Origin of the sequence: Mycolicibacterium holsaticum DSM 44478 = JCM 12374 (assembly GCF_019645835.1) — a bacterium.
GTDB lineage: Bacteria > Actinomycetota > Actinomycetes > Mycobacteriales > Mycobacteriaceae > Mycobacterium > Mycobacterium holsaticum.
Genome location: NZ_CP080998.1, coordinates 1647208 through 1704878, shown reverse-complemented (window position 1 = coordinate 1704878; position 57671 = coordinate 1647208). Strand labels below are relative to the sequence as shown.

Here is a 57671-nt window from a genome sequence, read left to right as displayed (position 1 = left end):
TCGCCTAAAAGCCTTGCGCACGGCGTACCGCACCCTCCCATCCGTCGCATAGAGATCCGCGGCCACGCTTAACGCCTCTGGTGATCGCTCCGGCCGGTCGGCTACGCGGGCCAGATCGGCTACCTTCGCACCGAGGATCTCTAGCGGCCGGGCATCGTTGTGGTCGAAGGCGACGAACACTGTTATGTCCCACCCATCCATGGCGCGGTCGAAGATCCAGCCACCGGCGCAGTTCACGGTGTCTGCGATTCTGGTAGCCATCACATCGAGCCGATACCGCTCTGAGGCGGAATCTTGTTCGACGAACGTCACGGCGTCTCCTATTTAGTCAAATGCCTAAGCTGCAAAGGTACTGGAAACGCGCTGGCTTGCAAAGAACAGTTGACTCAGTCGTACATCTACGCTTAGCTAGCAGCGGGATCTAGGCGACTTAATTACTCGCCAGTGCCACACCAATACTCGCGTCTCTGCGGAACCGGAGCGAAGAACCGATGAGCCAAGTAGATGTTGACTGAATTGCTGGATCTGACGGGCAAGGTCGTGGTGATCACCGGCGGTAGCACCGGAATCGGACGTGCCGTCGCCCAAGGCTTCGCGGAGGCAGGTGCAGAAGTCGTCATCGCAAGTCGCAAGCTGGAGAATTGCCGACTGACTGCCAAGGAGATCGAGGCCAGTACCAACCGACGTGCGCTACCGTTCGCCTGCCACGTCGGACGGTGGGAGGACGCGGATGCCCTGTTCGAGACGGTCTACGAGACGTTTGGTCGCTGCGACGTACTGGTGAACAACGCAGGGATGTCGCCGGTTTACGACAATCTGACGACGGTGACCCAAGAGCTCTACGACAAGGTTCAGGCCGTCAACGCCCGTGGACCGTTCCGCCTATCGGCTCTCTTCGGCACCCGAATGGCAGAGGCCGATGGTGGATCGATCATCAACGTGACATCTGCGGGGACCCTGCGTCCCGACGCAGCCGACCTTCCGTATGCCATGGCGAAGGCGGGGTTGAACGCGCTGACGCTGGCGCTGGCCGGAGCATGGGCGCCGAAGGTGCGCGCCAATCTTGTGATGCCCGGTGCATTCGACACCGATATGTCGAAGGCGTGGGGCGCCGAGGGCCAGGCCGCCGCGGCTGCGATCAACCCCATGAAGCGAATTGGCGTGCCACAGGATTTGGTCGGCCTATGCGTGTTCCTGGCCAGCGATGCCGCCGGGTATATCAACGGTGCGCAGGTGCTTGTCGACGGCGGCCTGTTCCGTACACTCTGAAGTTTCCCACCGCACAGGAGGATTCATGGCAGGACGCATGGCGGGGAAGGTCTCGTTCATCACCGGCGCCGGCCGCGGCCAGGGCCGTGCACACGCGGTGTTACAGGCCCGCGAAGGTGCCGACATCATCGCGATCGATATCTGCGAGGACATCGAGTCGAACCCCTACCCCATGGCCAGCTGGGATGACCTCGGGGAGACAAAACGCCTCGTCGAAAAGGAGGGTCGGGCCTGCGTGACGGCCAAGGCCGACGTTCGTCAACGCGAGCAACTCGCCGACGCACTGGCGGACGGATTGGCCCAGCTCGGCCAACTCACCACGGTTATGGCCAATGCCGGCATCCTTCCGATGGCCATGGGTGACCCCCAGCCGCTGGACTTCCAAGATGCCGTCGACGTCGATCTCATCGGCGTGATGAACACGTTGGCGGTATCAGTACCGTACCTTTTGCCCGCGGGCACTGGGGCGTCGATCGTCATCACCGGGTCCACGGCGGCGCTGCTCCCAGGCAGCTTCAGCGTGACCGCCGATCCTCGCGTCATCATGGGGCCTGGCGGCGCCGGGTACAGCTGGTCGAAGCAGGCGTTGGTCGGCTATACCCAGCAGATGGCACTACATCTGGCGCCGACTGGAATCCGAGTCAATGTCGTGCATCCGACCAACTGCAACACCCATCTGATGAACAACGATGGCATCTACCAGGTCTTTCGCCCTGACCTGGAAGGTCCCGTCAGCAGAGCCGACTTCCAACCCGCCTCGGAGTTCTATCACGCCCTGCCCACCGCGTGGATCGAACCCGAAGACGTCGCCGAGCTGGTGCTCTTCCTGGCGTCGGATGAGTCGAAACACATGACCGGAACCAGTATTCCGATCGATGCGGGCACTCTGATCAAATGGCCCAACGGTCCCGGGCAGTAATCGGGCGGGGCGCAGACCGATCGCGGTCCGCGCTGTTCAGAAACTGTTGTAGGTCAGGACTTCCGAGATTGGCTTGCGATAGCCCTTCTTGAAGTCGGTGCCGATCGTGTAGGCGATCGGAAACATTCCCACTTGTGTGTAGCGATCGTGGGGAATGCCGAGTATCTGGGCGATTTCAGGCTCCCGCCGCGAGGAGACTGTGGTCCACGCCGAGCCAAGACCGCGCTCACGCAGGGCGAGCAGGAAACTCCAGACCGCCTGAAGGATCGAACCCCACATCGGAGACTGCTCGACAACGGTCCTGCCCTCCGGCCGGCCAGGCATCAGGGGTATGAGGATCGCCGGCATCTGATGCAGTTTGTCGGCGAGGGCGAAAGCCGATGCCGTGATCTTGTCGCCTTCCGGCACCCCATCGGTCAATGCCGGCTTGCCGACTTGGCCTTGCTGGTAAAAATCCATCGCGGCTCGGTATTCCGCTGCCACCTTGGCTACCATGGCTCTGTCGTCGACGATGATCCAGCGCCACTCGTTGCGGTTCGCGCCGTTGGGTGCCTGCAGCGCGAACTCGAGGCACTCTTCAAGCACCGCACGCGACACCGGCCGCGTCACGTCGAGTCGCTGCCCCACCCCCCTGGTCGTCGAGAGCACCTCATCGACAGAAAGATTCAGTTTCACCGCAGTCGGTCCGACAGACCACTGCGAACTCAGCCCTTCAAGTCAGGCAGAACTTTGTCGGCGAACAGCTTGAGCTGCTCGTAGACCAGCTCGTATGGCATCCCGCCCCAACTGAAGTTGGCGAGCATCTCGTAGTCGCCGACCATCTCTTTGCGGACGCGGTGATGCTCGACGAGTTCCTCGGGCGTGCCGATCATGTTTCCCGAGATGTAGTCGCGATAGGCCTTCTCCGGTCCGCCGGCTTCTGCAGCCGCCTGCCCCATGGCGGTCCAGGCCGCGTACGACGGCAGATCCTTGAAGTGATCGCTCATGAACTCGTAGTGGTTGGCGACGGTGGAGAACATCTTGGCGAAGTAGTTGTCGGTGTAGTCGGCGACTCGCTGCTTATCGTTGAAGCAGCAGACGAAGTCGGAGATGATGAACGGCGGCGCAGTCTTGTTGTGCAACGCCTTGAAATTGGCCCGGTACTGGGTGATTTCGGGAATGGCATTGCGCCAGTCTCCCTGGGAGAAGCGTAGCGCCTTGAGCCCGAATCTGGCTGCGACGTCTACCGAACTTGGTGACATCGTCACCATGATGGTCCGGTCTTTGAAGGACTTGAAGGGGCGAGGGCGGATCTCGGTGCGAGGGATCTGATACCACTTGGTGTCGGCTTCGACGATTCCGGTCTCAACGCCCTCCATGATGATGACCGCTGCCTCGTCGAACATCTCGCGGGAGTCGGCGAGTTCTACCCCGAAGGAACGGAATTCACGGCGCGCGGCGCCTCGGCCAAAGCCCAGAATCAGGCGGCCTTCGGACAGGATATCGAGTTCGATCGCCTGTTCCACGACGCGCAGCGGGTTGTTCCAAGGCAGGATGACTGCGGCGGTGACCAAATTGATCGTCTTGGTCTTGGCGGCCACCCAAGAGAGCAGTTGGAAGGGATCAGGGCAGGCCCCGTAGTCGGTGAAGTGGTGCTCGACGGGGCCGACGTAGTCGAAGCCCATGGCTTCAGCTTCCACGCCGAGCTTCGACTCCTTCATGAAGCTCTCGACGTCGGGGACGCCGTGGAGGTTCTGATAACCCAGATGCATGCCGACCTTCATGGTCTCTCTCCAGTTCGTTCGTGGCGGCCGCCCGCCGACAGTTTGGCTGGTACCAATTGTTACCTCATCCGTTTCTTTTAGTCGACGTTTTGCGGGATTTATGCTAAAAAGTCACCGATGTCGGTTTTAATCACCAGCCGGTTGTAGCGCAGGAAGACCTCCCATGGAAGATCGAATCGTGATCGAAAGTTCCCGCGCCGACGGACGGGATAGCGCCCCGGAAACCGGCGCGCGGAAGCGCCGCCCAGGTCGACCGACGTTGAGCAATGAGCAGCTGCTCGATACCGCGCTGGATCTGTTCCTGGAGAACGGGTTCGAGCGCACCAGTATCGACGCGATCACCGCTGCGGCCGGAATGGCCAAGCGCACGGTCTACGCCCGGTACGGCGACAAGACAGCTTTGTTCAAAGCTGCCCTCACCAGGGCGATCGAGGAGTGGATCGTCCCCGTGGAGCAGCTGCAGGCTGCCGAGACCGACGACATCGAGGACACCCTCCTTGCGATCGGACGGATCCTGGTCACCAACGTGCTGCGGCCCGGCGGCCTGCGCCTGCTGCGCCTAACCAACGCCGTCTCGGGACACATGCCCGAGATCGGCGCCTTCAATGTGCAGCGGGGCACCGAACCCACCCTGGCTTATCTCGCTGACCTGTTCCGGCGACGGCTCGGCCCGGACGGGATCTCGGCTCAGGATGCCGCCTTGGCTGCCGAAGCATTCATCGATCTCGTTCCCGGCGGTCCCGCCAACGCGAGCGCTCGGGGTGTGTTGTTGAGCGATGAGCAGGTCGACCGGCACACGCGTTATTGCGTTGGGTTGTTCCTGCACGGCATCCTGCCCCATGATCAGCAGCGACGGGCCGTCGACGCGGAGAACCAGCAGCTGAGGAAGACGATTGCCGATGCGCTAGGTGACCTGGAGCGGGTCCGCGAAAGATTGAACCAGAGCGACGGTGAACGAGAATGAGCCTTGCCGGGCTTGACGGCAAAATCGCCGTTGTCGCCGGAGGTGCGACCGGTATCGGCGCTGCGTGCGCCAGACGCCTTGCGGCCGAAGGGTGTTCGGTGGTGGTCGGCGACGTCAACCTCGACGGTGCGACGACGACTGCCCAGGACATCACCGCGGCCGGTGATGTTGCCACGCCGGTGCACTTCGATCTGGCCGAACCCGAGTCTGTCGCTGAGCTCGTCAACACCACAGTCGCCCAATTCGGAGGGCTGGATCTGCTGTTCAACGTCGGATCGGATATGAGCCTTCTGCCCGGCGACACTGATGTCCTCGACATCGACCTCGCCGTCTGGGAGCGGACGATGACAGTAACGCTTCGCGGCTATCTGCTGGCACTCAAACACAGCATTCCCCATCTCCTTGCGCGAGGCGGCGGAGCAGTCGTCAACATGGCCTCGGCCGCGGCGTTCGAGGGCGAACCCACTCGACCCGCTTACGCCACCGCGAAAGCAGGCGTCTGCGCGTTAACGCGCCATGTCGCTTCGCGGTGGGGACGCGACGGACTTCGTTGCAACGCAATCGCACCCGGGCTGACAGCGACAGCAGTGATTCGCTCGGCGCCGCAGTGGCCCCAGCTTGAAGTGGCCGCTCTCAAACGGATGCGTAGCACCCGAGTCGGGAAGGTCGACGACATCGCGGCGATGGTCGCGTTCTTGATGTCCGCCGAAGGCGCCTGGGTGAACGGGCAGACGATCAACATCGACGGCGGCACGGTATTGCGATGACTGATTCACCGTCACCGCCATAGAGAACGGCGGCACGCTCAGCACCTTCCCGCCGAAACTGGCTGCCAGATAGGCGATCCCCGTTCGGACCGCATCGATGAGACCAATTTGCCATCCACATCCGTGACGCCGTATTCGGCAGCGAGTTCGGCGCTGATGAACGTGCCCCCAGAGCGTTTCATCACGTCGTCGTCGCTGGCCAACGCGGCAATGACCCGGCCGGGAAACTCCGGCGAACAACCCCCTAGCGGGTTGGTCACCGCGGCCTCCTTCATCGCCGGGTTCGCTGCCAGGTTCCGTTTCGCGCGTTCGGTGTACGTGAGCGCCTGCCAGAGCGAGAGCGAGGCGACGTTATGTGGCTCGAGTTCTACGGCCATGTCGCGTGCCATGCGGTCGACCGCCGTCTTGCACATCCCGAAAAGGACGCCATAGGTGTAGGCCACGCCGGTGTATCCGGAGATCGCGACGATGAGCCCCGCGCGCGCCGGCACCATGATCCGGGCCGCATGCCAGGCCGCGACATAGTTTGAGCGAACCCCGACGTCGACCATTCCCCACTGACTCAACGGCTTCTCCCAGAACGGCTTTCCGTCGGTGAGATCTTCGGGCAGGGCGAAAGCATTGTTGACGAGGATGTCGAGGCGGCCCTGTTGCCGAGCCACCCGGTCGAACAACGCGGCGACTTGGTCATCGTCGGCGTGATCGACCTGGACAGCCACTCCCCGGCCTCCCCGTCGGTCAACTTCGGCCGCGGTCTCACCCACCGTGCCGGGTAGCTCGTGCGTACCCGTCGCGACGGTGCGTCCCGTCACGTAGACGGTGGCGCCTTGCGCGCCGAGCGCTACGGCGACGCCCTTGCCGATACCCCGGCTGCCACCCGTTACGACCGCGACTTTGCCTGTCAGCGTTGCCATTCACATCTCCGTTCGAAGTCCGCTTGCCCTGAGTGCGACTATCTCGGTAGTGTCCAGATTAGGCGTTCGACTAACCCGAGGGGGATGTTATGACGGTGACGGAACGGGTCTCGACCCCCGGGGCCTCGGGCACGGCGGTGGTGGACGCGGCACGAGAGTTCGTCCCGCGAATCCGCGACCTCGCGCATCAGATGGAGATCAACCGCTGCCTGGACGACCAACTCGTCGAGGACATGGAGGCCGCCGGCCTCTTCTCGGTGGTGGTTCCGAAACTGTGGGGTGGTTGCGGCCTGGGACCGCACGAACTCAACAAGGTAGTCGAACTCATTGCCACCGCGGACATCTCCACGGCGTGGGTCACCGGTTTCTACAACTTCCACAACTGGTTCCTGTGCCGCTATCCGCGCGAAGTCCAGGAGGAGTTGTTCGCCGACCGGTCCTCGGTGCGGTGCGCGGCGATCCTCTCCTCCCCCGGCACCGCCGAACGGGTCGACGGAACGCTGCGAGTGAACGGACGCTGGGGCTATGCCACTGGCATCCTGCACGCCTCCCACGCCCTGGTACCGGTCATCGTCGACAACGACATGTCCTGGGTGATCGTGCCACGCGATCAGCTCGAACTCATCGACGACTGGGACGTGGCAGCCATGGCGGCGACTGGCAGCGTCACGATCGTCGCGAAGGACGTCGTCATCCCGGACACCTGGGCGCTGCCGTTCGGCAAGATGATGTCGGCGACCGACCACGAGGGCACCTTTCACGAAGAGGAGTCCATGCGACTTCCCTTCTCGGTGATGACCACCGCGATCTCGTCGCTCTACGTCGGCGCACTCGACGCTGCGGTCGAGATGTCGCGGGAGAAGATGGGGACGGCGTCGGGGGTCAACAGTCCGCCGCGCATCGAGCGGCCCATGGCGCGGATTCGCTGGGTTAACGCGTTCCAGACCGCGCAGATCATGCATCTGGTCCGCGACGCCGCCATTGAGGGCGCCCTCGAAGTCGCTCGCGGCGGACTCCCACAGACGCTCGAGCAGGAGGCGATGAACGGACTGCACGGCGTTACGATTCTGCGAACGGCCCGGGACGCTCTGCGAGAACTCGTCGACGGAAACGGGTCCAGCGGGTACCGATCCGACAACATCCTGCGCCGGATGTCGCAGGACATCGCGATGATCTCCACCCACGCCGTGCACGGGGAGTACGACGTGTTGATGGACCGGCACGCCCGGTGGCTGCTCGGGATGGGTCTCGCGCCGGGCGACCCCGGCGCGCGGATGACATGATCGTTCGCGCGGTGGGTTACGTTGCTCGAATGCCACCGAAACGGCCCACCGGAGCAGACGAGCCCGACGCGCGGACGGCACTGCTCGATGCTGTCGAACGGCTCATGCTCGCCGAGGGTTACGCCGCGGTGACATCGCGCCGGGTGGCCGCCGAGGCCGAGGTCAATCCGGGCCTCGTGTACTACTACTTCGGTCCGATGGACAACCTTTTCGTCGAGGTTTTCCGGCGGAGTGCGGCCCGGATGCTCGGCCGCCAGGCCGAAGCGCTGGCCTCCGATCAGCCGCTGTGGGCGTTGTGGGACTTGATCCGCGATCAGTCCAACACCACGCTGAACCTCGAGTTCCTCGCCCTCGGAAACCACCGCCAGGCGGTCAAGGACGAGATGAAGGACTTCTCGGTGCGGTTCCGCCGGGTCCAATTCGACGGTTTGACAGACGTATTGGCCAAGTACGACGTCGACACCGAGCAGTGGCCTGCCGAGGCGGTGATGCTGTTCCTGGACGGCGTCGGCAGGTTCATGGGTGAAGAGCGTTCGTACGGCCTTGATCTCGGTCACGAGCAGGCGATCCGGGTCGTCGAGCGGCTCATCGGCCGGCTTGAGGGGAGGCGACGCGTCCGGCGTCGCCGAAGCCGCCGATGACGCTTCGGTTCGGCCTTCTGTGGCCGTTCAGGAATCCGGCTTCGGCGCGGATGCCGTGGACCGAGTTCTACCGCTCTCAACTCGACCTCATCGTGGAGTCCGAACAGTTGGGCTTCGATGAAGCGTGGCTGACCGAGCACCATTTCATCGACGACGGCTACTCTCCGTCACTGTTTCCGATCGGCGCCGCCATCGCCACTCGCACCGAGCGCATCCGCATCGGCACGTTCTTGTTGCTGTTGCCACTGCACAACCCGGTCCGGGTCGCCGAAGATACCGCAACCCTGGACATCATCTCCGGTGGCCGTTTCGACCTTGGTGTCGGCCTGGGCTATCGGCCCGGGGAATTCGACGATCAGGGAATTCCGGCTCGCGAGCGGGCCAGCCGCATGCAGGAAAGTCTGCCCCTCCTCCGGCGGCTCCTCTCAGGCGAGAACGTCACGGTCGACGGAAAGTACAACAGGCTGAACGATATCCGGATCTCTCCACCTGCGTTGCAGAAGCCGCACCCACCGATCTGGATCGGCGGAACCGCACCGAAGGCGATCCAACGCGCCGCCAACATGGGCATGCACTTCCTCAGCGGCGGGCCGGGATCGGCGGCTGTCTACGACGATGCACTGCGCGCGAACGGCCGCGATCCGGCCGACTTCCACGTGGCCGCCACCTTGCCGACCTATGTCGCGCCCACGAGGCAGCAGGCTTGGGAGATCGCGGCTGAACCCTTGCGTTACATGACTGCCGGCTACCTTCAATGGAACGCGGAGGCCAACGGCGCATCGACCGGCGATTCGCCGGCATTGCCTTCCGTCGAAGAGATCGTGCGCAGACAGTCGATGGATTTCTTCGGAGGAGACATGCTGGTGGGCAGCCCGCAGGACGTCATCGAGAAGATCGAGAAGTACCGCTCGGGTGCGCGGCTAACGCATCTGGTCGCGGGCATGGCGCTGCCGGGCATGCGACCACGTGACATCCACGCCGGAATGGAGCTGTTCGCTCGGGAGGTCATCCCTTACTTCCGCGAACCGAAGTCGCGGTGATCAGTGGCAGTTCAGCGGCGGCAACCACGCCTGGGCGCGCCGCGACGACGGCCGGGATCGCGTTTACCGCAGGATTGGCGGTCGGGGCGGCGACATACTCCTCCGCGGCGCCGCCGAAGAGGGGCTCATAGCGGACCCGGATGTTCGGCACTCCGGATATCTCCATCACATAGCCGTGCTCGATCGGCCAATCGGGCTCCATCGCATCCCCGAGACGCCAGAGCAGGCCCATCTCCAGAAGCGGCCGACCGTCTTTCATGCCCTGGAATATCGCCTTCATCCCACAGACTGTCCCCTTGGCGATCTCCATGTAACCAAGGTCAAGGTGCTTGGTTGCCACACCGAGCTCCGGAACGAACCGCACTTCGTCAAGTTCGACATGCAACGCCGCGGCCATCATCTCGATTGCATCGACGAACGCCGCAATCCGTTGCCGCATCATGTCAGTCAACCCCGGCGTATCCGGTGGCGAGCCGAAACCGAGTGCCAGCCATGTCCCCGGGGACTCGTAAGCTGTGCAGTCGACCGCTTCATGGATGGAGATCCGGTCGATCTCCCGGCACGCAGCCGCGGACACCAGCGCAACCACACTGGCCAAACCGGGATTGAGGCCGCTGCCGTACAGCGACACGCCACCTCGCAGCGCAGCGTCGTGCAAGCGCCGCATGGCGGCGTCACCGAACGAGTGTCCGGTGACAAACCCCGCTGTCGAGACCACATTGATGCCGGCGACGAGGAGGCGAACCATCTCGTCGATGTTCGGCAGCATCGGCATGTACAACACGACGTCGGGTTTCAACTCGACGATCGCATCGATATCGGCGGTGGCGGTGACACCCAGCGGCCGCAGGCCACACAGTTCACCCGCGTCCTTGCCGGCCTTCTCCGGACTCCACGCGTAACACCCGACCAGTTCCAGTTCCGGTTGAGCCACGACCGCTCGCACCGCGGCCTGACCCACCTCGCCCGTGGTCCACTGGACAACGCGAATAGTCATGGCACCTCGTGCAATTCAGTGTGTTCAGATGAAGGCCGGTAGCGAATCCCAGCCACGCAACGCCGGCGAGGATGCCATCCGGGCGTTGTCGACGTCGATCTCCCAGACAGGAAAACGCTTCAGAATCTCTTCCAGCGCAATCCGGCCTTCCAGGCGCGCCAGCGCGGATCCCAGGCAGTAGTGCGCACCGAGGCTGAACGACAGGTGCTTGACGTTCTCGCGATGGATGTCGAAGCGGTCACCATCCGGGAATCGCCGCTCGTCGTGGTTGGCGGAGCCGATGAGATACAGCATGACGCTACCTTCGGGCACAGTCTGCCCGTAGAAATCGACATCGGTGGTGACGTACCGGGCGAACTGATGTGCGGGTGTTTCCAGGCGCAGCACCTCCTCGATGGCCCTGGGAATCAACGACGGATCCTCGACGAGCTGGCGACGTTGAGCAGGGTGATCAGCCAGCGTCTTACCGGTCCAGCCGATCAGGTGGCCGGTCGTTTCGGCGCCGGCGCTCGAGAGAAGCGTTGTGTACGTGAGGACTTCCTCACGAGTCAACCGGCGGAACGACCCGTCTTCCTCTTCTAGTTGCGCATTGAGCAGATCGGTCATCAGATCGTCCGAGGGATGCTCGGCGCGCCAGTCGATGTATTCGGCATAGTTCGAGCCGTCGGCGAAGCCCTCCTGCGGCTTCAGATGTTCACCCGGCTCGGCCCGCAGGCTGGCATCCGTCCACTGCCGATGGGTGTCCTGATCGGTCTCGGGAATGCCGAGCAGCATTCCGATCGTGCGCATCGGAACCTGAGCGCCCAGATCCGCCATGAAATCGAACTTTCCACTGCCCACAACGGCATCCAAGCTCCGTGCACAGAAATCTCGGACCTTGTCTTCGAGTTCAGCGACCCGGCGCGGTGTGAACACACCGTGCAAGACCTTGCGGTACCTGGTGTGGACGGGTGGGTCTTGGAAGATGAACATGCTCGGCGGCATCTCCAGATTCGCGCGGATGAAGTCGAGGATCGAGCCGCGGCCTGAGATGAAGGTCTTGTGATCGGTGAGCACCCGCTCGACGTCATCCGCGCGGCTTACAGCGAAGAAATCGTGGCGTTCGTTGTAGTACAGCGGTGCCTCCTCCCTCAACCGCCGATAGACGGGGTAGGGATCGGCGTCAATGCCGGGATCAAAAGGGTCGTAATAGACATCGCTCGGGCTCGCAACCGTCACATCGATCTCCTTCTCGCGGTGCAGACGTCAACTGAACTCGGATGATTAGTCGATTGCCTAATCCGAGACCATACCGATGTCGTTATCGCCGAAGCAAGAGCTGCGACTCGGCGACGCGCCGGCCAAGGGCTAACTTCCGTGAACCGGCTCGGTGAAGCCGACGAACTTCAGGGGGTTCAGATACTCCTTGTACAGGGCGATCTTGTTTCCCTCGAAGCGAAAGACGGTGATGTAGGCGTTCCGGTAGACGCTTCCGGTATTTCTCTGCGGAGATTCGCTGTGGTATTCCGCTATCAGCCATTCGGCGTCGCGCACGTCGTACCACTCGTCATAGGTGAAATTCATCCGATCGAACATCGCCGGCACCGAATCACGCAACTGATCGGCGATCGCGGCGCTTCCGCGTGTTGGCGGCACTTCCTCGACGAACGGCAACACCATCACGGCATCTGGGGCCAGATGGCGCTCGACGCGGTCGAAATCCAAATTCCCGATGCTGTCGAGGAAATCCTTGGCGATCTGGACCCGTTCCTCAAAGCTCGACGACACGGCGACGCTCCTTCGGCACGATGGCAGCGAACGTCTTGCGCTCGAGGTACTCCTCGAGCGCGATAAGGCCATCCAGTGCCGAGACGTAGTGCTCCTCCGCGCAACCAAAACGGCTGTCGGGACCGAAGTAGTTGCCGCCGTTGATGCTCATCCGTCCGGTTCGCACCCCACGCGCCACGGCGACTGCACGCTCATGGGACCCGAACACCACTCCGGAAGGACCACACGCCGAACGGTTGGCGATCTGAACTGCATCCCGGTCGTCGTCGAAGGGAACCACCACGAGCACCGGACCGGCGACTTTCCCTGCCGTCGCCTCGCTTTCCGGGTCGACGCCGGTGAGCAGCGTGGGTTCGTAGAAGTAGCCGGGCCGTATCGTCCTGCCGCCGGTGACCAGCGTCGCGCCGGCCGCGATCGCCCGCTTCACCATCTCGTCGACCTCATCGCGTCGCTTGTCACTGAGCAACGGTCCCATCCACGTGCGGGCGTCCGAAGGGTCGCCGTAGCGCACCGCGGCCAGCTGCTTTCGCACTTCGGCCACCACAGTGTCACTCTGCTTCCTGGGCACCAGGACCCGAGATACGGGGGCAGACCCTTGTCCGGCGTGGGACGTAGCCATCAGCGCGATTTGACCGGCGCAGGCGGAGAAGTCGGCATCGCCGAGAATGATCGCGGTCGACTTCCGTTCCGGCTTCATCGAAATCCGCTTGACGGTCCCGCTCGCCGCAGCCATGATTCGATGCCCCGCCGCGATCGAACCGGTGAAGGCAATCGAGTCGACCTCTTTATGACTCGCGAGCGCGCTGTCGACAGATGAATCCAACGAACTCAGTACGTTGACGACGCCGGCCGGTAGATCGGTGCAGGTGGCGATCAACTCGCCGAGCGCAAGCGTGATCAATGCGGTTTCGGGTGCTCCCTTGAGCACGACCGTACAACCCGCCGCGAGCGCCGGACCCAGCGCGGCGAGCGCCATACGCGTCGGGTGACTGGTCCCGATAACTATCGCGACCACACCAACGGGCTTCTTCTCGACCCAATGCCGCTCCCGCCGCCCGTCGCTCAGATCATCGTCGAGACGCAACGTCATCGGATACGACGCCAGTGAATCGGCGTACTGACCGACCGCCTCTATCGGCGCATCAAGGTATGGGCCTTCGGTCAGCCGCCAGGTGGCGCCCGTCTCCGCGACGGTCAACTGCCGAAGTTCCTCCCGGTGCTCGACAAGCGCAGCGTGCAACTGGCCGAGACACCGGATGCGAAATGCGATGTCCGTTGACCACGCCGTCGATTCGAAAGCGCGCCGTGCCGCCGCGACGGCATGCTTGGCGTCATCGATGCTGCAGTCGGGCGCGAAGCCCAAGATCTCACCGGTCGCTGGATTGACGGATGGGAATCGTTGTCTGCTAACCGCTTCCGACAGCACCCCGTCAGCGAGCATGCGTCGGTCGATGCGGCGAGCGGAACGGCCGCAGAGGTCCGCCGCCACCCGATCGTGTGCGCGCACGGTCGCTGCCCGACGTGGCACGGTACCTCCCGGGCAAAGCTCAAAATAGTTGACTAGGTCTGTTATACCCTATTTACTTGTCGAAGTGTCAGTGATCCATCGCATGGCCGTGCTCTGATCGGCAGACCAAGAGCCACGATCACGCTGACTAATCGACTGACAAGAAATCGGCGATTGTGCGCAGGAGGCGGCATGGCGTGGGACTTCAGGACAGACCCCGAATACCAGGACCTGTTGGATTGGGCAGATGACTTCGTTCGTGACGAAGTGGAGCCGCTGGACCTGGTGTGGCCCGGCGAAGAATTCGTCCCACTCACTGACGCCCGGCGCAAGGCGATCGACCCTCTCAAGGCACAGGTACGAAGCAAAGGGCTGTGGGCAACCCACCTCGGTCCCGAACTGGGCGGGCAAGGGTACGGCCAACTCAAGCTGGCCTTGCTGAACGAAATCCTCGGTCGCTCCTTGTGGGCCCCCATCGTGTTTGGGTGCCAAGCACCTGACACCGGGAACGCCGAGATCATCGCGCACTACGGCACCGAAGATCAGAAGCAACGTTATCTGCAGCCCCTGCTGGACGGGGAGATGTTCTCGAGCTACTCGATGACCGAGCCCCAGGCCGGCGCGGATCCCACTCGCTTCCGGACGGAGGCACAGCTCGACGGGCAGGACTGGGTGATCAACGGCTGGAAGTACTTCTCCTCCAATGCCAAGACCTCATCGTTCCTCATCGTCATGGTGGTGACGAATCCGGACGTCAGTCCGTATCAAGGTATGTCGATGTTCCTCGTCCCCACCGACACTCCTGGAGTGAGGATGAAACGCAACGTCGGCCTCTACGGTGAGCCCGTGAACGAGGGCTCGCACGCCCTAATCCACTACGACAACGTCCGGGTACCGCCCGAAGCATTGCTCGGGGGCGAGGGACAAGCCTTTGCGATCGCCCAAACGCGTCTCGGCGGTGGACGAATTCACCACGCCATGCGGACTATCGGGCTGGCGCGTCAGGCACTCGACATGATGTGCGAGCGCGCGCTCAGCCGGGAGACCGCGGGAACACAACTGTCCGACAAGCAGTTCGTCCAAGGGTTCATCGCCGACTCGTATGCCCAGCTGATGCAGTTCCGCCTATTCGTGCTCTACACGGCCTGGGAAATCGACGAGTACAACGACTACAAGAAGGTCCGAAAGGACATCGCCGCGGTGAAGGCAACCATGCCAGGCGTGCTGCACGACATCGCCTGGCGCGCAATGCAAGTCCACGGTGCGCTCGGTGTCAGCAATGAGATGCCGCTGTTCAGGATGATCCATGGTGCGGCCGCTATGGGACTGGTCGACGGCCCAACCGAGGTGCACAAGACAACCGTCGCACGCCAAGTCCTGCGCGACCACGCCCCTAGCGAAGGTATGTGGCCCAGCGAATGGATTCCGGCCAAGCTCGACGCCGCCCGTAAAAAGTTGGCCGAATACCTAGAACTCGAGATCGGGAACGCCTGATCGACATCAGCCATTGACGAAGACACGGGAACCCAAGGAGCATGCTGTGACACTGGAAGATGTTGCGCGAGAAGACACTCGCAAACAGCCGCGGATCGAGTTCGACCGGCACAGCCCCGAATTCCGGGAGCGGTTTCGGGAAATCGCCCAGACGATGCACGAAAAGTGCCCGGTCGCATGGAACGATACCTACGGCGGCTATTGGGTAGCGGGCGGCAGTGATGCGGTATTCGAACTCGCGCGTTGCCCCCACATCGTCAACGAGCATGACATCGACGGCACGAGACGCGGATACAAGGGCATCTCAATTCCGACGCCGGACGAAGCGGCAGGCGTCCGTGGCGGCTTTCTCGAAATGGACGGTGACGAACACCGTACCTACCGCACCGTCATCAATCCCTACCTGTCGCCGGCGGCCGTGAAACGATGGCTGCCGTTCATCGACGAGGTTGTGCGCGCGTGCCTGGACGAGAAGATCGAGGGTGGCGAGATTGACTTCGTGGATGACCTCGCGAACGTGGTGCCCGCCGTGATCACGCTTGCCATGGTGGGTATCCCGATTCAGAAGTGGGCCCTGTACAGCGAACCCGTGCACGCGTTCGTGTACACGAAGCCCGATTCGCCGGATCGTCCACGTGTCATGGAAAAGTACGTGGCAATGGGGATGGACCTGATCAACAACCTGGCCGAGATCCGCGAGAATCCCCGGCCCGGCCTCATCGAGGCGCTGGCCCGAACCCGGATCGATGGCGAGGTACCGCCCGACATGGAACTGTTGGGAGTATTGAACCTGCTGATCGGCGGCGGCTTCGACACCACGACAGCCTTGACTGCGCATTCACTGGAATGGCTTTCAGAGAATCCGTCCGAGCGCGCCAGACTCATACGCGATCGCGACGCGTTGTTGGACGGCGCTACCGAAGAATTCCTTCGGTTCTACACACCGGCGCCCGGCGACGGTCGCACCATGGACACCGATATCGAGTTGATGGGTGTCGACTTCAAGGAGGGCGACCGCGTCTACATCTCCTGGGCATTTGCCAACCGCGATCCCATCCTGTTCGAGCAGCCGGACCGAATCATCCTGGATCGCAAGCAGAACCGCCACTTCGCGTTCGGTCTCGGCGCGCACCGGTGCATCGGGTCTAACCTCGCACGGGTCGTTTTCAAGTCGATGCTCGCCGGTGTGCTGGAACGGATGCCCGACTACCGTTGCGACCCCGAGCACACAGTCCATTACGAGACTATCGGCGTAATCCAGGGAATGCGGAAGTTACCTGCGACATTCACGCCCGCGCCAAGAGTGGGTGCGGGGCTGGACGACACGCTCGACCGGTTGCAGCGCATCTGTGAGGAACAAGGGCTGGCCCGTCCCATCACCGAGTTCAAAGGCGAAGCCCGGATAACCTGAACACGCGGATCAGATCACGCGTGACGTGTGGCCTGCCCAATACTTGTCGCGCAACAGCCTTTTGTAGAGCTTGCCGTTGGGGTCACGCGGCAGGTCATCGACGAAGTCGACGGCCCGAGGGCACTTGTAGGTAGCCAGGGCCGAGCGGCAATACTCGATGAGCTCCGACTCCAATGCCGGCCCCCGTCGCGAACTGTCGGTCACATCGACAAGCGCTACCACCGCCTCACCCATCTCCTCGTCGGGTACACCGATGACGGCGACGTCTGCCACTGCCGGGTGACCGGCAAGCACATTCTCGGCCTCTTGCGGGTAGATGTTGACGCCGCCGGAGATGATCATGTGCGCCTGGCGGTCCGTCAGGTACAGAAACCCCTCCTCATCGAGGAAGCCCATATCACCCAAGGTTCGCCAGCCCTTGGCGTTGACCACTGACTCAGTCTTGAGGCTGTCATTGTGATACTCGAACGGCCTGCCGCCTGCGAAGTAGACCACCCCCACGTCTCGAGGGCCTAGCTCCTCGCCGTCCGGACCGACGATGTGGCATTCGTCGATGGGTCGACCCACCGAGCCTGGATGGTTCAGCCACTCCTGCGCCGAGATGTACGTCGCGCCGAGATCCTCGGTGCCCGAGTAATACTCGTCGATGATCGCGCCCCACCAATCGAGCATCTGTCGTTTGACCGTGACCGGGCAAGGCGCGCCGGTGTGCAGCACCCGGCGCAGGCTGGACACGTCGTAACTCATGCGGACCGCGTCTGGTAGTCGAAGCATGCGGATGAACATCGTCGGGACGAACTGCGCGTCGGTAATCCGGTACCTCTCGATGAGCTCGAGGCACTTTCTAGGATCGAACTTCTCCATCAATACCACCGTCGCGCCGACGCGATGCCAGGACATGGAGCCGACGAGCGGAGCGGAGTGATACAACGGAGCCGGGCACAAGTAGACCGTGCCGGTACCGCCGCCTTCGGTCATGCCAAGGGCGATCTGTGCGGGCACCGATGCCGGATCCCCGAACACATCGCCGGGTAGCGGTTTACGTATCCCCTTCGGGAAGCCTGTCGTGCCGGACGAGTACAGCATCTCGCGGCCTTCACACTCCCCTTCGATCGGGCCGGAAGGGACCGCGGCGAGGATATCGTCGTAGCGCTCGAAGCCAGGGAGATCACCACGAACCGAAACCCGCACCGGAATCCTCGACACGTCGAGTCCCGCCACCACCGCGGTCAACTCGGCACTGGACACCAGCGCGGCGGCGTGACAGTCGTCCAGCACATACTGCACCTCGCCGGAGCGCAGATGGCTGTTGATCGCGGTGTAGTACAGGCCGGCGCGCTGCGCCGCCCACGCCACCTCGAGGAATGCGCGTTCGTTGCCCATCAGCAGGGCCACGTGGTCGCCGACCTGGAGGCCCCGGTCACGCAGACCGGCCGCAAACCGTCTCGACCGCTCTTCCAGCTGCCCGTAAGTCACCGTTTCACCGCTGTGCCCCATGACGATCGCAGGCACCTCCGGAGTACGGGCCGCATGCCAGTCCGGTGACATCCGCACCGTCTCTCGATGAGAATCGCGGTCCGGACTCATGTCGGCATCAGCTCCTTCCACGACTTGGGCAGGGAGTCGGGCGCTAGGCCCCCCTGTTCGTACACCCGGTGATCGGCGCCGAGATAGCGCCCGGTCCACGGGTCATACGTCGCGACGGTAACCTCGTCTCGGCCTGATGGGCTTTGCCCGACCGCACTCGGCGTAACCGGGGTAGCGCCACCGACGGCTTCGGCGCCGGACGGTGGGGGTGCCGCCGGCGGCATCGGCGTTCCCGCCACCGGGGCATGAATTCGGTCGTCGACGTCGATCCGGTCGTCGGGAGGGATGCCTTGCGCGACCAAACTGGGATCGATCGGGTACGGCCCGAGGGCGTGTTGCCGCATTGCGAGCGGCATGAAAGGCTTGTCGCTGTTGCAGATTTCCACCGTTGGCGCCCGCTTTCCCGGGTGCTCCATACACGGGTAGTTGCGGGCTCCGCGTACGGCGATCGGTGAGTCTTGGGGCAGCTTGCAGTACAGGCCGTCCGGGGTGTCGGCGTCGGAGGTATCGCTGGGTGAACGCCAAGCCGAGGGAGGCAGGTAACCCACGGTGCATGGCGTGGGATCTCCCATGGTGAGCGCGAAGTCGCCCTGGGCGATCCCGGTGGCGTTGTTCGCGGCGCCCTGCGACTGGGTGGCGGCGATATGTGGTGGCAGCAGAACGAGCAGCTGCTCGAGAGACGGGTTGTACGTCACCAGAATCTGACCGATCGTCGCCAGGTTGGCCAGCAATATCGGCAGGGTCGGCTGCACCGCGGTCAGCAGCGCCGAGACCTCGTGCGCGAGACCGGGTCCTGAGTTCAGGATTGTTCGTATCTGCGGGTCGTTCTCGCGTAGCTGACCGGTTACGCCGGCAAGATTCCGTATCCACGAGCGCATCGAATCTGCCGACTGCGCCTGCACATCCAGCAAGGGAACGCTGTCATCGATCAGCGTACGAGTCTGGCCGGCAACCGCTTTGAGGTCTCCGGCGAGAATGGAGAACGAATCCACAAGTGAGCCGAAGTCGTAACCGCTGCCGTTGAAGGCCTTGAACGACTCGTCGAGCAGCTCACCGAGCTTGGCTTCCGGGATGCTGTCCACCAGGCTCTCGACCCGGTTCAGCACCGGACCGATCGGCTGCGGAAGGTTGGTGCGTCGCACCGGGATCACGGATCCGTCCTGGAGATACGGTCCCGAATCGGTATTGGGTCGCAAGTCCACATACTGTTCGCCGACAGCGGAGACGTTACGCACCGCAGCCTGGAGATCCTCGGGAATTCTCGGCGAGGTGTCCAAGGACAGCGTGGCTTCAGCGCCGGTGCGGGTGAGTCGAAGGTCGGTGACCTTGCCGATCTGCGAACCCCTGTATGTCACATTGCTGAACCGGTAGAGGCCGCCGGAGGCAGGCAACTCCATCGTCACGATAATTCGCCCGATACCCAGCAGGGTCGGAACTTGCATGTACTTGACGACCATGACCGTGACACCGACAACCGATGCAATCACGAAGATGATCAACTGAGTCCGGACGAAGCGCGTCAGCATCAGCCCTCGCTCCCTGGCATCGGTGTCCCGGCGGTTGGGTACGGACCGGCGAAGATCTGCGGGCTCGTATGGACCAGCGGTAGCGATTTCTCACGCGGCGCGACCGGCAACACCGGCCCTGTGACCGGCGACCGTGCTCCTTCCGGCGGCACTCGCGGAGTCGCTTCGTCCCCGACCGTTCCACTGATGCCCAGTTCGAGCGGTGAGTACGAGTACTGCATCCATTCCGGATCTCCTGGTGCAGGAATGACTTTCGAGCCCTCCTCACCCCAGCGCGTGCCCAGGAAAAGGGTCCGCTTGAGCCGCGGCACCGTGAGGTCGATCACGGCGTACAGATTCATGAAGTCGCCACGGATGGCACGATCGATAAGGTTTTGGGTATAGGGGAACGTCGTCACGTATCCGAGAGCTTGGGCCAGGCTCCCACCGACATCGGCAACCGCTCGGACGGTCGGTTCGAGATTGTGCAGATTGGTGACGATTTCGTCCTTGGTGTCGACGACGAGGGTAGTCGCGGTGTCGCTCAACACCCGTAGTCGGTCCAATGCTGTCGTGAAGTTCGGCCGTTCGCGGATCAGGACGTCGAGTGCTGCTGGAATGCGTTGCAGCGCCAGTTCGATGACGTCACTCTGCTCAACGAGTTCACCGGCGAATCGATCCAGTTCGCGTATCGATGCGATAAGGGCATCGCGCTGCCTGTCCAGCGTGAGGACGAACATGTCGACTTGGGTCAGCAGGTCTCGGATGGCGCCTTCACGACCGCTCATGGCCGCGTTGAAATTGTGGATGATATCGCCGATCTGACCCAATCCGCCCCCGTTGACGACAGCCGACAACGCGGCCAGTGTCTGCTCGGTGGAGGGATACGCTGCCGACCTGTTCAGCGGGATCGTCGCGCCCGGTTCGAGGCGGCCCACCGGCGGTTGTCCGATCGGCGGGTTGAGCGCCAGGTGCATGGATCCGAGCAGGCTGGTTTGTCCCACGGTGGCGACCGCATTGCCCGGCACGCTGACGTCGGGCTTGACTGAGATCTCCACCTCGGCACGCCATTCACGAACCGTCATCTTGCCGACACTGCCGACGATGACATCGTCGACCATCACCGGCGAATTGGACTCCAGTGTACCGACGTCGGCGATCTGCACATGGTAGATGGCGGCATCAGATCCGCGCCCGACCGCACCGGGCAGCGGGACCGAATTCCAGCCCTGGAAGGCGCATCCCGCGACGGTGATCGCGGTACCGATTGCGGTGAACAGCCGCACAAGCGCTTTCGGACCGTTCACCGGGATTGTCCTTCTGCCGGAAGCAGCATTTGCGGCAGCCCGGGCGACGGCGGCACCGGTGCGCCGGGGAACAACGCGGGCGAGGGGGCGGCCGGCAGATGATCTGGAGCCGCGGGTCCTGGTGCCACTGCGAGAGGCAGCCCGTATCCGGGCGGAGGCTCCACATCACCTGCCCCGGTGAAGGCCGACACCACCGGCGGCATCTCCTGCGGTCCGGGATCAGGCTTCCCGTCGCCCGGTGCCAGGGCAGGATCGGTGTAGATGAGGTTCTCCGGGCTCGCCGACTTCCGCAGGTACGGGTTTATCGGCATCGGCACCCCGTTGAAGTTGAGCTGTCGCAGCGCCGGTCCAAGGTATTGCGCGCATAGCTTCGCGGTTTCCGGGCTGGTGATGTTCTCGACGGCACTGATTGCAGAGCAGATGAAGTGAACGGGACTCGAGAAGTTGTTGATCACGAATGCGCCCGAGACGGCACCGGTGTCCGGGTTGTAGATGTTGTATCCGTTGGCGATTCCGTTGGGTGCCACGTGGAGGATGTTCTCGACGCTCAAGCGGTGGTCGACGAGATTCTGCGTGATGCCGGCCAGCCGCTGGATCTGCTCGGAGGTCTGGTTGCGGCTGCCCGCCACGAATCGCTGGACATCTGCGATGGCATCGGACAGATCCGTCAGCGCCGCGTCCAGCGCTGATCTGTTGTCGTTCAGCAGGCTCGACAGCGTGGCCAACCGATCCTGAAAAAGCACGATCTGCTCGCCGCTGTCACGCAGTGCGCTGACGAAAATCTGCAGGTTCTTGATCGTGGAGACGATGTCGCCGCTGCCCTCCGCGAGGATGCGCCCCACCCCGGCCAGCTCAGCCAGGGTTCGTCGTAGCTTGTCACCGTTGCCCCCCATTGCGGTCGCGGCACTGTCGATGAATCGACCTACCGAAGTGCTCGAGACATCCCCTGAAGGGCCAAGTTCCGTTGCCAATCGCATGAGTTGCGTCTTCACCTCACCCCACTCCACCGGCACGGCGGTGCGGTCAACGGGGATCTCGGCGCCGTCGCTCATCGTCGGCCCCGTGTCCTCATACGCGGGCGTGAGTTGGACATAGCGGGCGGCGACGAGGTTGGGGGCGACGATGATGGCGTGGGCGTCCATCGGCACCGGGACGTCACGGTCAACGGCCATGACCAACTTGGTGTGTTGTCCCTGCGGCTGAATGGACTCGATGCGGCCGACCTTGATCCCCACGACACGCACATCATCACCGGGATAGATCCCGGAGGCAGTGCTGAAGATCGCCGTGATCGACTTGGGGCCGTAAAACAACTGCCGAACCACGACGACGCCGGCAGCGATCAGCATTCCTATCAGGCTCACCGCGATGATCCCGGCTGGCCCGCGGCGGTTCACGGCTGCCCCCCGGGGATCGCGGTGAGGGGGATTTCGGGGATACCGTTGACAGGGAAAGGGAATTCAGCCCGCGGGCCCACATTGTCCGGCGGCTGGCCGGCGTTCACGCCCCTGCGGAATCCGAAGGCGTAGTCCAGGAAGGGTTGCAGCATCGGCGGCATCGACATGTTCGGAACGAACGCGTTGTAGATGCTTCCGCTTGCCACGATCTCGCCCTGAGTGATCGAGAATTTCGCCAGCCCGGCCAATGCAGCGCCGATGTCATCGCGGTTCTTCTCCAGCATCGCGGCAACTGCATTGAGTTTTTCCAGAGCGGGAGCCAATTCGCGCTCATTGTCGTGCACCATGCCGGTCAGCTGTTTGGCCACAGCGGAAACATTGGCCAGAAGCTCGATGATCGCGTGTCGGCGGTCGTTGAACACCTCAAGCAGGTCGTTGGCATTGAGGATGAGCGCGTTGATCCGCCGGCTTTGTTCGGAAAGAACCCCGCTCACGTCACTAGCACCCTTGAGGAGATCGCCCAGCAATCCGTTGCGATTGTTCAGCGATTGGGAAAGGCGGCTCAACCCATCGAACGTCGGGCCGAGTTGGGGCGCGACTTGATCGATCGTGGTGGACAACATGTCCAAGGACTGGTTCAGCATCTGCGTGTCAGTACCCGCGACATTGGTGGTGAGCTCCCCCACCGCGTCGGTCAACGAGTAAGGAGACGACGTTTGCGACAGCGGAATCGTAGACAGCGGCCGAAGTGCCTCCTGACCATCGGACTCCAGCGTCAGCTTCCGCTTACCAAGGAGGGAGCCGGTTCGAATATGCGCCGTGGTCTGGGAGCCCAGGGGCACCCTTCCGTCGACAGTGAAGGTCACGAGCGCCTTGCCGCGCTGCAACGAGATATCCTGCACCAAACCCACCTTGGTGCCCGATACGCTCACATCGTTGCCGGGGGCGAGTCCACCAGCTTCGGCGAACAACGCGTGATATCTGACGTCGGTCGCCCACGACAGCAACCGCTCGGGTTGCAGCCCGACCGCGATCGTCAAGATGATGACAACGACTCCGATGACGCCCGCCCTGGGCAAGTGTGATCCGCGGTATTTGAGCATTATTCCTCCGCACACCTCCCCGTCTGTTGCTTGAACCACGGAAATACCGCGGTGCGCCCCTGAAGATCACTGACCCGAACCGTCATGCCGCACATGTAGAACTGGATGAAGCTGCCGTAAGACGCGATACGAACCAACTTGCGGTAGTTTCCTGGCGCCTTTTTCAGCGCTGCTTCCAGGAACGGCAAGTCCTTGTCGAGCAGCGGTGCCAGTCGGGCGAGTTGGTCGACCGTACCGTTCAACGGCGTACGCGCATCGCTCAGTAGATCGGTTAACGATGCCGTTCCGTCCGCGATCGAGTCGATCGCCGAACCGATGAGGTCACGCTCGGCGGACAGCTCGCCGACCAGTTCGTCCAGGCGAGCGATCGTGGCGGAGAATTTGTCGCCTTCCTTCGTCAGGACGGTCAGAAGTGACCGCAGGTTCACGATCAACTGCTCGACCACCTGACCGTTATCGGCCAAGGCATTGGTGAACGACGACGTATGCGCGAAGATCGATTCCACCGTGCCTTCCTGGCCCTGCAGAATGCGGAGCAGGGAGCCCGTCAAGGCGTTCACATCCTGCGGATTGAGACCTTGGACAACGGGTTTCAACCCCCCTAGCAGAAGGTCGAGGTCGAGCGCGGGCGTCGTGAGATCGGATGGGATCCGTGACCCCGCTGGCAGAAGCCGGGTGGAACCGGGTCCGTCGACGAGGGCTAGGAACCGGTCACCGACGAGATTGAGGTACCGAACCGCCACCTTCGTGGCGGTGGTCAACGCAACGCCGCGATCCACGTCGAACGTCACCACCACCGTCTTGTCCGACTGCAGAGACACGTCCCGAACCGTGCCGACCCGGATACCGGCCACCCGGACGCTATCGCCGGCAGCGAGCTCAGACGCGTCGGTGAAGACGGCCGAGAAAGTTGTCACAGCACTGATTCGTTGCTCGCTGAAGGTCACGAAGATTCCGGCGGTGAGCACCACCATCACCACGGTGAAGATGGCGAACTTGGCGACAGTACGACCGTGGCCGCTCACCCCGGTTGTCCGATCTGCGCCGAGTTTCGCGGCGGCCCCTCGATGGGTCCGAAGAGGAATTGCTTGAGGCCGTCCGCATTCAACAGCAGACCTTGGTTTCCATACTTCCAGGGATTGGTGCCGACATCGGCGACCACGAACGGCGGCCTCGATCCGAACGGCAGATTGGGCATGCCGACGTCCGCACAACGCGGCCCACCGGTCGCCGCCACCTTGGGCAGATCCGCCGGGTATCGGTACCGTTCGACGCCGAGGGTGAATGCGGTCGAAATCGTGACCCCGGGCACGGACTCGGGTATGGAGTTGGCCAACGGCAGCAATCCTTGCAAGGAACACGTGAGGGCTTCGTTGTACCGGTTGGTGAGATCTGTCGTGGGGACCAGCAGACGCATCACGTCGGTGAGCGCCTGTCGGTTGTCGCCGAGTACATCGCTTGCGACGTCAGCGAGACCGGTCATGCTCACCAGAAAGGCGTCGAGGTCACGCTCTTCCTCGACGATAGCCTGACTCAAATGCGTTGCGTTCTCCAGGATATCGGTAATTTTTCCGGCGCCGTCGGCGTAGGCTGCCAGCACCTCCGGCGCAACGGCGATATCCCGTTCCAGGTTGGATTGACTCCGGTTCACCTCGGCGAGAAAGGCGCCGAAGTCTTCGACAGTTCTGCCGAAGCGTTCACCGCGTCCGTTCACGGCCGATGAAATCGCTCCAAGCGTCTCATTGAGCTTGGCCGGGTCGATCTTCGACAGCACCGACGACAGCTGCTGAAAGATCGTGTTGATTTCAACCGTGACATCTCCGACATCGAGTGTCTGACCTGCTTTGAGGCTTTGCGACCAAGGTCCGGCCGGCGGAACGAACTCCACAAACTTCGCGCCGAACACGGTTGTCGAGGCGATGTTGACCTCGACATCCGACGGGATCATGTCCAGTTGGCTGGGCTCGATCGCGAGGTGTATCGCAGCCCTTCCCGAAGGCAACGACTCGATGGAGTCGACCCTGCCCACCTGGATACCACGCATCTGCACTTTGGCGTCGGGATACATCATCAGCCCCGCACGGGGCGAAAACACCGTCACCGGTACAGCTTCGGTGAACCCACCCCTGAACAAATGCGCAACCAACACCGCGATACCCACCAGCGCCGCGACGGTAGCCAAGCCTGCTATTGGGCGCGCGACAGGATGCGGCATTGACGCTTCTCCCTCCCGCGGCATCGAGAGTTTGTAGGCCACCGGCTATCGGTTCCGCGGTTAGCTAACCTCAGATAGACGACCGAGTCAACTATTTGTTTGTGAGCAGTTTATCGCTCTCACAAACCTTCAAGTTCGAGTCGTCAGGTGACGGCGCCCAATGTCTTCAGCTCGATGATTTGGTCCCAGCCCAACCCCAGTTCTTCGAGGATCTCGTCGGTCTGCTCGGCGAATTTCGGCGCGGGTCCGGCATTCGGGGCTGTCATATCGAACTGGACCGGGTTGGCCACCAACTCCAGATCGCCGGACTGCACGAGGTATTCGTTGGCCCGTACCTGGACGTCCTGCGCGACCTGGAGCGTGTCCTGTACCGGCGCCCACGGCCCGGTCAGGGTCGAGAACCGCACGGACCACTCGACCAGCGTTCGGGTCGCCATCGCCTCAGCCAGAATTTGCGCGGCCTCCTGCGCATTGGCGGCTATCGATTCAGTGGTGCCGAATCTCGGGTCGTCTGCGAGCCCGGGCAAGTCCATGTGTCGGCACACGTCGGCCCAGAATTTCGTCGGCTGCATCATCACGAACGAGATGTATCGGTTGTCGGCAGTCGGATACAGCCCGACCAAGGGATTGTTCGGCGACCTGTTGGCGTTCGCGGGTTGCGCGACGAGCCGCTGGTTCAGGTGGTTAGTGAGCGAAATCGTGTGGCCCATCGCCCAGACTCCACTGCCCAGCAGGGAAACGTCGATCACCGACGGTTCGCCCGTTCGCTCCCGATTGAGCAGCGCCGCCGCGACTCCCCCCGCAAGGTTGGTACCGGAGATCGTGTCGCCGTATGCAGGGCCCGGCAGGCTGATCATGCCGTCGATCTCCGGCGGTGTGATCGTGGCGGCGGCACCCGCGCGGCACCAGAACGCCGTCATGTCGTACCCGCCCCTGTCGGCCTCCGGCCCCCGAGGGCCGAACGCACTCCCCCTAGCATAGATGATCGTCGGGTTGATCGCGCGGATATCGCTCACATCCATCCCGAACTTCGTACGCGCCTCCGGGAGAAAGCTCGTCAGAAAGACATCCGAACGCCTCACGAGGCCGTGGAGCACCTCGCGACCCTCCGGGATCGACATGTCAAGTCCGATGCTCCTTTTGCCCCGGTTGGCGTTATCGACATTGGGATTGGGCTCACCCTCGACTACCAACGCGCCGATCTGACGCAGGCCACGCTGAGGGTCACCCGTTACCGCGTGCTCTACCTTGGTCACCTCGGCACCCCATTCGGCCAACACCGCGCCCGCCGCAGGCACGAAGCCGTACATCGCTACTTCGAGGACACGGATGCCGTCGAGCGGCTTCACTGAACCGCCACCGCAAAAGTCTTGCGCTCCAAGAACTCCTCGAGCCCTGCGACGCCCATTTCGCGGCCGATGCCGGACTGTTTGTAACCGCCGAACGGACAATCGGGGCCCGAGTAGTCTCCGCCGTTGATGCTCAACGTCCCGGTACGAATCCGGCGCGCCACGGCGACCGCACGATCATGGCTGCCGAACACGCCGCCGGACAACCCGTAGATGGAGTTGTTCGCAATCCTTACCGCATCGTCGTCGTCGTCATAGCCCATGACCACAAGCACCGGTCCGAAGACCTCCTCTTGGGCAACCTCGCTGTCTGGATCTACATCCGTCAACAGCGTGGGCTCATAGAAGAACCCGGGATCAACCTTGTTCCCCCCGGTAACCAGCTTCGCTCCCGCCGACACGGCGCGCCGCACCATACTGTCGACCTTGTCGCGCTGGCGCTCACTGATCAGTGGACCCATGTAGTTGTTGGGATCCGACGGGTCACCAAAAGAGACCATGGCGAAGTTCTGTGTCAGTAGTTCGACGAATTCGTCTATAGTGTTATGCGGCACCAGTATTCGGCTCATCAGCGCACACCCTTGTCCGGCATGCGAGGTAATCATGAAGGTGGCCATCATGGCGGCGCTGGTGAAGTCCGCGTCGTCGAGCACGATCATCGCCGACTTCCCGCCGAGCTCGAGGAACACCTTCTTGAGCGTCTCACTGCCGGCTGCCATGATCCGGCGTCCGGTCGCGGTGGAACCGGTGAAAGTCACGGCATCGACGTCCGGACTCGTCGTCAGCACGGCGCCGACATGCGGATCGGCGCCACTGAGGACGTTTACGACCCCGGCGGGTATCTCGGTGCGCTCGGCGATCAGCTCACCGATGGCCAACGTGACGAGCGGCGTGTCCGGCGCAGCCTTGAGGACGACTGTGCAACCCGCCGCAAGCGCGGGAGCAAGCTTAGCCAACGCGAGTTGGTTGGGGTAGTTGTAGGCGATGATCGCCGCAACGACCCCGACTGCTTCCTTTTCCACCCAACGGTGATGCCGCTGTCCCCGGCTCTCGACCGTGCCGAGGTCTTCTGCGAACGAGTATTGCTTGAGCAGGTCGGCGTAGTAACCGACCACCTTGATCGGATTGTCGAGCTGTGGCCCTTCGGTCAGCATCCGGGTGGCACCGACTTCGGCGATGGTCAATTCCCTGAGCTCTTCGCTGTGCTCCAACAAGGCCTTGTACAGCTGATCGAGGCAACGGACGCGCAGCCCGATGTCACTCGACCACTCAGTGTGGTCGAACGCCCGCCGAGCGGCCGCGACGGCGCCTTCCGCCTCCGCCACAGATGCATCGGGCGCATACCCTACGACCTGACCGTTCGCGGGATTGACCGAGGGAAATGTCAGCCCGTTCTCCGCTCCGACCAATCGACCGTCGATGAGCAGTCGCCGGTCGGCTGTCGGCCTCGGGGAAGTGGCCGTCCCGGTGCTCACGGCGTGCTGAGCTGGCATCATCGCCTCCCGCAATAGTGTCGCGCAGGGCGCGGAAGCGACCCCGCTCCGATAGGGACGCGACCATAACACATATATAGTTGACTAGGTCGTCTGTCTGGGGTTAGCTGATCCAGACGGCAACCCGAATCGGCGAGTGCTCGCCGTTGGGCGGAACGCAGCTACGGCCGAGGGCTCTGAGGAGAAGATTCGTGAAGGTGAAGGTGGATCCAACTCGCTGCCAGGGACACACGCTGTGCGCCATGATCGCACCCGACATGTTCGAGCTCAGCGAAGTGGACGGTAGCTCTTCGGCCGTCACCGACGTGGTACCGACGGATCAAGAAGAGCGGATACGCGAAGCTGCGCAGTCATGTCCGGAACAGGCGATCATTCTCGAGGAGGCCTCGACGGACTCGGCGAAGCAGTCTGATCGCGAACAGGCAATGCAGTAGAGCGCTGATCTGCGAAATGCGCTCACTGCGAGGGGTTTCGAGCTTCGAGGAGAGTCCGATGGCTGCAACCGACACTGAGCGCAGAGCACCCGCTGAACGCATTGCCGTCCGTTGTGTCGACTCCGACGTGCATCCTGTTCCCAGGAGCGGGGAGCTCACGGAATACATCCCGGAACCGTGGCGTAGCAAGTACTTTCTCAGCCGACCCGTCGGCGAGCAGATCTACTACGACGCTCCAGACTATGCCCACGCCCGCGCAATGCGGGTGGACACATTTCCGGCCGACGGAGAGTTCGCCGGCAGCGACCCCGATCTTGCCTTCAAACAATTGATCCTGGAGGCCGGCGCCGACATCGCGATACTCGAACCGATCCACGGCAGTTGCCGGCTGACCGAGGCAACCGCCGCGATCTGTTCGGCCCACAACACCTGGCAAGCCAACCACTGGCTGGATAGCCACAACAACTGGCATCAGCGGTGGCGCGGGTCGATCTGCGTCGCGATCGAGGAGCCGGAAGAGTGCATTCGCGAGATCGAGCGCTGGGCCGGCCACCCCTATATGGCACAGGTTCTCATCAACGCCGAGCCTCGGCCGTCCTGGGGACATCCAAAATACGATTCGATCTGGGCCGCGGCAACCAAACACGACATCACGGTCAGCTGCCACCTGGGCCGTGGCCACCACGAGGAACTTCCGATGCCACCGGTCGGTCTTCCCAGCTACAACCACGACTTCATGGTCACCTACTCACTACTTGCCGCCAATCAGGTGATGAGTCTGATCTTCGACGGGGTGTTCGATCGCTTTCCGAAGCTGCGCGTCGTCTTCATCGAACACGCCTTTACCTGGATCCTGCCGCTGATGTGGCGGATGGACGCCATCTACGAGGCGCGAAGGTCCTGGCTCGACATCAAACGCAAACCCTCTGAATACGTGAAGGACCACATCAAGTTCACCACACAACCCCTGGATTACCCCGAGGATAAGACTGAACTGATTCGGGTCTTGGAATGGATGGAGTGCGACAAGATCCTGCTGTACAGCTCGGACTACCCGCACTGGACCTTCGACGACCCGCGCTGGCTGGTCAAGCATCTGCCCGAGCACGCCCGCGAGAACGTGATGTTCCGCAACGGCATCTCGACATACCAGCTGCCCGATACGGTTCCGGCTCTAGAGGGTCAAGTTCGCGTGCTCTGACTAGACCCCCGAGCCGCAAATAAATAGTTGACTCTGTCGTGTTTTTTAGGTTAAGTGGAAGCCGCAACCCAGGGAGGAGTTCTGTGACCCAGATGGAGGCCAACCCGTCTGCCGATCTTCGGCCGGCGCCGGCCCCAGACGACATCAGCGGCTTTTACTGGAACGCGGCTGCGGAACAACGGCTCGTACTCCAACGGTGCAGCTCGTGCCACACCCTCCAGTACCCGCCCGAAGTATGTTGTCAGCGCTGCCAGGAGCGGAATTTCGAGCTGACGGAGATGTCCGGCCAAGGTGTGATCTATTCGTATGCGGTGGTCGATCGTCCACTGCACTCCGGCTTTCTGAACGCCCTGCCCTATGTCGTCGTACTCGTCGAGCTTGATGAACAACCCGGGCTGCGAATCCTGACGAACCTCATCGATGTTCCCGAAGGCACCGCCGTGTCCTGTGGCATGCGGGTCGAGGTCGTGTACGAGGAGCGAGGGTCAATCACGCTTCCGCAGTTCAGATTGTCCGAGGCAGCCGGATGAGTTCACTAACTCGTCCGGTCGCGATCGCCGGCGTCGGATACTCAGAACTGAGCCGCAAGGGCGAGCCCCATCCGAACTCGCTCGCGCTCGCCGCAGCAACCGATGCGTTGTCGGACGCCGGGCTGCGCGCAGCAGACATCGACGGGATCTTCGAGTACAGGTTCGGACCGGAGTCGCCTGGCGCACAGGACATGGCCCGGCTGTTGGGTGTGCCAGACCTGGCCGCCTTCGCCGACATCATGGCCTCGAACCCGTCCGGACTCGGGGGCGCCCTCGCCGGTGTCATGGCGGTTGCGTCCGGTGCCTGCGAAACGGTCCTCGTGTTTCGGTGCTTGACCAGGGCCGCGGGGCACCAGGGAGGTGTGGCGAACGGACCCGCGACAGTCGGCGGTCGCGACCAATTCCTCACTCCGTACGGCTATCTCGGCGGAGTTCTGGTCAATCTTGCGCTCAAGAAGCGCCGTTGGATGGACGAGTACGGTCGCTCTGAGGAAGACTTCGGTCGCATCGCCGTCAATGCGCGACGTTGGTCGGCACTCAATCCGCGAGCAGTACTGCGAGACGAGATCACGATGGCGGACTATCTGTCGTCGCGGATGGTGGTCGACCCACTTCGGGTACTTGATTGCGACTACCCGGTCAACGGTGCAGTCGCCACAGTGATCACCACCGCCGAGCGCGCGGCGGACCTGCGCCAACCTGCGGTGCTGGTCGAGTCAATGACCTACGGCACCGGACAGGGCGCCGATTGGGTTTTCGGCGTCGACTTCCTCTACGGCGGCATGTTTGATTGTGCCAAGCGCCTGTGGCAGCGCTCTTCACTGACCATGGACGACGTCGACGTAGCTCAGTTGTACGACGGCTTCACGCCGGTGACCGTCGCCTGGATCGAAGCACTCGGCGCGTGCGGCCGAGGCGAGTTCGGAGACTGGGTCGGTGACGGCACTCGACTTGGGCCGGGCGGCGACTTCCCGCTCAACACCGCTGGTGGACAACTTGCTGAGGGCCGCCTTCACGGAATCGGCTTCCTGAACGAGGCTGTCATTCAGCTGCGCGGCCAAACTGGGCGCCGTCAGGTCGCCGGTGCCCGGGCCGCCCTTGTTGCCAGCGGCGTATATCCACAATGCGGCGCCATGGTATTGACTGCATTATGACCGAACACCCCGATGCGCATACACCCGCCGCCGTCACCCCGATGCTTATGAACGGCGGCGATGCCGTCTGGCGTGCACTGCCCCGGCGTAACACCCGAAAGGTGTCGCACCTGCTCGCCGACGACCTTCGGCGCCAGATCCTCAGCGGCCAGCTCGCCGCAGATCAGCAGCTCCCACCGGAAGCCGAACTCACGGCGGGTCTACAGATCTCTCGCGAGACACTGCGCGAGGCGCTGCGGATCCTCGAGTCCCAGCAGCTCGTCGAGATCAGGCGCGGCCGTGGTGGCGGCGCGGTGGTCCGCCGACCCGGATTGGACGCGGTTGCCCGATATGTGGCGTTGTTACTGCAATTGCGCAAGAGCACCCTCGCTCATCTGGAAGAAGTGCGCACGGTCGTCGAGCCGCCGGCCGCCGAATTACTCGCTGCACAAGCCGGATTCGAAGACATCGAGACCTTGGTCGAGCTCCACGATGCGGAACGAGCGGCCGACGGTCCGCTGGCTTTCGTTACCGCGATGTCGGCCTTCGACCAAGCGGTCATCGACCTGTCCGGCAACCGCACCCTCGCCGTCATCGCCGGTGTCTTCCGTGACATCTACGCCGGGCAGGTCTACTCCTCGATCGGCAGGACCGATAGCTCGTCAGCGGAGCAGATTGCTCGGCGCGTGGTTGTCAGCCATAGTGCGTTCCTCGACGCGGCCAGGCGTCGCGACGGATCGTTAGCTCAAAACACCTGGAGTGACTACCTTTACACTACCAACCGAATGCTGTTCAGCCGCAACATCAGCCGCCAGCCGATCGACATGGCGCCACTCTGGCGGGCCCAGGCCGGGCGCGACAGCGGTGAATCAGCACCCCGTCGTGCGTCGGTGGTAGCCACCGAGATCAGAGCCCGCATCGCCGAGGGACAGCTCGGCGAAGGCGACCGTTTGCCATCCCTGGCAGGGCTGGCCACCGAATTCGACATATCGCGGCCGACACTTCGCGAGGCGTTACGCATCCTCGAAATGGAGTTTTTGCTCGACCTGCGCACCGGTGACCGCTCCGGGGCCACCATTCGCACGCCCACCACTCGCGTCGCATCCCAACTGGCCGGCATCGTGCTGGAAGCGCGTGGCACCACCCTTGCCGATTTCTACCGCGCACTTCGGCTCATCGAACCGTCGATCATGGGTCTGGTCGCTTCGCGAATCGGCGCCAAGCAGCTCAACGCGCTCAAGGCGGTGAACACCGAGCTCGCCGAATATTGCGATGATACTGGGCGTTTCGTCACGGCGTACCGGGAGGCGGAAATGGTCGCCTTCTCTGCCGTCAAGAACCCCGCCCTGACCGTGATCGCCGAAATCCTGCACTGGGTCCGGGTTGCCATCGAGCCGGGTGTCACCGCCGACGTCAAGGGCCTACCGGGGGTGACTCGAACGAACCGGCGCGCCCAGAAGCTTTTCGCCCAGTTCGTCGACGCCGCAGCGGAACACGATTCCCCTCGCGCCACCGCGGTCTGGTCGGAGGCCCTGAAGGCCAACGCGCCGTGGGCCGAGGAGTCCGAGGTCAGCCGACGACTGATGCTCGACCTGAAGGGATGACTTACACGCTTCGTTCCAATGCGGGGCGCGACCGAAGATAAGGAGAACGATGAACGTCGACGATCTGGTCTTGGTGAGCGTGGACGATCACGTGATCGAGCCGGCCCATATGTTCGAGGGACGGGTGGCAAAGAAATACGAGGACAGGGCTCCGCGATTCATCCGCCGCGATGACGGCACGATGGCCTGGGTTTACGAGGGTCAAGAGATCCTCAACCCGGCGCTCAATGCCGTGGCGGGGCGCCCCCCAAACGAGTTCGGCATGGAGCCCACCAGCATCGAGGAGATCCGGTTGGGCTGCTACGACATAGACGCCCGGGTCAAGGATATGAACGCCAACGGCGTACTCGGCTCGATGTGCTTCCCGTCCTTCCCGCGGTTCTGCGGCCAGCTGTTCATGGACACCGCGGACAAGGAGCAAGCCGCAGCGATGGTGCGGGCCTACAACGACTGGCACGTCGAGGACTGGGCCGGGACGCATCCCGGGCGAATCATTCCCTTGGGACTCCCAATGATGTGGGACCCCGAAGCGTCCGCCGCTGAGGTACGGCGCCTCGCCGCGCGCGGCTGCCATGCCGTGACGTTCTCCTCCAGCCCCTACGATCTGGGGCTACCTAGCATCTACAACGAGCACTGGGATCCGTTCTGGGAGGCCTGTGCCGACGAGGGCACGGTCGTGTGCATTCATCTCGGGTCGAATTCGGCTCCACCCATGACCTCACCCGACGCGCCCATCGAGCTCATCTACACGTTGTCACCGATCGGATTGTTCTCGGCGGCCGCCGATCTGCTTTGGAGTCCGGTCTTCCGCAAGTTCCCATCACTTCGCATTGCGCTATCCGAGGGTGGCACAGGTTGGCTGCCGTACTTCTGCGAGCGAGTTGACTACATCTACAAGCACACACGCCACTGGAGCGGGATGGATCTCGGTGATCGCCTGCCGTCCGAGATCTTCAAGGAGCACGTGATCTTTTGTTTCATCGACGATTTCGTGGGTATCGAGAACCGTCATCACCTCAATATCGACAACATCACCTGGGAATGCGACTATCCGCATTCGGACACCACGTGGCCGCTGGCTCCGGAGGTCCTGATGAAGTCGCTCGTCGACGTCCCTGACGACGAGATCAACAAGATCACCCACCTCAACGCGATGCAGCACTTCCGGTACGACCCGTTCGCGCACATTCCGCGTGAGCAGGCAACGGTGGGAGTACTGCGCGCTCAGGTCGGCGACTGGGACATCAGTGTCAAGTCGGTGAGCGAGCTGCGTACCCCCATCGCCTCGTCGGAGCGGGCGTTCTAGATGCATCTGCGCGACAAGGTCGTCGTTATCACGGGATCGGGTAGCGGCATTGGCGAGGCGTGCGCTCAGCGGTTTGCCGCTGAAGGTGCGAAGGTCGTTGTCACCGACCAGAATTCAGACGGTGTCGATCGGGTCTGCAAGACGGTCGACACCGTGGGGCTGGCCTGTGACATCACCGTTGAGGACAACGTCCGCGCCGTTGCCGACCTGGCCCGCCGAACCTACGGCGAAGTCGACATCTGGTTTAGTAACGCCGGTTACACGGGTCCGGCTCAGCACGGCACCATCGCCGATGACGAGCTGTGGGATGTGAGCTGGCGGCTGCATGTGATGTCACACGTGTACGCCGCCCGAGAAGTACTGCCTGCGATGCTCGAACGTGGCGATGGTTACCTCTTACATACTGCCTCGATCGTCGCTTTGGCGATACACCCGGACAAGCCCGCCTACTCCGTGACCAAGAAGGCCGCTCTCGGCTTTTCGGAGTGGCTTGCGGCCACGTACCGCCCGAAAGGAATCAGAGTGTCGTGCTTCTGCCCCGGGCCGATGCTGACGCCGATGCTGTTGGGCGACGGAATACCCGCCGACCATCCGATGCTGCAAGAGGCCGCAACGCCGGAACGGGTCGCGGACCGCTTGGTCGGTGCAATCGATGCCGAGCGGTTCCTCATCGTGGATTCGATTCTCGGTCAGGATCTCCTGAGCGCTAAAGCAACTGACTACGAGCAGTGGATGTCGTCCATGGAACAAACTAGCTGACTCGGTCTTGACCGACATCTTACATCCACAACCATCTGACCACCTGACCGGCGAAGGAACCCCCATGACTGACAAGTTCATCCAGATCGTCTTCTCGAATCCGTTGGACGGCAGGGACGACGAATTCAACGACTGGTACGACAACGTCCACATACCGGACCTGCTCGCGATCCCCGGCATGCTGTCGGCGCAACGCTATGACCTCAAGAACGCCGAGATCTACGACATGGAGGGCGGCACAGCGCCAGAGCACCGCTACGCGATTATCTACGAGATGGAGGGCGATGTCGACACCATCCTGAACAAGATTCAAGACGGTGTGACCGCAGGAAAGATCACTATGGCCGACTGCCTCGACATGTCCAGCTGGCGACTGTCATTCTGGGCACCTCGCGGCCCCAAAGCGACTGCTTGACACCGAATTCCGATCTCGTAGGAGTACTTCATGAATACCCCGATCAACGCCCACCGGCTGAGCCGATGGCTCGACGAACATGACGTGGCAGGCTGGGGTGAGGTGCCTGCACTGCAGCAGCTTTCGGGCGGCTCGCAGAACGCGCTCTACGTGATCGAGCGCGGCGGTCACCGGATGGTCATGCGCATGCCGGGTGAGAGCGCCGACGAGCGGCGATTGGCCGATCTGCTTCGCGAGATCCGGCTGGTGCGCGCCCTGTCGGGTACCGACGTCCCCCACGCCGAATTGATCGCCGCAGACGAGACGGGTGAAGTGCTGGGCAAGCCGTTCTATGTCATGGCGGAGATCGACGGGTGGAGCCCAATGGACAGGGGCTGGCCGGCACCCTTTGACACTGACTTGGAGGCCCGACGCGGACTCGCATTCCAGTTGATCGAGGGCGCCGCGAAGCTGGCACGGGTTGATTGGCGGGCACAGGGCCTCGAGGGCTTCGGCCGGCCGGACGGGTTCCATGAACGTCAGGTTGACCGCTGGTTGTCGTTTCTCTCGGGCTTTCAGGTTCGTGAGCTGCCGGGGCTGGATATCGCCGCCGATTGGCTTCGCGCCAACCGTCCGGACCAATTCACGCCAGGCATCATGCATGGCGACTACCAGTTCGCCAACGTGATGTACGCCCATGGCGCTCCTGCCCGGTTGGCCGCATTGGTGGACTGGGAGATGACCACGATCGGCGACCCACTGTTGGATCTCGCCTGGGCGGTCCTCGGATACGACGGCGAAGAACCTAAGACCGATTTCTACCTTCCAATGGAGGGCATGCCGCCCCGCAGCGAACTGCTGGAGCACTACGAGAACATCAGTGGCTTGCCGACCGATAACCTCGACTACTACTTGGTGCTGGCCAACTTCAAGATCGGGATCGTGCTGGAACGCACCTATGCGCGCAACGTGACCTCTCCCGACGGCGATCGAGAGGTCGCCGACGCGTTCGGCTCAATGGTGTTGCAGTCCGTCGCCACCGCTGCCGAGACGGCGCGGTCACTGGCGGGCCGCGTCGGATGATCGCGACAGCGAAACCATGGGGTTGACCTTCGGCTACCTCTACGACTTCAGGAATCCGGAGCCGTGGCGCCGACCGTGGCACGAGGTCTACCGAGAGACGCTCGACGTCGTCGCATGGAGCGAGACCGTCGGCTTCGCTGGCGCCTGGGTACCAGAACATCACGGTGCCGAAGACGGGTACCTGCCGACACCGAATCTGGCGCTGGCGGCGATGGCGACAAGGACATCGAACATCCGCATCGGGGCGGCGGTCGCGATCGCGCCGCTATACCACCCCGTGCGCTTCGCGGAGGAATGCGCCGTGCTCGACATCCTCTCCGACGGGCGGCTGGAGACTGCGTTGGCGATCGGATACCGGCGGCGTGAGTACGACATGCAGGGCAAGCGATTCACCGATCGCGGCGACCATCTCGACGAGTTCCTTCACATCGTCCGCGCGCTCTGGGCTGGCGAGACGGTCACTTTCGCCGGGCGGCACTACACCGTGAACGAGGCTCGGATCATGCCACCGCCGCGAGGGCGGATCCCCCTGTACGTCGGCGGATTCACCGATCGAGCACTGGACCGGGTGGCCGCCTACGCCGACGGCTACCTCGGGAACGAGGAAATCTGCGATCTCTACCTTGAGAAGCTCAGACAACGTGGAAAGGATCTCGACCGTGCGGCGATTCGCATTCCGGGGATCTTTGTGACCGTCGCCGAAGATCCCGAGCAAGCCATGGAGGAACTGGCACCCTATTACCACCACGTCTTCTCCAGCTACCGGGTATGGATGAACGAGGACAACGCGATAGGTATGGAAAACGCCAGCTTGCAACTGGCGATGGACGTCGATGGCTTCAAGCGAAGTGGCATCTTGCAGATCATGACCCCCGAGCAGGCTGTCGGCCATTTCAAAGCGATGCAGGATCGCATACCGCTCGAGCACTTCATGATGATGCGTCCCCCCGGGCTGCCGGCGGAGCGGTTCGTCGAATACGCGCAACTGTTCGCGGACAAAGTGATACCAGCTTTCAACTAGGCCCGGTCAGTTAGGCGACCGGCCGCAGCAGCGCTCAGCCCAATATCGGGAAGCGGCGTTCGGCGGCCAGTTCGTCAAGCGCCGCCTGCATGACGGCTCGGACGTGCAGATCCACCGCGTCGATATCGGGATCCGTGCCGAATTCCGCCACCACGTCGATGGGTTCGAGCACACGCATGACGACCTTGGCGGGCAGCGGCAGGTTCGGCGGGAAGATCATGGACAAGCCGAACGGGAAGCCGATGCTCAGCGGCAGGATCTCCATGCGCGCGCGGGTCAGGCCCAGCAGGCGGGCGATCGAATCGCCACGGGCAAGGAACAATTGGGTCTCCTGCCCGCCGATCGACACCATCGGCACGATCGGCACCCCGGTCTCGATGGCCGTGCGTACGTAGCCCGTCCTGCCGTTGAAGTCGATCACGTTCTCGGTGAGGGTGGGCCGGTACGCGTCGTAGTCCCCGCCGGGAAATACCAGGACGACTGCGCCGGATCCCAATGCCGCGGCGGCGTTTTCACGGCTGGCCTCGATCGCGCCTGCGCGGCGTAGCCAGTCGCCGACGTTGCCGAGGAATACCCCGTAGTGGGCCAGGGTGTGCACGGGACGGTCGAAACCGAACTTGTCGTAGAACGCCGGCGCGAAGATCAGCACGTCGGGGGTGAACATGCCACCCGAGTGGTTGGACACCACCAGCGCACCGCCGGCTTGCGGGATCGACGCCAGACCGCGAACCTCCGCGCGGAAGTACCGCCGTGCGACCGGGCCGACCCAGTTGGTGATTCGTCGGGTGAACTCCGGATCCCACTTGGCGACCTCTGGGTTGTCCGACCTGTTGCTTGCCATGTCGTTTATTTCCCGCATCTCAAGGTCGTCCAAACCGGTCGGATTGACCGGTCGCCGGTAGTGAAATGCTACTCTCCGAAAAAGAGAATGCGATGACCCCGAGGAGATCCATGTCCGACGCGGTGCTCGTCACCGGAGCCTTCGGCCTCGTCGGATCCGCGACCGTGCGCCGACTGGCCGAGTTGGGCCGGCCGGTGGTGGCCACCGACCTCGACACCCCTGCCAACCGCAAGGCGCAGACGAAGCTGCCCCGGCACGTCGAGGTCCGCTGGGCCGACCTGACCGATCCCACCCAGGCACAGCAGTTGATTTCCACTGTCGCACCCGCGGCGATCATTCACCTCGCGGCGATCATCGCGCCGCCGATCTACCGCAACGCGAAACTGGCGCGCCGGGTCAACGTGGATGCCACGGCCACGATCGTTGGCCTCGCCGAAGCGCAACCGACCCGGCCCAGGTTCGTGCACGCGTCGAGCAACGCGGTCTTCGGCGCGCGCAACCCCCACCGCACTCCGTCGCCGCTGACGGTCGACGACCCGATGCGCCCCTGCGACGTGTACAGCGGACAGAAGGCCGAGGGCGAGCAGATCGTGCGGTCATCGCGTCTGGACTGGGTGGTGTTGCGGTTCGGCGGGGTGCTCAGCACGGACCTGTCGGCGCTGCCGTTCAGTACCGACGCCCTGTTCTTCGAAAGCGCACTGCCCACCGACGGCCGGCTGCAAACCGTCGACGTGCGCGACGTCGCGTGGGCATGCGCGGCGGCGACGACGGCCGACGTCGTGGGTGAGACTCTGCTGATCGCCGGGGATGAGTCCCACCGCCTGCGCCAGGGTGACGTGGGACCTTCGCTGGCCGCGGCCCTGGGATTATCCGGTTTGCCGACCGGTCGGCCGGGCAATCCGCACAGCGCCGAGGACTGGTTCGTCACCGACTGGATGGACACCACCCGTGCGCAGGAAGCCCTCCAGTTCCAGCACCACTCGTGGCCCGACATGCTCGCCGAGTTGCGGGCCCGGGCGGGGTGGAAACGCTATCCGGGCCGGCTGATCGCCCCGCTGGCGCGGGCGGTCATGAAGCGCCGCGGGGCGTACTGGAGGCAACCGGGGCAATACGCCGATCCATGGGGAGCGATCCGGCGCAAGATGGGCGATCCGGCGTGGGATCGTCCCCGCGATCTGTCCTGACGGCATAAGGTCGCGCCGTGGAGAGTTTCGACGGACGCGCCGCGGTCATCACCGGAGGCGCCAGCGGGATCGGCCTTGCCAGCGCACGAGAATTCGCCCGTCGGGGCGCGCGGGTGATGCTTGCCGACATCGACCGGGCCGCGCTGGACAGCGCGGTGGCCGAACTGCGCGGTGACGGTGTCGACGCCCACGGCGTGTTGTGCGATGTGCGCAAGCTCGACGACGTCACGCATCTGGCCGACGAGGCCTTCGCAGTGTTCGGCGAGGTGCACGTGGTGTTCAACAATGCGGGCATCGCCTACGCGGGGCCGATCGCGCAGGCCAGCCACGACGATTGGCGCTTCGTCATCGACGTCGACCTGTGGGGTCCGATCCACGGGGTCGAGGCGTTTCTGCCGCGCCTGATCGCCCAGCAGGCCGACAGCCACATCGTGTTCACCTCGTCGTTCGCCGGGCTGATCCCCAACGTCGGGTTGGGCCCGTACTGCGTCGCCAAGTACGGCGTCGTCGCGCTCGCCGAAACCCTGTCGCGCGAGGTGCGTGCCAACGGGATCGGCGTCACCGTGCTGTGCCCGATGATCGTCGAGACCAACCTGCTGGCCAACACCGAACGCGTGCGCAGCGAGGACTACGGTCCGCCCACCCCGTCGCCCGCCGACACGGTGCAGCAATTGGCGTCGGACCCGACCGACGACTCGGTGCTCAACGTCGACGACGTCGCGCGGCTGACCACGGACGCGATCCTGGCCAACCGGTTGTATGTGCTGCCGCACAAGGCCTCACGGGACTCGATCCGGCGCCGCTTCGCGCGCATCGACCGCACCTTCGAGGACCAGGCCGCCGAGGGCTGGGCTCACTGATCCGGTGGACCCAGCGTCGGCCTCCCGGTCTGCGGATGGTGATACCAGCCGCCCGCCGCGTGTGTCCCGCCGTCGACGTGAATCGTCTGCCCGGTGATGTAGCCGGCCAACTGCGACGCGAGGAACACTGCGGCACCGGCGATCTCATCGACATGGCCGGGACGGCCCATCGGAATTCCCGGTGCGTGGTCGGCCCGCACCGTCCCCTGCGACAACTGCATCAACCCCTCGGTCAACGTCAGGTCGGGCGCCAGCGCGTTCACCCGGATGCCGTGCGGCGCCAGTTCGAACGCCGCGGTCTGGGTGTAGTTGATGACACCGGCCTTGGCGGCTGCGTACGCGGCGTAACCCGGGGCCGCGCGGACCCCCTCGATCGACGTCACGTTGATGATGCTGCCGGGCAGTTGCGCGTCCACCAGGCGGCGCGCGATCCGCTGCGTGCACAGCAGGACATGGCGAAGGTTGCTCTTGTACAGCGCGTCCCAACCGTTCTCGGTGGTATCCAGCAGCGGTGAGGAGAAGGTGCCGCCGGCGTTGTTGACGAGGATCGACACTTCGCCGAGTTCGTCGACGGTGCGCGCCAGCGCGGCGTCCACCTGGGCGCTGTCCCGCACGTCGGCGATGATGCCCAGCGCACCAAGGGTTTCCGCGGCGGCTGCGCAGGTGTCGGGGTCGCGCTCCCAGACCGACACCGACGCGCCGAACGCCGCGAGCCCTTCGGCGATGCCCTTGCCGATGCCGGCTCCCCCGCCGGTCACGACGGCGACGCGACCGGTGAGCAGGATGTCGGCTGGATCGATGGCCACGGTGCTGAGGCTAACCCGTCACGCCTTGGCCTTGCTGGGACCCATCGCCACCGCGTTGCCGATCACGCCGCGGTCCTGCAGGTCGGCGATCTCGTCGTCGCTGAGGCCGAGTTCGGATAGCAGCTCGTGGTTGTGCTGTCCGAGCAGCGGCGCGGGCTGCACATGCACCCGCTCGGGTCCCCGCGACATCTTGAACGGCACCGTGCTGTGTGGGGTGCGGGCGTTCACCGGGTGGCCGACGTCCTCGAAGAAGCCGCGGGCCGCGAGCTGCGGCAGTTCGGTCTGGCGGTGCGGCTGCATCACCTTGGCCACCGGCACGCCCTGGCCCCAGAGGGTTTCGACGATGTCGTCGCCGCTGCGTTGCGCACACCAGGCGGCGAGGTGCTCGTCGACGGTGTCGTGATGGGCGCGTCGACCCGCCACGGTGCGCAATTCTGGGTCCGACGCCCATTTCGGGCCGCCGAGCGCATCGCGCAGACCGGCCCACTGCTCGTCGTTGGCCACGGCCACCGCGACCCAGCAGTCGGCGCGACCGAACTCGTCGATCTCGTTGGTGCGGTAGAGGTTTTGCGGGGCGGCGGTGGGGCCACGATTTCCGTCGCGTTGCAGCAGCGCGCCGTACGCGGAGTACTCGATGACCTGTTCGGCCGCGACGTTGAGCGCGGCATCGACCATCGCCGCCTCCACCAGCACGCCCTGTCCGGTGCGGCGGCGCTGTTCCAACGCCAGCAGCAGCGCGTTGAGCGCGTGGATGCCCGCGTTGGGGTCGCCCACCGAGTACGGCTCGTACGGGTTGCGGTCGGGGTAGCCGGTCAGCCAGCTAATACCTGACGCCGCCTCGATGACGTAGGCGAACGCCGGGTTGTCCCGCCACGGACCGTCGAGGCCGAAGCCGGGCATCCGCAACATGACGACGTCGGGCCGGACGGCTTGCACCGCAGCGAAATCCAGCCTGATCTGATCCAGCACCCGGGGGGTGAAATTCTCTACGATGACGTCCGCGGTGGCGATGAAGCGGTTGAGCAGGTCACGGCCCGCTGTGCTCTGCAGGTCCAGTGTCACGCCGCGTTTGTTGGTGTTGAGGCCCGAGAAGATCGGCGACTTCTCCCACCATTGGTCTTCGGTGACCGGGATGCCGGCGATCATCCTTGTGCCGTCGGGGCGCCGGGTCGACTCGATGTGGATGACGTCGGCGCCCAACATCGCCAGCAGATGGGTGCACGACGGCCCGGCCCAGAAGGTCGTCATGTCGATGACGCGCAACCCCTCGAACGGCAGCTTCGCCGAAATAGCATTCCGGGTCGGTAATTCGCCCTTTTCACGACCGTGGCTTACCTCTCGCGAACGGTAGTACTCGGTGTGTTCGCCGAGGCGGGGCGCGGGTTCGGGCCCGCGCAGCACGGCCGGCTGCATGCGGTAGGGCGGACCGGGCTGGTCGAAACCGTCGCGGGGGTTGGTCACGAACGAGCCGCGCGCGTGGAAATGGTCGAGCCCGACGGTGTTGGCCCCGTTGGCCACCGGCGCGTTGGGGATGCGGAACGCGGTGGCCAGGTCGCGGATCTCGTCGACGGTGTGGCTCTCGACCCACGCGTACAGCTCGTCGGCCTTCTCGTTGGCCTGCTCGGTGATCGACAGCGGCGACTCCTCGTCGATCCAGTCGTCGTGGCCGGTCATCGCGCACAGGTCGAACCACTGCTGCGCGGTGCCGCAGCCGATGTCGATCAGCCCGTCCTTGGCGCGCGCGATCCCGGGCACCGTCAACCGTCTGGCGTCGCGCCACGGCCGGCCCAGCATCTCGTAGTAGGAGACCGGATAGTAAGTGAGCCCGAGGATCTGGGTTTCCAGCATCGACACGTCGACCAGTTCGGCGCCACCGCGCATGCGCGACGCCAGCGTCGCCGCGCTCGCGTATGCACCGGCGAGGTACTCGCCGACCTGCCCGCCGACGAACACGGGGGCCCGGTCGGCCGAACCGCGGCCCAGCCCCACGATGCCACCCGACCACGCCTGCAGGGTGAACTCTGTTGCGGGCCGGTCGCTCCACGGCCCGCGCAACCCGAACGGGGTGATCGACGTGACGGTCAGATGCGGGTGCGCCGACCGGATTGCCGCCGGGATGCACACCACGTGTTCGGCGACCGAGGATCCCCGTGACCACACCACCGCGTCGGCGCCGGCGAGCAGCGCGTTGACGAGATCGATGTCGCTGTCCGGGTCGGCCACCACACTGTGCTTGGCACCTGCCAGAAAGCTGAACAGCGCGCCGTCGGAACCCGGCGCGATGTCGGCGCCGGACGCCGACCATCTGCGCAGCCAGTCCCCTTCCGGAGGCTCGACTTTGATCACCTGGGCGCCGCCGTCGGCGAGGAGCTTTGTGCAGTAGGCGCCTGCGATGCCGGTGGAAAGGTCGACGACGACGTACCCGTCCAGTGCTGCCACTAGTCCTTCTTCTTGCGGTTGGCCTTGCTCAGCCGGAACTCGGCGGGAAACCTCATGTCGTTGTCGTTGACCGCTTCGGCGAGCCCGCTGTCGATCGCCTCGTGCATGTCCAGGTCATCGGTGTCGTCGTTGGCCGCGCCGCTGCCCATCGACTCGAAGAAGGCCGACAGCAGGCTGCCCATGTATTCACCCTGGTGCTGCTTGAACACCTCGAAGAAGATCTTCTGCTGAAACACGGTGTCGACCGGCCGGTTTCGTGCACACGCCCGGGCGTACTTGTCGACCTCGGCCTCGAGCTGATCGCGCGACACCACCTTGTTGAGGAAGTTGCACTGATACATCTCCTCGGCGGTGAACGGTCGGCCGGTGAACACCATCTCCTGGAACTTGCGCAGCCCCATCATCTGCACCCACGTCCACATCCGCGGGCCCCAGCCGTAGTAGCGAAACGAGGGATGTCCGAACAGCGCGTCGTCAGAGGAGATCACCAGATCAGCGTCGGCGCACTGGTAGAAGTGCCAGCCGTAGCAGTAGCCCTTGGCCTCCACGATGCTGATCTTCTTGAGCTCCTGCAGCGGTCGGTTACCGGCCTGCACGTTGGCATACCAGGCGCTGATCGTGGCCCCGTGCCGAAACGACCCTTTGGGCGGGTAGGTGACCTCGCCCACGCCGTCGTCCTCCAGACGCAGTTCGGCAAGACGCAGGTCGGTGTTGTCGTTGCCCTCCATGAACTCCGGAAGGTCCGCGCCGCTGCCCAGGTTGTCGCCGACGCCGCGGATCACCACCACCTTGACGTCGTCGTCGACGGTGGCCGCGCGCAGCAGGTCCGCGTACCGCAACCGCGCCGCGGACGTCGGCGCGTTGAGGAACTCCGGCCGGTTGAACGTGATGGTCGCGATCTTGGTCTTCGGGTCCTTGCTGTAAAGGATCAGTTCCTCGGGTTTGGGCCGATTTCCGTTCTCAGACATGTGGATCCCTTCAGCCGATGCCGACGCCGGCGTTTTCGCCCGCACTGTTGGCCCGAGCGCCCGTCGGCGAAGGGCTGGTGGTCAGTACCTCTGGCCCGTCGGCGGTGACGTGCACTGCGTCGCGTCCGAAGATCGCACCGACCCCGGGCTGCCACACGTAACCGGTGACCGCGAGCACCATGCCGGGTTCGAGGATCTCCTGCGCGCAGGTCTCCCGCAGCTGCGGCGTCACCACCGGCGAGTCGAATCCCAGACCGAGCCCGTGGGCCACCGGCATCACCGGCAGCTGCTCGCCGGCCGCGTCATAGGCCGACAGCAGGTCGCTGGCCGGGCAGCCCGGACGGCATGCGGCGATCAACCGCTCGCGCAACTCATCCCAGCGGTCATACAGGGCGGGGACGGCCGAACCGTCGACGTCGCCGACCGCATAGGTGCGCCCGACCTCACCGAGGTAGCCGTCGGCCAGCGCGCCCGCGGAGAACGCCACCAGATCGCCGTCGGCGACACGGCCGTCGCGACGGGCCCGCCGCCACGGATGCTCCTTGCTGGTCACCCACGCCCCGTCCTGGGTGGCCGGCGTCGTGACACCGCCCGCGGCCATCGCCTGCATCAGCGCCCCGGTCAGCGACTGCTCGGTGACACCGGCCGCCATCTCGGAGCGCGCGGCGTCCAGCGCCGTCGAAGCCACCGACAGCGCACCGCGCAGTACCGCGATCTCGTCGGGGGTCTTGATGCGGCGCGCGGCGCGCAGGGCGGGTTCGGCGTCGACGATCTCGGCCTGAGGGAACGCCATCGGCAGCAGCTGGGCGAATGTCGGTGTCAGCGAGTCGGTTCCGACGCGTTTGACGCTGGCCGCCCCCGGCAGCGTTTTGAGCACCTCGACGAGCGTCATCGGGTTCCACGCCAACCCATACAGGTTGTCGTGGGGGATCTCGTCGGGGATACCTTCGTCCCAGGTGCTGTTGAGATAGATCTCCCCCGTCGACCTGACGACCTCACAGATGGGGCCGAACGGCCGGGTGCCCGCCACCCACAGTTGCGGCGCGCCGGTCACGTAGCGCACGTTGGCCTGCCGGCCCAGCACCAGGATGTCGATGTCGCGCGCTTCCATCTGGGCCAGTGCCCGTTCGCGGCGGCCCCGGCGCAAATCGGCTGCGTCGGGCAGAATCTCGAGTGCCATTCAGATCCGATCCTGTCCGTAGGGTGCGTAGGGGTAGTCGGTGATCGACTGGTAGCCGTCCTCGGTGATCACCACGATCTCCTCGCTGCGATAGCCGCCGGTGCCGTCCTCCCAGACCACGGGTTCGAGCACCAGCAGCATGCCCGCGGGGTAGACGAAGTTGTCGTCGAACTCCTCGCCGAGATCGGTCCCGATCATCGGCATCTCGGCGGCGTTGGTGCCGATGCCGTGCCCGAGATAAAAGTGCGGCAGCCACGGCTTGGTGCCCCCGTTCGCGGCGATCGCCGCGCGCGCCAGATCACCGTTGGTGGCCCCCGCCTTGGTGACCGACAGGACGGCGGACATGATCTCGCGCCACTTGTCGAACTGCGCCTGCTGACGCGGCGACGGTTGGTCGCCGACCATCCAGGTGCGGCCGAAGTCAGAGCAGTAGCCCTGGTAGGTGATGCTGACGTCGGTCCACAGCACGTCGCCGCGTTCGAGTCGGCGCTCGGTCGTCAGCAGCGGCAACGCCAGATCGCCGGTGGTGGTCCACACCGAGCCGCTGGTCTTGGTCGTGGGCATCACCTGCCAGATGGCCTCGAGCATGTTGGCCGTGGCGCCCAGTTCGAAGGCGCGCCGAACGAATGCCGCCGAGAGGTCGACCTGCCGCACTCCCGGGGCCAGCGCCTTGTGCACGTCGACCATGGCTTCTTCGGTGATGCGGCACGCCTTGCGCACGCACGAGATCTGGTCGGGTGTCTTGACGAGCTTGGCGGGGCCGACGACCTGTGCGGCATCCGACGGTGGACCGGACGGGAACAGGGTGCGCGACGCGCGGCGCATCGCACCGGTCATCTCGTCGACGGCGACCGTGCCCCCCGCGGGCACCAGGTCGGCCAGCACCTTCGCGAATTGCTCGACGCCCTCGTCGAATTCGAGGTACAGCGCGGGGTGCACGTGGTCGTCGGGCACCTCGCATTGCGATGACGACCCCTCCCGCAGCGGCATGAACAGGTGCGGATGCGGGTCGTCGGCGAGCACGATCGCCACCGGGCGTTCCACGTGCGACAGGCCGGCGTCGAGCAGCGGCCAGCTGACCCCCGTCGCGTAGACGACGTTTCCGTTGCCGATCAGGATCAGCGCGTCGACGGCCTTTTCCCGCATCGAATCGCGCAGCCTGGCGCCGCACTCGCGGTACATCCGGGCACGGTCGGGAAGCTCCGGTATGTCGATCAGCGTGGACTGTGATGCGAAGGCGGTCACGAAATCCCCAGGAAGTTCTTGATGTTGGTGCTGACGATCTTGACCGCATCCTCGGGTCCGACCGCGTCGACGACGGACTTCAGCGATTTCTCCGAGTAGCCGAACGTCGATTCGTTGTGGGGGTAGTCCGACGACCACATCACGTTGCCCACACCGATCTTGTCGATGAGTTCCAGGCCGAGCGGATCAACCATGAACGACGCGCTCATGTGATTGTCCCAATAGTGCCGGACCGGGTGCCCCAGTTCGTGGTTGAACATATGACGGTACGAGGCCAGCATGTGTTCGGCGTCCTGCAGGGCCGTGGGGACCCAGGCGATGCCGCCCTCGAACCACCCGATCTTGAGCTTGGGATGGCGGTCCAGGATGCCGGAGAACACATACTTGGCGAACTGTTCGCGGAACGAGTCCACGTTGACCATCATCCCGACCACGACGCTGTTGTTCTGGCATGGCGTCTTGGGTGGTGTCTCGCCGATGTGGTGGCTGACCGGCACACCCGCGTCCTCGATCTCGTCCCAGACGGCGTCCATATCGGTGCTGCCGTAGTCGTAGATGTTGCCCTCGTCGTCCTTGCCGGGGTTCAGCGGCAGCAGAAACGTCTTGAGGCCCAACCCCTTCAGCTCCTCCAACGTGCTCCTCGTGCCCTTGGGGTCCCACCAGTTGATCAGCCCGACACCGTAGAAGTGGCCGTTGCTGCGCTCCTGCAGGTCGGCGATGTGCTCGTTGTAGATGCGGAACACGCGCTCGCGCAACGTCTTGTCCGGGTAGTGGAACAACGCCAGCACGGCGTTCGGAAACGCCAACTCCTTGTCGATGCCGTCCTCTTTGAGTTCGCGGATGCGGGCCTCGATGTTGTTGGTCGCCGCACCGGCCAGGTCGTCGTACTGCATCAGCACCCGGCCGAAATCCCCTCCGGTCCAGGCCTTGCCCTTCATCCCGACCATGTACGCGCCGTCCTCATACCAGATGCGGGGCGCGGCGCCCTTGAGTTCCTCGGGGAAGCGCTCGTAGAAGATGTCGTCGGCCACCGAGATGTGGTTGTCGGCCGAGAAGATCTCGGTGCCCTGAGGAAGGCTGGCCAGGCCGTCCTTCGATGCACGGCCCTTGCGGTGCTTGGGCGCGCCGAAACCCTCCGGCGGATAAAGGGTCGGGGGGTGGGCGGGCGATGATTTGGTGCTTGGTGCTGACATCGTTGACACTCCAATCAGGCTGTGGATCCGGGCCGGCGGTGGCTACCAGGCCACCGGAAGTTCATAGACGCCGTAGGCGAGCCGGTCGTGTTTGAACGGCACCTCCTCGATCGGCACGGCCAGCCGCAGGGTCGGAATGCGCCGCAGCAGTGTGTGGAACACGATCTGCAGTTCGGCGCGGGCCAATTGCTGGCCGACGCACTGGTGCCGGCCGTAGCCGAAACCGAGCTGCTGAGTGGCGTCGCGGCCGAGGTCGAGCTTGTCGGGCTCGGGATAGGCGGTCGCGTCCCAGTTCGCCGGGGCGAGGTCCAAGATGATGCCCTCGCCGGCGCGGATGGTCTCCCCGGCGATCTCGATGTCCTCGAGGGCCACGCGTCGCTGCCCGTTCTGGATGATGGACAGGTAGCGCATCAGCTCTTCGGCCGCGTTGGCGATGAACTTCGGGTCGTCGGAATTCCGCAGCTGCGCAGCCTGTTCGGGGTTCTCCAGCAGGGCGAGCACACCGATGCCGATCATGTTGGCGGTGGTCTCGTGCCCGGCGATGAGCAGGCCGGTGCCCAGTTGCGCCGCCTCCTTGACGCTGATCTCGCCGGCGTTGACCCGTTCGGCGAGGTCGGACACCGCGTCCTCGGACGGGTTTTCCATCTTGGCCTTGACGAGGTCGCTGAGATACTTCGCGAGGCTCATCGCACCCTTCTGGCCGTCCTCGGCCGACGCGTAGCGGGCCAGGCCGACGTTGGCGTGGTGCTGGAAGAACTCGTGGTCTTCGTATGGGACGCCGAGCATTTCGCTGATCACCCGCGTCGGCACCGGCAGCGCCAACTTGGCGACGATGTCGGCGGGTTGCTCACCGGCCAGGATGTTGTCGATGCACGTGTCGGTCACCTCCTGGATCGCCGAGCGCAGTCCCTCCACGCGCTTGAAGGTGAACGGCTTGGACAACATCCGGCGGAACCGGGTGTGCTCCTCGGCGTCGGAGGTGAACACCGACCGCGGTCGCTTGTACACCGTGGACAGCATGTGCTCGTTCCAATGCGGGAAGCCCTCGATACGGTCGTCGACGCTGACCCGCGAGTCGGCGAACAGCTCCCGCGCCACCGCGTGTCCGGTAACCAGCCACGGGGTGGTCCCGTTCCAGATCCGCACGCGGGACAGCGGTTTGGCCTCACCCATCTTGAGCATCTGCGGCGGTGGGGCGAACGGGCAGCGCGCGTCCCGCTCCATCGGGTACTCGGGGATCTCGGCTGCCGTTTCGGCCGCACCCGTCGTCAACGTGTCGGACATAGGCGTCTTGTCACTCCTCGGTCTGGATGGCTAGTGCAGGGCAGGCGGCCGCGGCCTTACGGGCGTTGTCGGCGTCTGCGCCGACGGGGTTGTCGTCGAGCAGCACGACGACGCCGTCTTCGTCACGTTGGTCGAAGACCTCGCCGGCGTTGAGCACGCACTGCCCGGAGGACACACACTTGTCTTGGTCGACGGTGACTTTCATGTCACACCCGCTCGGTGACGGGCGCTCTCCACAGGCCGACGATCGCGTCGATCAGACCCGATGCCACCGAGCTCCAGTTCGACCGCCGGATGTCGGCGCCCTCGGCGAACGCACGCTCGAAGTCCGCGCAGGTGTGCATCATCAGGTTGCGCACCATGATGTTGCGTTCGGCGACCACGGCCATCGGCAGCTCGGGCAGGCACCGGGTGATGCCGTCGACCACCTGCTGCAGCGCCTGGGATGCCAGCGCATCCCTGACGACGATCTTCTGGTACGCGGGGTCGGCCAGCGCCTGCGCCGCGAACCGCGCATACCAGGTCGGGTTGCCGAGCTGATCGAGGTGCTCGGTGAGCGAGCACACCATGCAGGCGATCCAGTCGCGCAACTCCGTGGACTGGGCGGTCTCGGCGACCATTCGCCCGAGCAGCCGCTCGATCGACACCCGGTGCTTCTGTTCGATCGCCCGGACCAGATCGAGCTTGGTGCCGAAGTGGTAGCCGACCGCGGCGTTGTTGCCCTGGCCGGCGGCCTCGCTGACCTGGCGGTTGGATACGGCGTATACGCCGTGCTCGGCGAACAGGCGCTCCGCCGCCGCCAGGATCGCTTCGCGCGTGATGCTCGCGCGCTCGGCGCGAACACTGCGAGCTGTGGTCACGGTCACTAGTCAACCGCCACACCCGGCTTAAGTCAAGCGATTGATTTAACTTCTCTTCTGCGACTGTGCACTTTCATCCGCGACACACGGTGGTGCGCGGATGAAACCGCACAATGGCGGCCTGCTGTCGGGCCGTCGCGACCGCTTAGAGTTGCGGGACCATGGCGGTCTCCCGGTTCACCGACAACGGCGACGTCCGGCTTCACTTCCTCGATTCCGGAGGCGACGATCGCGGCGCACCGATCGTGTTCGTGCCGGGGATGACATGTCTCGCCGAGGACTACACCGAAGTCCTGCCCGCCTTCGGCAGGAGGACCGTGGTCGTCGAACTCAGGGGGCACGGCCGCAGCGGCGCCCCGGCCGACGGGTACGACAGTGCGGCGTTGACCTCCGATGTCGGCGCTGTCATCGATGACGTCACCGGCGGGCAGGTTCATCTGGTGACGTTTTCGCGGGGCACGTCGTATGCGATCGAGTGGGCGCTGCGCAACCCCGGCCGGGTGCGATCGCTCGCGATCGGTGATTACCTCCCCGAGGAACGGGTACTGCCGCCCGGCGCACCGCGTCGGCTGCTGGACGGGCGTTGGCGCGGCATCCCGGTACGCGAGCGCGTCGACTACGACGCTGCGATGAAGACGTTTCGGGCCGCCCGAGCGCGGTCGTTCTGGAATGAGCTTGCCCGCCTGGATCTTCCGTTGCTGGCGGTGCGCAGCGGTGAGGGCGTTCTGGTCACCGATGAGCAGTGGGCGCGCTATCGACAAGAGTTCCCGCAGGCGACGTTGGTCGAGTTCAACGACTCGCCCCACGACATCTTCCGCCCGGACCGCGGCAGGTTTCCGCGGCTGGTCAAGGAGCATGCCGACCGCGCGGACGGCGCCGGCGGGGGCTAGTTCGCGCTGTCGGGCTTCGGTTTGCGCACGATGACCTTCCCCGCGACTGTGCCACCGTCGACAGGAAGGACCGTGCCGGTGACGTAGCGCGACCGGTCGGTGGCGAAGTAGAGCGCCGCTTCGGCGACGTCCTCCATCGTGCCTTCCCGTTTCAGCGGGCGGTCGTTGCGCATCTGTTCGCGGATCGCGGCCTCGAACTGCTCGAGCTTCTCCAGATCCTCACCGGTGGCCGACTTGCGCACGATGGCGGTGCGGATGTTTCCTGGCGCGATGGCGTTGACGCGTATCTCGTAGTGCGCCAACTCGATCGCGGCCGACTTGGTGAACTGGATGACGGCGGCTTTCGACGCCCGGTAGGTCATCACGCCGCCCCCGGCCTGGATGCCGCCGATCGATGTCAGGTTGATGATCGACCCGCCGCCGTGCTTGGACATGTGCCGGGCGGCGTCGCGGGTGCCCGCCATGACCGCGCGCACGTTGATCCGCATCACCGTGTCGAAGTCGGCCAGGTCGTCGTCGAGGAAGCGGCGGTGCATGGTGCCCGACACCCCTGCGTTGTTGACCATGACGTGCAGGCCGCCGAAGCGTTCGACTGCTGTCGACACCAGGCCGCTGACCTGTTCGGTGTCGGCGACGTCGGCCTCGACGAAATGTGCGTTGGCGCCGATGTCGGCGGCCAGCGCGGTGCCGCCGTCGCGGTCGATGTCGCCGATGACGACCTTGGCGCCCTCGGCGGCGAAGCGGCGTGCCAGGCCTTCACCGAGGCCGGACGCGCCGCCGGTGACGACCGCGACCTTGCCGGCCAACTCACCCGTCATGTCACTCCTCACTCGCCCAAAGGGACGTTTCGCACAGGAAGTGCGAGTAAAAGTCGCCGAAACGTCGATCTCGGCATCATGCGGATGCGACCTCGTGCTCGGCCAGGAACTCCAGCAGCAACGCGTTGACGACGTCGGGTTGTTCGATCTGCGGGCAATGCCCGGCGGCGTCCACCACGGCCGACCGGGCGCCGCGGATCTGGCCGGCGATCGCGGCCGCCCAGCCCGCGGGCAGTAGCTTGTCGCCACCCCCTTCGACCACCAGCGTGGGCACCGTGATCCGGTCGTAGGGCCGCGCGCTCGAGGGCAGCGGTGGGGCATTCAGACCGGGACGGCGAAACCGCGCCGCCGCCAACGCCTCCCAAGCGCCCGGCATGATGCTGGACTCGTAGCGCCGCGCGACGTACGCCTCGTCGGCGGGATAGGACGGGCGGTAAAACAGGGCCTCGACGATCTTGCGCATGGCAGGCAGCGTCGCGTCGTAATCGTAGAGTGCAGCCGAGAACTCGTTGCGCTGAATCTCGCCGCCGCCGCAGATCGTCACCATGCTGCGCACCGGCAGCACCGGTGAGTCCGACGTGGTGTCGACGTACAGGTTGACCGCACCCATCGAGTTGCCGACGAAGTGCGCGGAGCCGACTCCCAACTCGGCACAGAACCGTGCGATGTGCCGCAGCCGCATGCCGCGGCCGTCGGTGAAGTCGACGACCTTGGCTGTTCCGCCGAAGCCGAGCATGTCGGGGGCCAGCACCCGATGATGTTCGGCCAGCGCGGCGATGTTGCGTTCCCACCCGAGCTCCGCGCTGGCGCCGAACTCGCCGCCGTGCAGCAGGACCACCGGATCACCCTGCCCGGCCTCGAGATAACTCGTGACCAGCCCGTCGACCAGCACGGTCTTGCGTTCGAATGCCGTCACGCTGTGCACCTACTTGATCGCGATCGGGCTGACGGGTGCGCCGACCGCGCCGACCACCTTCAACGGTGGTGCGATCAGCTGAAATTCGTAGACGCCGTCGGCGGCGCAGTCGGCAGCCAGACCGGTCAGATCCCAGTACTCGCCCAGCATCAGGCCCATATCGCGCAGACAGAGCATGTGCATCGGCAGGAAGGTGCCTTCCACGCCGTTGGCCGGATCGGGATCTTCGACCATGAGGTTGTCAGCGGCCACCGCCGCGACCTCGTTGTCGTGCAGCCACGACGCGCATATCCAGTCCAGGCCGGAGCCGGGCTCGGCGCCGTCGCCGGTGGACAGGAACCGCGTCCACCACCCGGTATGGACGACGACGATGTCGCCGCGCCGGATCTGCACACCCTGGCTGTTCGCGATGTCGTCGAGTTCTGCTGGGGTGATGGGGTTTCCGGGCTCGCAGAACACGTCGGCGCCGCGGTGCGCCACCACGTCGAGCAACACGCCGCGCGAGGTGATGCCCTTGACGTCGACCTTGTCGATACCGCAGTGGAAGGCGCCGAAACTGGTCACCGAGTCCGCAGGGAAACCGTTGTAGAGCTTGTCCTCGTAGTAGACGTGCGACAGCGCGTCCCATTGGGTGCCGGCCTGCAGCGGCATCACGATCATGTCGTCGTTGAAGCGGAACGGGTTGTCGGCGAAGAACGAACTCAGCTGCTGCGCGACGGAGTTGCGCAGCCACTGCGGTGCATACTGAACCAGGGTGTTCGCATCACCGCCGTCGACGGTCATGACGTGAACGGGGTTCTGTCGGAACTGAAACGCACCCTGGGGGCCCGCTGAGCCGAAGTCACCGCCCAGCGGGATCACCTTGCCCTGGCGGACGGTGGCGGCCGCTTCGGCCACCTTGTCCCGGGTGATGAAGTTGAGCGTACCCAACTCGTCGTCGTCGCCCCATCGTCCCCAGTTGCGGACCTCCTCGGCGACGCGGCGAAAGTCTTTCATGGTGGCCATTACTCGTCCCTCGTCGTCATCGTCGCGGCACCGACCCGGCAAGGTCGGTCTCGCCGATTGTGCCACCATCCACCCAGATCACCTGTCCGGTGATGTAGCTGGCGGCGCGGCTGTTCAGGAACACCAGCACGCTGGCCTGTTCTTCCGGTCCGGCGGTGCGGCCCAGCGGGGTTTTGAAGGCATCCAGGAACTCCTGACCGTAGGCGCTGCGCAACTGGTCGAGGATCGGCGTGTCGGTGACCCCGGGCGCCGTGCAGTTGATCCGGATTCCCTTGGCGCCCAGCATCGCGACGTTGGCCATCCCGTACAGGATGATCGCCTCCTTGGACAGCCGGTAGCCACCGCCGTCGGCGACGGCGTCGGGATGGCTTTTACACCACTGGATTCCGTCGGCAGTGGTCGCGGTGGCGACCAGCCCGGCGGTGACGTCGGCGTTCTGCCGGTATCCCGACGCCGCCAGCGACGACACGTTGGCGATCGAGGACCCGGGCGGCATCGACGGCACCAGCGCCTCGGTGAACTGGCGAGTGCCGAGGAAGTTGATCGTCACCACCCGCAGCGGGTCACCGATGCCCGATGACACCCCGGCCACGTTGAACAGGGCGTCCACCCGGCCCCCGATCGACGCGACCGCCGCATCGATCGAGGCCGGATCGGACAGGTCGAGCGAAACGAACCGGCCGAATGGCACTGCGGGTGGCCGGATGTCGAGCCCGACCACCTCCGCACCGAGTTCACAGACCTGGCGTGCGACCTGTTCCCCGATGCCCGAGGAGCATCCGGTGACCACGACCCGGCGGCCGTCGTAGCGCCATAAGTCGGCAATCTGGCCCATCGGTCAGCTCTGATCGGCGGCCGGGTTGCGGCTCGTCCACCCTTCTCCTGACTTCAGCTTCTTGGCCGCCGTCTCGATGCCCTCGGTCATCTCGTCCATCGCCAGGGCGACCTCGTTGGCGGTGTAGTTCTGGCGGCCGGTGGGCAGCCCGCCGAACGCATAGCTCTCGTCGAACATGGGCGACGTCGACTCGGGCCGCCGGGCCTCGGCCTTCTCGAGGATGGGTTCGAGGCGCTTGGCCTTCTCGGCGGCGGCCTTCTGGTCACGTTCGATGAACTCGGGCAGCACCTCCTTGCCCATCAGCTCGATCGACTCCATCGTCTCTTCATGCCTGCGCGGTGTCAGCAGCAGGATGAGTTCGTCCACACCGCTTTGCTCGTAGCCGCGTAGGAACTCGCGCACGGTGGCCGGGCTGCCGATGGGGCCGCGGTCGGGGCCGTAGACGATGCTCGGGTCTTTCTCGATCTCCTCGAGATGGCGCTTCCACACACCTGTTCGGCCCGGTGTGTGCATTCCGGTCATGTAGTAGTGCATGATGCCGAACGCGAAGAACCCGCCGCCCTTGCCGAGCCGTTCGATGGCCTGCTCGTCGGTAGGGGCCACCATCATCGACAGATCGCCGCCGATGGCCAGGATGTTCGGGTTCATCTGCGGTGTCACCGGGACACCGTTCTCCTCGAACTCCTTGTAGTAGCCGTTGACCCGCTCGGTCAGCGGGCCGGGGCCGGTGTAGGCGAAACTCAGCGCGCCCAGGCCCTTTTGCGCCGCCATCGCGACGGATGCGGGGCGGGTGCAGGCCACCCAGACCGGTGGGTGCGGCTTCTGCAGCGGCTTGGGTACGACGTTGCGCGCAGGCATCTCGATGTGCTGGCCGGAGTATCCGGTGAACGGTTCCTCGGTCATGCAGCGGATCGAGACCTCCAGCGCCTCTTCCCACATGGCACGTTTGTCGGCGGGGTCGATCCCGAACCCGCCCAGTTCGCCGACCGACGAGGACTCTCCGGTGCCGAACTCGACGCGACCGTTCGAAACCAGGTCGAGGGTGGCGACGCGCTCGGCGACGCGGGCGGGGTGGTTGACAACCGGAGGCAGGTGCATGATGCCGAACCCCAGCCGGATGTTCTCGGTGCGTTGGCTGGCCGCCGACAAGAAGATCTCCGGCGCGGTGGAGTGACAGTACTCCTCGAGGAAATGGTGTTCGGTGAGCCACACCGTCGAGAAGCCGGCCTTGTCGGCAAGCTCGACCTCGTCGAGACCGTCCTGGAAAAGCTTGTGTTCGTCGTCGTCACTCCACGGCCGCGGTAGCGGGAATTCGTAGAACAGCGAGATCCTCATTTGGTTACCTTTCGATCTTTATCGACGGTCGGATCGGTCTTGGCGACGGCCGGTGACGGCCGGGTCGGTCGGCTGCTCGGCGATGTGTTTGGCCGCCACATAGCCGAATGTCATTGCGGGACCGATGGTCGCACCGGCTCCGGCGTAGCTGCGGCCCATCACGGCCGCCGCCGTGTTGCCCACCGCGTAGAGGTTCTTGACGATGCTGTCGTCACCACGCAGCACCCTGGCGTGCTCGTCGGTGCGCAGGCCGCCGGACGTTCCGAGATCACCGAGGATGATCTGGAACGCGTAGTACGGCGGTTTGCCCAGCGGATGCAGGTTCGGATTGGGCAGCGTCGGGTCGCCGTAGTAGTTGTCGTAGGCGGACTCACCGCGGTTGAAGTCGTCGTCGTGGCCGGCGCGCGCCAGCGCGTTGAACCGCTCAGCGGTTTGGCGCAATTGGTCTCTGGGCACACCGATCTTGTCCGCCAGTTCTTCCCAGTTGGTGGCTTCGTGTACGACGCCGGAATCCAGCCACGCCTTGGGCACCTTCCAACCGGTGGGCACCGGCGCGAACGGGATCTTCGGGATCGGCAGGTGGCCGGCGACGACGTAGCGGTGAAACGAGCCGATGTCGGTGATCAGCCAGCACGGGATGTGGGTGACCCCCGTGCGCTGCCCTTCGATCATCGCGTGCGCGAAATCCATGTAGGGCGCGGCTTCGTTGATGAACCGCTCGCCGGCCCCGTTGACCACGAACTGCGCGGGCATCATCCGCTCGTTCAGCATGAACTGCAGTCGGCCGTCGGGCCAGCAGATAGCCGGGAACCACCATGCCTCGTCGAGCAGTTCGGTGGCGGCGCCGACCTTCTC

General features: G+C 64.2%; 55 protein-coding genes (2 of these 55 only partly in view). 22 read left to right on the top strand and 33 right to left on the bottom strand.

Going from position 1 to position 57671, the window contains the following annotated elements; all coding sequences use genetic code 11:
* Positions 1–312: the 5' portion of a hypothetical protein gene (locus K3U96_RS08255; RefSeq protein ID WP_220692678.1), read on the bottom strand. It extends 237 nt beyond the left edge of the window; the window shows 312 of its 549 coding nt (coding positions 1–312); the start codon lies at positions 310–312; its stop codon lies off the left edge, out of view.
* A 192-nt stretch (positions 313–504) separates the two neighbouring features.
* On the opposite strand from K3U96_RS08255, the gene K3U96_RS08250 reads away from it, so the two are divergent.
* Both K3U96_RS08250 and K3U96_RS08245 read left to right on the top strand, forming a co-directional pair.
* Positions 505–1269: an SDR family NAD(P)-dependent oxidoreductase gene (locus tag K3U96_RS08250; protein WP_220692677.1), complete on the top strand. Its 765-nt coding sequence runs from the start codon at positions 505–507 to the stop codon at positions 1267–1269.
* 25 nt (positions 1270–1294) lie between these two features.
* On the top strand, positions 1295–2188 hold the full coding sequence (locus tag K3U96_RS08245; protein WP_220692676.1) for a mycofactocin-coupled SDR family oxidoreductase: 894 nt from the start codon (positions 1295–1297) through the stop codon (positions 2186–2188).
* Between the two features lie 36 nt (positions 2189–2224).
* Here the strand turns inward: K3U96_RS08245 and K3U96_RS08240 are convergent, their stop codons facing one another.
* Together K3U96_RS08240 and K3U96_RS08235 are read right to left on the bottom strand one after the other, a co-directional pair.
* On the bottom strand, positions 2225–2863 hold the full coding sequence (locus K3U96_RS08240; protein WP_220692675.1) for a nitroreductase family protein: 639 nt from the start codon (positions 2861–2863) through the stop codon (positions 2225–2227).
* 29 nt (positions 2864–2892) lie between these two features.
* On the bottom strand, positions 2893–3951 hold the full coding sequence (locus K3U96_RS08235) for an LLM class flavin-dependent oxidoreductase (protein WP_220692674.1): 1059 nt from the start codon (positions 3949–3951) through the stop codon (positions 2893–2895).
* A gap of 259 nt (positions 3952–4210) precedes the next feature.
* On the opposite strand from K3U96_RS08235, the gene K3U96_RS08230 reads away from it, so the two are divergent.
* Positions 4211–4915, top strand: a complete 705-nt coding sequence (locus K3U96_RS08230) for a TetR/AcrR family transcriptional regulator (RefSeq protein ID WP_230982401.1) — start codon at positions 4211–4213, stop codon at positions 4913–4915.
* Positions 4912–5682, top strand: coding sequence for an SDR family NAD(P)-dependent oxidoreductase (locus tag K3U96_RS08225; protein WP_220692672.1), 771 nt, complete (start codon positions 4912–4914; stop codon positions 5680–5682). Before K3U96_RS08230 ends, K3U96_RS08225 begins: the two co-directional genes overlap by 4 nt.
* A 38-nt stretch (positions 5683–5720) precedes the next feature.
* On the opposite strand, the gene K3U96_RS08220 is transcribed toward K3U96_RS08225, so the two are convergent.
* Positions 5721–6596: an SDR family NAD(P)-dependent oxidoreductase gene (locus K3U96_RS08220; protein WP_220692671.1), complete on the bottom strand. Its 876-nt coding sequence runs from the start codon at positions 6594–6596 to the stop codon at positions 5721–5723.
* Between the two features lie 89 nt (positions 6597–6685).
* Here K3U96_RS08220 and K3U96_RS08215 point away from each other — a divergent pair, with 89 nt between their 5' ends.
* From K3U96_RS08215 to K3U96_RS08205, 3 genes are read left to right on the top strand one after another with little or no spacing between them, the layout of a single operon-like run.
* On the top strand, positions 6686–7879 hold the full coding sequence (locus K3U96_RS08215) for an acyl-CoA dehydrogenase family protein (RefSeq protein WP_220692670.1): 1194 nt from the start codon (positions 6686–6688) through the stop codon (positions 7877–7879).
* Between the two features lie 29 nt (positions 7880–7908).
* A complete protein-coding gene (locus K3U96_RS08210; RefSeq protein WP_220692669.1) occupies positions 7909–8520 on the top strand; it encodes a TetR/AcrR family transcriptional regulator in 612 nt (203 codons plus the stop codon).
* Complete coding sequence (locus K3U96_RS08205; protein ID WP_220692668.1) at positions 8517–9560, top strand: LLM class flavin-dependent oxidoreductase; 1044 nt, start codon at positions 8517–8519, stop codon at positions 9558–9560. The genes K3U96_RS08210 and K3U96_RS08205 overlap by 4 nt, the downstream gene beginning before the upstream one ends.
* Here K3U96_RS08205 and K3U96_RS08200 read toward each other — a convergent pair.
* The 4 genes from K3U96_RS08200 to K3U96_RS08185 all read right to left on the bottom strand — a co-directional run bounded on the left by K3U96_RS08200 (position 9526) and on the right by K3U96_RS08185 (position 13765).
* Positions 9526–10521 carry an NAD(P)H-dependent amine dehydrogenase family protein gene (locus tag K3U96_RS08200; RefSeq protein WP_220692667.1) on the bottom strand — a complete coding sequence of 332 codons (996 nt, stop codon included), beginning with the start codon at positions 10519–10521 and terminating at the stop codon, positions 9526–9528. The genes K3U96_RS08205 and K3U96_RS08200 overlap by 35 nt on opposite strands.
* 60 nt (positions 10522–10581) lie before the next feature.
* The gene (locus K3U96_RS08195; protein ID WP_220692666.1) at positions 10582–11775 is read right to left on the bottom strand and encodes a cytochrome P450; all 1194 of its coding nucleotides are present in this window, start codon (positions 11773–11775) and stop codon (positions 10582–10584) included.
* 129 nt (positions 11776–11904) lie between these two features.
* Positions 11905–12324 (bottom strand): nuclear transport factor 2 family protein, encoded by a 420-nt coding sequence (locus K3U96_RS08190; RefSeq protein WP_220692665.1) that lies wholly within the window; start codon positions 12322–12324, stop codon positions 11905–11907.
* On the bottom strand, positions 12308–13765 hold the full coding sequence (locus K3U96_RS08185; protein ID WP_220693447.1) for an aldehyde dehydrogenase family protein: 1458 nt from the start codon (positions 13763–13765) through the stop codon (positions 12308–12310). The genes K3U96_RS08190 and K3U96_RS08185 overlap by 17 nt, the downstream gene beginning before the upstream one ends.
* A gap of 258 nt (positions 13766–14023) precedes the next feature.
* Between K3U96_RS08185 and K3U96_RS08180 the strand changes: the two genes are divergently transcribed.
* Together K3U96_RS08180 and K3U96_RS08175 are read left to right on the top strand one after the other, a co-directional pair.
* Entirely contained in the window at positions 14024–15325 is a 1302-nt protein-coding gene (locus tag K3U96_RS08180; RefSeq protein ID WP_220692664.1) for an acyl-CoA dehydrogenase family protein, read from the top strand.
* A gap of 46 nt (positions 15326–15371) precedes the next feature.
* Positions 15372–16736, top strand: coding sequence for a cytochrome P450 (locus K3U96_RS08175; RefSeq protein WP_220692663.1), 1365 nt, complete (start codon positions 15372–15374; stop codon positions 16734–16736).
* Positions 16737–16745: 9 nt separating this feature from the next.
* On the opposite strand, the gene K3U96_RS08170 is transcribed toward K3U96_RS08175, so the two are convergent.
* The 9 genes from K3U96_RS08170 to K3U96_RS08130 all read right to left on the bottom strand — a co-directional run bounded on the left by K3U96_RS08170 (position 16746) and on the right by K3U96_RS08130 (position 28692).
* On the bottom strand, positions 16746–18323 hold the full coding sequence (locus K3U96_RS08170; RefSeq protein WP_372514914.1) for an acyl-CoA synthetase: 1578 nt from the start codon (positions 18321–18323) through the stop codon (positions 16746–16748).
* A complete protein-coding gene (locus tag K3U96_RS08165; protein ID WP_220692662.1) occupies positions 18320–19849 on the bottom strand; it encodes an MCE family protein in 1530 nt (509 codons plus the stop codon). The genes K3U96_RS08170 and K3U96_RS08165 overlap by 4 nt, the downstream gene beginning before the upstream one ends.
* Complete coding sequence (locus K3U96_RS08160; RefSeq protein ID WP_220692661.1) at positions 19849–21114, bottom strand: MCE family protein; 1266 nt, start codon at positions 21112–21114, stop codon at positions 19849–19851. Before K3U96_RS08160 ends, K3U96_RS08165 begins: the two co-directional genes overlap by 1 nt.
* A 17-nt stretch (positions 21115–21131) precedes the next feature.
* A complete protein-coding gene (locus tag K3U96_RS08155; protein ID WP_220692660.1) occupies positions 21132–22532 on the bottom strand; it encodes an MCE family protein in 1401 nt (466 codons plus the stop codon).
* Entirely contained in the window at positions 22529–23635 is a 1107-nt protein-coding gene (locus tag K3U96_RS08150; protein ID WP_220692659.1) for an MCE family protein, read from the bottom strand. Before K3U96_RS08150 ends, K3U96_RS08155 begins: the two co-directional genes overlap by 4 nt.
* The gene (locus K3U96_RS08145; protein ID WP_220692658.1) at positions 23635–24660 is read right to left on the bottom strand and encodes an MCE family protein; all 1026 of its coding nucleotides are present in this window, start codon (positions 24658–24660) and stop codon (positions 23635–23637) included. Before K3U96_RS08145 ends, K3U96_RS08150 begins: the two co-directional genes overlap by 1 nt.
* Positions 24657–25850: an MCE family protein gene (locus K3U96_RS08140; RefSeq protein WP_220693445.1), complete on the bottom strand. Its 1194-nt coding sequence runs from the start codon at positions 25848–25850 to the stop codon at positions 24657–24659. Before K3U96_RS08140 ends, K3U96_RS08145 begins: the two co-directional genes overlap by 4 nt.
* Positions 25851–25993: 143 nt before the next feature.
* Positions 25994–27199, bottom strand: coding sequence for a CaiB/BaiF CoA transferase family protein (locus tag K3U96_RS08135; RefSeq protein WP_220692657.1), 1206 nt, complete (start codon positions 27197–27199; stop codon positions 25994–25996).
* Positions 27196–28692 carry an aldehyde dehydrogenase family protein gene (locus tag K3U96_RS08130; protein WP_220692656.1) on the bottom strand — a complete coding sequence of 499 codons (1497 nt, stop codon included), beginning with the start codon at positions 28690–28692 and terminating at the stop codon, positions 27196–27198. The genes K3U96_RS08135 and K3U96_RS08130 overlap by 4 nt, the downstream gene beginning before the upstream one ends.
* A 191-nt stretch (positions 28693–28883) precedes the next feature.
* On the opposite strand from K3U96_RS08130, the gene K3U96_RS08125 reads away from it, so the two are divergent.
* The 10 genes from K3U96_RS08125 (at position 28884) to K3U96_RS08080 (ending at position 38157) form a co-directional block, all read left to right on the top strand.
* On the top strand, positions 28884–29126 hold the full coding sequence (locus tag K3U96_RS08125) for a ferredoxin (protein WP_220692655.1): 243 nt from the start codon (positions 28884–28886) through the stop codon (positions 29124–29126).
* 58 nt (positions 29127–29184) lie between these two features.
* Positions 29185–30327, top strand: coding sequence for an amidohydrolase family protein (locus K3U96_RS08120; RefSeq protein WP_220692654.1), 1143 nt, complete (start codon positions 29185–29187; stop codon positions 30325–30327).
* A gap of 92 nt (positions 30328–30419) precedes the next feature.
* Positions 30420–30857, top strand: a complete 438-nt coding sequence (locus K3U96_RS08115) for a Zn-ribbon domain-containing OB-fold protein (RefSeq protein WP_230982487.1) — start codon at positions 30420–30422, stop codon at positions 30855–30857.
* Entirely contained in the window at positions 30854–32011 is a 1158-nt protein-coding gene (locus K3U96_RS08110; RefSeq protein WP_220692652.1) for a thiolase C-terminal domain-containing protein, read from the top strand. The genes K3U96_RS08115 and K3U96_RS08110 overlap by 4 nt, the downstream gene beginning before the upstream one ends.
* Positions 32008–33594, top strand: a complete 1587-nt coding sequence (locus K3U96_RS08105; protein ID WP_220692651.1) for a FadR/GntR family transcriptional regulator — start codon at positions 32008–32010, stop codon at positions 33592–33594. Before K3U96_RS08110 ends, K3U96_RS08105 begins: the two co-directional genes overlap by 4 nt.
* Positions 33595–33643: 49 nt before the next feature.
* A complete protein-coding gene (locus K3U96_RS08100; protein WP_220692650.1) occupies positions 33644–34900 on the top strand; it encodes an amidohydrolase family protein in 1257 nt (418 codons plus the stop codon).
* On the top strand, positions 34901–35659 hold the full coding sequence (locus tag K3U96_RS08095; protein WP_220692649.1) for an SDR family NAD(P)-dependent oxidoreductase: 759 nt from the start codon (positions 34901–34903) through the stop codon (positions 35657–35659).
* A gap of 64 nt (positions 35660–35723) precedes the next feature.
* Positions 35724–36074 (top strand): DUF4286 family protein, encoded by a 351-nt coding sequence (locus K3U96_RS08090; RefSeq protein ID WP_220692648.1) that lies wholly within the window; start codon positions 35724–35726, stop codon positions 36072–36074.
* Positions 36075–36104: 30 nt separating this feature from the next.
* Entirely contained in the window at positions 36105–37136 is a 1032-nt protein-coding gene (locus K3U96_RS08085; RefSeq protein WP_220692647.1) for a phosphotransferase family protein, read from the top strand.
* Positions 37137–37152: 16 nt separating this feature from the next.
* Entirely contained in the window at positions 37153–38157 is a 1005-nt protein-coding gene (locus tag K3U96_RS08080; RefSeq protein WP_220692646.1) for an LLM class flavin-dependent oxidoreductase, read from the top strand.
* Between the two features lie 34 nt (positions 38158–38191).
* On the opposite strand, the gene K3U96_RS08075 is transcribed toward K3U96_RS08080, so the two are convergent.
* The gene (locus tag K3U96_RS08075) at positions 38192–38998 is read right to left on the bottom strand and encodes a lysophospholipid acyltransferase family protein (protein ID WP_220692645.1); all 807 of its coding nucleotides are present in this window, start codon (positions 38996–38998) and stop codon (positions 38192–38194) included.
* Positions 38999–39108: 110 nt separating this feature from the next.
* On the opposite strand from K3U96_RS08075, the gene K3U96_RS08070 reads away from it, so the two are divergent.
* On the top strand, positions 39109–40182 hold the full coding sequence (locus tag K3U96_RS08070) for an NAD-dependent epimerase/dehydratase family protein (RefSeq protein WP_220692644.1): 1074 nt from the start codon (positions 39109–39111) through the stop codon (positions 40180–40182).
* Between the two features lie 17 nt (positions 40183–40199).
* Complete coding sequence (locus K3U96_RS08065) at positions 40200–41042, top strand: SDR family NAD(P)-dependent oxidoreductase (RefSeq protein ID WP_069406728.1); 843 nt, start codon at positions 40200–40202, stop codon at positions 41040–41042.
* On the opposite strand, the gene K3U96_RS08060 is transcribed toward K3U96_RS08065, so the two are convergent.
* The 9 genes from K3U96_RS08060 to K3U96_RS08020 are packed head-to-tail and all read right to left on the bottom strand — an operon-like array spanning position 41036 to position 51017.
* Entirely contained in the window at positions 41036–41848 is an 813-nt protein-coding gene (locus tag K3U96_RS08060) for an SDR family NAD(P)-dependent oxidoreductase (RefSeq protein WP_220692643.1), read from the bottom strand. The two genes, K3U96_RS08065 and K3U96_RS08060, sit on opposite strands and share 7 nt — an antisense overlap.
* An 18-nt stretch (positions 41849–41866) precedes the next feature.
* Positions 41867–44287: a CaiB/BaiF CoA-transferase family protein gene (locus K3U96_RS08055; RefSeq protein ID WP_220692642.1), complete on the bottom strand. Its 2421-nt coding sequence runs from the start codon at positions 44285–44287 to the stop codon at positions 41867–41869.
* On the bottom strand, positions 44287–45255 hold the full coding sequence (locus K3U96_RS08050) for an enoyl-CoA hydratase/isomerase family protein (protein WP_069406725.1): 969 nt from the start codon (positions 45253–45255) through the stop codon (positions 44287–44289). The genes K3U96_RS08055 and K3U96_RS08050 overlap by 1 nt, the downstream gene beginning before the upstream one ends.
* Positions 45256–45265: 10 nt before the next feature.
* Entirely contained in the window at positions 45266–46435 is a 1170-nt protein-coding gene (locus K3U96_RS08045; RefSeq protein WP_220692641.1) for a M24 family metallopeptidase, read from the bottom strand.
* On the bottom strand, positions 46436–47617 hold the full coding sequence (locus tag K3U96_RS08040) for a M24 family metallopeptidase (protein WP_275085365.1): 1182 nt from the start codon (positions 47615–47617) through the stop codon (positions 46436–46438). It abuts the gene before it with no gap.
* Positions 47618–47676: 59 nt separating this feature from the next.
* Positions 47677–48873, bottom strand: coding sequence for an amidohydrolase family protein (locus K3U96_RS08035; protein WP_220692639.1), 1197 nt, complete (start codon positions 48871–48873; stop codon positions 47677–47679).
* A 42-nt stretch (positions 48874–48915) separates the two neighbouring features.
* Complete coding sequence (locus K3U96_RS08030) at positions 48916–50157, bottom strand: cytochrome P450 (RefSeq protein WP_220692638.1); 1242 nt, start codon at positions 50155–50157, stop codon at positions 48916–48918.
* A 10-nt stretch (positions 50158–50167) separates the two neighbouring features.
* The gene (locus K3U96_RS08025) at positions 50168–50362 is read right to left on the bottom strand and encodes a ferredoxin (protein ID WP_069406720.1); all 195 of its coding nucleotides are present in this window, start codon (positions 50360–50362) and stop codon (positions 50168–50170) included.
* Between the two features lies 1 nt (position 50363).
* The gene (locus tag K3U96_RS08020) at positions 50364–51017 is read right to left on the bottom strand and encodes a TetR/AcrR family transcriptional regulator (RefSeq protein WP_220692637.1); all 654 of its coding nucleotides are present in this window, start codon (positions 51015–51017) and stop codon (positions 50364–50366) included.
* Between the two features lie 161 nt (positions 51018–51178).
* On the opposite strand from K3U96_RS08020, the gene K3U96_RS08015 reads away from it, so the two are divergent.
* Complete coding sequence (locus K3U96_RS08015) at positions 51179–51907, top strand: alpha/beta fold hydrolase (protein ID WP_220692636.1); 729 nt, start codon at positions 51179–51181, stop codon at positions 51905–51907.
* Here K3U96_RS08015 and K3U96_RS08010 read toward each other — a convergent pair.
* The 6 genes from K3U96_RS08010 to K3U96_RS07985 all read right to left on the bottom strand — a co-directional run.
* Positions 51904–52725, bottom strand: a complete 822-nt coding sequence (locus tag K3U96_RS08010) for an SDR family NAD(P)-dependent oxidoreductase (protein WP_220692635.1) — start codon at positions 52723–52725, stop codon at positions 51904–51906. The genes K3U96_RS08015 and K3U96_RS08010 overlap by 4 nt on opposite strands.
* A gap of 76 nt (positions 52726–52801) precedes the next feature.
* Positions 52802–53641 carry an alpha/beta fold hydrolase gene (locus K3U96_RS08005; RefSeq protein ID WP_220692634.1) on the bottom strand — a complete coding sequence of 280 codons (840 nt, stop codon included), beginning with the start codon at positions 53639–53641 and terminating at the stop codon, positions 52802–52804.
* A gap of 9 nt (positions 53642–53650) precedes the next feature.
* Entirely contained in the window at positions 53651–54646 is a 996-nt protein-coding gene (locus tag K3U96_RS08000; protein WP_230982399.1) for a cyclase family protein, read from the bottom strand.
* Positions 54647–54662: 16 nt separating this feature from the next.
* The gene (locus tag K3U96_RS07995) at positions 54663–55481 is read right to left on the bottom strand and encodes a coniferyl-alcohol dehydrogenase (RefSeq protein ID WP_069407971.1); all 819 of its coding nucleotides are present in this window, start codon (positions 55479–55481) and stop codon (positions 54663–54665) included.
* Between the two features lie 3 nt (positions 55482–55484).
* On the bottom strand, positions 55485–56816 hold the full coding sequence (locus tag K3U96_RS07990; protein ID WP_220692633.1) for an LLM class flavin-dependent oxidoreductase: 1332 nt from the start codon (positions 56814–56816) through the stop codon (positions 55485–55487).
* Positions 56817–56834: 18 nt separating this feature from the next.
* Positions 56835–57671, bottom strand: the 3' end of a protein-coding gene (locus K3U96_RS07985) for an FAD-binding protein (protein ID WP_220692632.1). 939 nt of this gene lie beyond the right edge of the window; 837 of the gene's 1776 nt are visible here — the last part of the coding sequence; the start codon falls outside the window, past its right edge — the gene reads right to left on this strand; its stop codon occupies positions 56835–56837.

Excerpts from the sequence above, each read along its gene's own strand:
- K3U96_RS08170 (WP_372514914.1), bottom strand. The coding sequence starts at position 18,323 with ATGAGTCCGGACCGCGATTCTCATCGAGAGACGGTGCGGATGTCACCG.
- K3U96_RS08050 (WP_069406725.1), bottom strand. The coding sequence starts at position 45,255 with ATGTCTGAGAACGGAAATCGGCCCAAACCCGAGGAACTGATCCTTTAC.
- K3U96_RS08010 (WP_220692635.1), bottom strand. The coding sequence starts at position 52,725 with ATGACGGGTGAGTTGGCCGGCAAGGTCGCGGTCGTCACCGGCGGCGCG.
- K3U96_RS08140 (WP_220693445.1), bottom strand. The coding sequence starts at position 25,850 with ATGCCGCATCCTGTCGCGCGCCCAATAGCAGGCTTGGCTACCGTCGCG.
- K3U96_RS08205 (WP_220692668.1), top strand. The coding sequence starts at position 8,517 with ATGACGCTTCGGTTCGGCCTTCTGTGGCCGTTCAGGAATCCGGCTTCG.
- K3U96_RS08015 (WP_220692636.1), top strand. The coding sequence starts at position 51,179 with ATGGCGGTCTCCCGGTTCACCGACAACGGCGACGTCCGGCTTCACTTC.
- K3U96_RS08245 (WP_220692676.1), top strand. The coding sequence starts at position 1,295 with ATGGCAGGACGCATGGCGGGGAAGGTCTCGTTCATCACCGGCGCCGGC.
- K3U96_RS07990 (WP_220692633.1), bottom strand. The coding sequence starts at position 56,816 with ATGAGGATCTCGCTGTTCTACGAATTCCCGCTACCGCGGCCGTGGAGT.
- K3U96_RS08215 (WP_220692670.1), top strand. The coding sequence starts at position 6,686 with ATGACGGTGACGGAACGGGTCTCGACCCCCGGGGCCTCGGGCACGGCG.
- K3U96_RS08070 (WP_220692644.1), top strand. The coding sequence starts at position 39,109 with ATGTCCGACGCGGTGCTCGTCACCGGAGCCTTCGGCCTCGTCGGATCC.
- K3U96_RS08045 (WP_220692641.1), bottom strand. The coding sequence starts at position 46,435 with ATGGCACTCGAGATTCTGCCCGACGCAGCCGATTTGCGCCGGGGCCGC.
- K3U96_RS08000 (WP_230982399.1), bottom strand. The coding sequence starts at position 54,646 with ATGGCCACCATGAAAGACTTTCGCCGCGTCGCCGAGGAGGTCCGCAAC.
- K3U96_RS08085 (WP_220692647.1), top strand. The coding sequence starts at position 36,105 with ATGAATACCCCGATCAACGCCCACCGGCTGAGCCGATGGCTCGACGAA.
- K3U96_RS08100 (WP_220692650.1), top strand. The coding sequence starts at position 33,644 with ATGAACGTCGACGATCTGGTCTTGGTGAGCGTGGACGATCACGTGATC.
- K3U96_RS08220 (WP_220692671.1), bottom strand. The coding sequence starts at position 6,596 with ATGGCAACGCTGACAGGCAAAGTCGCGGTCGTAACGGGTGGCAGCCGG.
- K3U96_RS08030 (WP_220692638.1), bottom strand. The coding sequence starts at position 50,157 with ATGTCCGACACGTTGACGACGGGTGCGGCCGAAACGGCAGCCGAGATC.
- K3U96_RS08210 (WP_220692669.1), top strand. The coding sequence starts at position 7,909 with ATGCCACCGAAACGGCCCACCGGAGCAGACGAGCCCGACGCGCGGACG.
- K3U96_RS08040 (WP_275085365.1), bottom strand. The coding sequence starts at position 47,617 with ATGTACCGCGAGTGCGGCGCCAGGCTGCGCGATTCGATGCGGGAAAAG.
- K3U96_RS08115 (WP_230982487.1), top strand. The coding sequence starts at position 30,420 with ATGGAGGCCAACCCGTCTGCCGATCTTCGGCCGGCGCCGGCCCCAGAC.
- K3U96_RS08180 (WP_220692664.1), top strand. The coding sequence starts at position 14,024 with ATGGCGTGGGACTTCAGGACAGACCCCGAATACCAGGACCTGTTGGAT.
- K3U96_RS08235 (WP_220692674.1), bottom strand. The coding sequence starts at position 3,951 with ATGAAGGTCGGCATGCATCTGGGTTATCAGAACCTCCACGGCGTCCCC.
- K3U96_RS08130 (WP_220692656.1), bottom strand. The coding sequence starts at position 28,692 with ATGCCAGCTCAGCACGCCGTGAGCACCGGGACGGCCACTTCCCCGAGG.
- K3U96_RS08165 (WP_220692662.1), bottom strand. The coding sequence starts at position 19,849 with ATGCTGACGCGCTTCGTCCGGACTCAGTTGATCATCTTCGTGATTGCA.
- K3U96_RS08075 (WP_220692645.1), bottom strand. The coding sequence starts at position 38,998 with ATGGCAAGCAACAGGTCGGACAACCCAGAGGTCGCCAAGTGGGATCCG.
- K3U96_RS08150 (WP_220692659.1), bottom strand. The coding sequence starts at position 23,635 with ATGCTCAAATACCGCGGATCACACTTGCCCAGGGCGGGCGTCATCGGA.
- K3U96_RS08185 (WP_220693447.1), bottom strand. The coding sequence starts at position 13,765 with ATGCTCGCTGACGGGGTGCTGTCGGAAGCGGTTAGCAGACAACGATTC.
- K3U96_RS08080 (WP_220692646.1), top strand. The coding sequence starts at position 37,153 with ATGGGGTTGACCTTCGGCTACCTCTACGACTTCAGGAATCCGGAGCCG.
- K3U96_RS08110 (WP_220692652.1), top strand. The coding sequence starts at position 30,854 with ATGAGTTCACTAACTCGTCCGGTCGCGATCGCCGGCGTCGGATACTCA.
- K3U96_RS08095 (WP_220692649.1), top strand. The coding sequence starts at position 34,901 with ATGCATCTGCGCGACAAGGTCGTCGTTATCACGGGATCGGGTAGCGGC.
- K3U96_RS08035 (WP_220692639.1), bottom strand. The coding sequence starts at position 48,873 with ATGTCAGCACCAAGCACCAAATCATCGCCCGCCCACCCCCCGACCCTT.
- K3U96_RS08120 (WP_220692654.1), top strand. The coding sequence starts at position 29,185 with ATGGCTGCAACCGACACTGAGCGCAGAGCACCCGCTGAACGCATTGCC.
- K3U96_RS08105 (WP_220692651.1), top strand. The coding sequence starts at position 32,008 with ATGACCGAACACCCCGATGCGCATACACCCGCCGCCGTCACCCCGATG.
- K3U96_RS08090 (WP_220692648.1), top strand. The coding sequence starts at position 35,724 with ATGACTGACAAGTTCATCCAGATCGTCTTCTCGAATCCGTTGGACGGC.
- K3U96_RS08250 (WP_220692677.1), top strand. The coding sequence starts at position 505 with ATGTTGACTGAATTGCTGGATCTGACGGGCAAGGTCGTGGTGATCACC.
- K3U96_RS08225 (WP_220692672.1), top strand. The coding sequence starts at position 4,912 with ATGAGCCTTGCCGGGCTTGACGGCAAAATCGCCGTTGTCGCCGGAGGT.
- K3U96_RS07995 (WP_069407971.1), bottom strand. The coding sequence starts at position 55,481 with ATGGGCCAGATTGCCGACTTATGGCGCTACGACGGCCGCCGGGTCGTG.
- K3U96_RS08025 (WP_069406720.1), bottom strand. The coding sequence starts at position 50,362 with ATGAAAGTCACCGTCGACCAAGACAAGTGTGTGTCCTCCGGGCAGTGC.